Below are 57,671 nucleotides of genomic sequence, written 5' to 3'. Positions count from 1 at the left end.
CAAGCGGCAGCTGGTCAAGCTGGCTCATTTGAAATTCCACCACTGCTAATTTTTCATGGCGCTGATCAATTTCAATTTGAAACCGGGCCGCTGCTTCCGCTTGCTTAGAGCCGCCGCGCTCCGCTTTTTTCTTTTCGAATAACAGCTGGGCTGTTTCCCTCTCTAACCGGCGCTTTTGCTGTTCATATGCATCCATTCGCATTTGTTTCAGGGAATCTGTTACCACTTGAACGACTGATACTGTTTGTAAAATGTGCATCCCCACCGCTCCTTTACATGGAACAAAAATGGCAATTCCCCAAAAGAAAATTCTTTTGGGGAACTGTTGTCTCGCAATAGCTTACTTGCTATATTTGGCATTATGGAATTTTTCCATAAGACCTTCTTTTGAGAAAAGATTGCGGACTGTATCAGACGGTTTCGCACCATCTTGAAGCCATTTAAGCGCAAGCTCTTCATTGATTTTCACTTCTGCTGGCTGAGTAACCGGGTTGTATGTTCCGATTGTTTCAATTGAACGGCCATCACGCGGCGCGCGGGCGTCAGCTACTACGATACGATAGAATGGGGATTTTTTTGCACCCATACGTTTTAAACGAATTTTTACTGCCATGCTAATAAGCACCTCCGAAATAGTTTCACACAAGATAGAATAATACCAAATAGTTAAAGTGTTGTAAAGTGTTTTTTCTTTACAGATTAAATCTGTTTTAGATTACATAAAAGGAAGCTTTGGCATGCCGCCTTTTTTCTTGCCTTTTTGCTGCATCGAAGACATTTGTTTCATCATTTTTTTCATGTCTTCAAACTGTTTTAACAAACGGTTTACTTCCTGAATCGATGTACCGGAACCGCGGGCAATCCGCTTGCGACGACCAGAATTAATAATTTCCGGCTGCTGTTTTTCATTCTTTGTCATGGAGCGGATGATCGCTTCAACACGGCCGATTTGTTTTTCGTCAACCTGCACATTGTTTAAGCCTTTCATTTTGTTTGCGCCCGGAAGCATTTTTAAAATTTCATCGAGCGGTCCCATTGAACGCACCTGCCCCAGCTGTTCTAAAAAGTCATCAAATGTAAACGACATCGTCCGCATTTTTTGTTCCAGCTCTTTTGCTTTCGTCTCATCCACATTTGTTTGGGCTTTCTCAATAAGCGATAGCACATCGCCCATCCCTAGAATACGGGACGCCATCCGCTCTGGATGAAACTGCTCAAGAGCGTCTAGTTTTTCACCCATCCCGACAAATTTGATTGGCTTTCCGGTTACAGCGCGGATCGACAATGCAGCTCCGCCACGTGTATCCCCATCGAGCTTTGTAAGCACAACACCGGTAATGCCAAGCTGCTCATTAAAGCTTTCCGCTACATTTACGGCATCCTGGCCGGTCATTGAATCGACGACGAGAAAAATCTCTTCTGGCGATGACAGGTCTTTAATTTGTTTTAGCTCATCCATTAACCCTTCATCAATGTGAAGGCGGCCGGCTGTATCAATCAGGACATAATCCAAATGATCATCTTTTGCTTTTTGAATCGCCTGCTTGGCAATTTCAACCGGGCTCACTTGATCACCAAGTGAAAAAACAGGCATATCAAGCTGTTTCCCTAGCGTTTCCAGCTGTTTAATCGCCGCTGGACGATAAATATCCGCCGCAACGAGCAACGGCTTCCGATTATACTTTTTACGAAGCAGGTTCGCAAGCTTTCCGGTCGTTGTCGTCTTCCCGGCCCCTTGCAGCCCGATCATCATAATGACGGTTGGCGGGCGCTTTGCTGTGCTTATCCGGCTTTCTTCGCCGCCCATTAATTCTGTTAATTCTTCTTTAACGACTTTAATGACCTGCTGGCCTGGCGTTAAGCTTTTCATCACTTCCTGGCCGACAGAACGCTCGCTTACCTTTTTGACAAATTCTTTGACGACTTTAAAGTTAACATCCGCTTCTAAAAGAGCAAGACGTACTTCTCGCATCATTTCTTTTACATCGGATTCGGATACTTTCCCTTTGCCGCGGATTTTCTGCATTGTTCCTTGCAGTCGTTCGGCTAATCCTTCAAATGCCATCATGCAGTCCCCCTATTCAAGCTCCTCAATCGCCTCGATTACTGTCAGCATAGCTTCATCAGCCCGTTCTTTCAACTGATCAATTAACGCCTGGCGCTCTTGGAATTTCTTTAGCAGCATTAATTTCGCTTCATATTCTTCAAGCATTGTTTCTGTACGTTTTATATTATCATAGACCGCCTGGCGGCTCACTCCATATTCATCGGCAATTTCGCCGAGCGAATAGTCATCCAGGTAGTATAGGGACATATAGCTGCGCTGTTTGTCGGTCAGAAGCATCTGATAAAAATCATACAGATAATTCATCCGCATCGTTTTTTCAAGCACGGCTGTCCCTCCTTTGTTAAGTGAAAAGCCTTTACACTAAAATAGTGTACCTGCTTCTGTCTTTTCTGTCAAGAAAGGTGAAAAACAGCCGATTATTCGGCTGTTTCATCCTCTGACTCGGATTCTTTTTGTTCAAATGCCTGAGCAAACAGTCCATAAGCGTATTTTTCGGCATCAAACGGCTGCAGATCGTCCATTTTTTCGCCAAGACCGACAAATTTAACCGGTACGCCAAGTTCTTTCCGGATGGCAAGTACGATACCGCCTTTGGCTGTCCCGTCAAGCTTTGTCAGCACAATACCCGATACAGCCGTCGCTTCTTTAAACGTTTTTGCCTGAATGAGTGCATTTTGTCCCGTTGTCGCATCTACAACGAGCAGGACTTCATGAGGCGCCTCTGGAATTTCCCGTTCAATTACGCGCTTTACTTTTTGCAGTTCGTTCATAAGATTGACTTTGTTTTGCAGACGTCCGGCTGTGTCACATAATAAAATATCGGCGCCTCGTGACTTAGCTGCGCGTACAGCGTCATACATGACGGCCGCCGGGTCGGATCCTTCCGCCTGCTTAATAACATCTACGCCAGTCCGTTCCCCCCATACTTCGAGCTGCTCAATCGCGCCCGCGCGGAACGTATCGCCGGCCGCAAGCATCACTTTTTTGCCTTCCGTTTTAAATTGGTGCGCAAGTTTGCCAATTGTTGTTGTCTTTCCGACGCCGTTGACACCAACAAACAAGATGACCGTTAATCCTGTTTCTTGAATATTTAATTCAGATGACATCTCATCATCGCCAGCGTAAATACCCACAAATTTTTCAGTAATGATTTCCCGGAGCGCTTCGGGTTCATTTGTGTTTTGGCGTTTCACTTCCAGCTTCAGTTCATCAATCAACTCCACCACTGTATCAAACCCAACATCCGCACCAATCAGAATTTCTTCAAGCTCTTCAAAAAAATCTTCATCGATCTTGCGGTAGCGTGCAAATAAGTTATTCATTTTTTCGGAAAAGCCGGACCGTGTTTTCTTTAGCCCTTCCGTATATTTTTCCGTCGTTTGTTCCTGCTCCTGCGAGCCGGAAAGTTTCTCTTTTAATTTTTTAAAAAAGCTCATCGTTTTCATCCTTTCTTTTATTATGTCACTGCCGCTTCTTCAAGTCTCACTGATACAAGACTTGTAACTCCGGATTCCTGCATGGCAACTCCATACAGTGCATCCGCTTCTTCCATCGTCTGTTTACGATGCGTAATAACGATAAATTGCGTTTCTTCACTGAACTCTTTTAAATAACGGCTGAATCGGTGAACGTTCGCTTCATCGAGTGCTGCCTCCACTTCATCTAGAATACAAAATGGCACCGGCCGCACGCGCAGAATCGCAAATAGGAGCGCAATCGCTGTCAGCGCCCGCTCGCCACCCGACAGTAAGCTTAAGTGCTGCAGTTTTTTCCCCGGAGGCATCGCCGAAATATCGACACCTGAATTCAGAATATCTTTCGGGTCCGTCAATTTCAATTCCGCCCGGCCGCCGCCAAACAGCTGAATAAATGCCGGCTGAAATTCAGCTTTAATCGCTTCAAATGTTTCCGAAAAACGGCGCATCATTTCAATGTCCATTTCGCTCATAACATCCCGAAGTGTTGATTTCGCTTCTTCCAAGTCTTCCTTTTGACCACGCAAAAAAGCCACCCGTTCAAACGTCATTTCATATTCTTCAATAGCGCCAATATTCACATCGCCCAGTTCTTCTATTGCTTTTTTAATGAGTCGCACGTTCCGTCTCGCTTCGTCAATTGGGCGGGTCAAAGGATACAGTCGCTCCGCTTCTTCAAATGACATGCCGTATTGCTCATTTAGCTTTTGCAGCCACGTATCAATCTCAACATCTAAACGGGCAATGGCTACATCATGCCCACGCACTGATTCTGTCAAGCCTTTCAGCAGGCGGCGTGATTCTTGCAGCGAAGCCGCTTCCTCTTCCAACTTTTGCGCTTTGTCATTTCGTTCTGCCTTAAACGAGGCAATTTGTTTCACAAGCCGGTCTTTTTCAATTGCCAGTTCATCCGACTGCTGTGCAAGTGTCAATCCGGTCGATCCACTGTCAGATCGCTCGTTTTCCATAAACGCTTGTTCATCTTTCAGCTGCTTCAGCTGCTTTTGGACATCTGTCAATTCCATGCGCAGCCGGTTTTCCTGCTGATTGTTATATGCAAGTTGTTCTTCAAGCACCGCTATTTGTGGACGGAGCGTATTGACCCGCTCCGCCAGCCGGTCCCGTTCGGAGGAGTCTGTTTTTTGCTTTTGTTCGATCGAAGCCATTTGATTATCCAGCAGGTGAATCGCTTGCTGTTTTTCGGATAAAAGCTTGAATGCTTCGTGTTTCCGCTGCTCAAGCCGGTCTTTTTCTTCCTGAAACTCTCGTTTTTCCGCGTCATATACAGCGAGCCGGTCGTTAATCGACTGTTCATTAAAGGACCATTCCAGCTGCTGATTTTTTGCTTCCTGAAGTCCCTGCCGATACAGCTCGCCTGTTTCCTCAAGCCGCCCGACGAGTTGGTCGCATTCAGCGGCGCGAATCTGAAATGCTTTCACTTCTTTTTCCACTTGAGCTGTTTTTTGCTCCATCTGTCCAATTTGTCCGTTTAACGTTTCTAGTTCATTTTTGCGGCCAAGCAGCGACGCACCTGTTTTTTTCATTGAGCCCCCGGTCATTGAGCCCCCGGCATTCACCACGTCACCTTCAACTGTTACAACGCGATACCGATGATTCACTTTACGAGCGATGTTGTTTGCTTCTTCAAGTGCTGCTGCAATGATGACATTTCCCAGTAAGTGGCGGGCTGCGCGCGCATACTGCTCATCGTAGTCCGTCAGTTCCACAGCTGTTCCGAGAAAACCGTTCTCGTGCCGGACAGATGCTAATACATGATCCGGAACAGATTTTTCTTTTACGGTTGACAGCGGCAAAAACGTCGCCCTGCCATATTTATGCTGCTTTAAAAAAGTGATCGCTTTTCTGGCAGCTGGCTCATCGGTCACAATAATATGCTGAAGGGCACCGCCAAGTGCTGTTTCAATTGCCAGTTCGTATTGTTTCGGCACCCGGATTAATTCAGCGGCAGCGCCAATCACGCCGGACAGACGGCCTTTTTTCTCTTTTAATACTTCTTTAACACCAGAGAAGAAGCCCGAATAGTCTTCTTCCATTGAGACTAAAAGATCACGGCGGGACGACGCTTCCTGCAAAATTTGGTATGCCTTATATAAAGCATTTCGTTTTTTTTCAAGCGATTCTTTTACTTCATTCCGCTCCCGTTTTGCCCCACGATAAGCGGTCGTATGTTCATCAAGCTTTTGTTCTGCTGACAAACGTGCTTTTTCAATTTGCTCCTGTTCTTGCTGAAGCGCGGCTCGTTCAGACAAATATTGATCGTTGTGCCCGCCGAGCCGCTCAAACCGGGCCGTCAGCCTTTCAAGCTGGCGGTCAATTTCAATCAGCTCATTTTTAGCGGCTGCTTCTTTGCTTAAATGGTCAATGTAATCTGCTTTGAGCGACTCAAGTGTATCGCCGCTGTTTTGGGATAAAGCGCGCAGCAGTGCTTCTTTTTCCGCTGCTTCTTTCTTTAATGTCCCAAACGCCTGCTTTTTTGTTTCGGACAACGTTTTTACTTCCGCTAATGCTTGTTTTAACGAAGCTTCTTTTTCTTCCGCTTCCTTCATCGATTGGACGAGCTTTTCTTCATTATAAGAAGCATTTTTTTGGCGTTCATCCATCAAACGCCGTCTTCCCTCAATTTTTTCAAGTGATTCAATAATAGTCATAAGCTTCTGCTGGGTCGATTCTTCTTGAAGTGAAAGCTTTTTCACTTCCTGTTCTAATGTCCGGATGTGTGATTCAGCTTTTTCCGCCTCTTCACTAAAATAGGTAATCTGCCCTTCTTGATGATGCCGGTCCTTTTTTCGTTCTTCCCATTCTGCATGTGACTCGGCAATATCATGCGCCCAGACAGATGCTTCCACTTCTTTTAATTCTGCTTTTTTTTCAAGAAAATCTTTTGCTGCAGCCGCCTGAATTTCCAGCGGTTCTACCCGCTGCTCCAGCTCATATAAAATGTCCTGCACACGGCTGACATTTTCTTCTGTTTCAGCAAGCTTTATTTCCGCTTGTTTTTTGCGGGTTTTATATTTCAGCACACCAGCCGCTTCTTCAAATATCGACCGTCGTTCTTCAGGACGGCTGTTTAAAATTTCATCGACGCGTCCTTGTCCGATAATAGAAAATGCACCGCGGCCAAGTCCGGAGTCCATAAACAATTCAATAATGTCCTTTAGCCGGCAGCTTTGTTTATTGATAAAAAACCCACTGTCGCCATTTCGATTTACGCGGCGCGTGATGCTTACTTCACTGTAATCAAGCGGAAGTGCCCCATCCCGATTATCGAGCGTAATGGTCACGTCCGCTTCATTCAGCCGCCTTCTCGAATCACTTCCGGAAAAGATAACATCTTCCATTTTTCCGCCCCGCAAATTTTTAGCGGACTGTTCACCAAGCACCCAGCGAATCGCTTCGGTAATATTGCTTTTCCCTGAACCATTCGGCCCGACAACAGCTGTCACACCGGGCATAAAGTCGATGGTTATTTTCCCTGCAAATGATTTAAATCCCGCTATATCAAGCTTTTTCAGGATCATGTCTATCCACCTGTCTCCTACTTCGATTGTTTTACATGTTCAAGCGCCATGCGCGCTGCAAATTGCTCTGCTTCTTTTTTTGACCGTCCGGCACCACGGCCGAGCACGGTACCATTTAACGAAACTTCTGTAATAAATTCTTTATTGTGCGCAGGGCCTTTTTCTTCTAATATCCGATACGATGGCGCCCCTTTAAGTTCACGCTGCACAAATTCCTGCAGCTGGCTTTTAAAATCCATCACATGAGAAAAAGCACCGGCGCTGATTTTCGGAAAAACGATCTTTTCCAGAAAAGGAACAACCGCTTCCATTCCCTGATCTAAGTAAAGGGCGCCAATATATGCTTCAAATACATCTGCTAAAAGAGCGGGCCGCATTCTTCCTCCAGTCATCTCTTCCCCTTTTCCAAGCAAGATGAGCTTGCCGAGTTCAAGCTCGTTCGCAAATGTGACCAGTGATGGTTCACAAACGACCGCTGCCCGGAGTTTCGTTAATTCCCCTTCTGACATAACCGGATATGTTTTATATAAAAATTGCGAAACAGTCAGTTCTAAAACAGCATCTCCTAAAAACTCCAGCCGCTCATTATCTTCATACGGTTTTCTCCGATGCTCATTCACATATGATGAATGCGTAAATGCCTGCTTTAATAACGATTCGTTTTGAAAATGGATGTCCATTTCCTCTTGAAATTCATGAAACTCCATATTTTTCCGTTCGGAATAACGCTGCTCCCGATTTGTTTTTTTCATTCTTGTTCCTCCGCAATGTTAAAATGCACACAAAAATAGTTTAGCCGAAAAAAATGTATAGCGCAAAGAGAATTAAAAAAGCAGACCCGATTAGCCGGATCTGCCGTTAATGGACGATTAGTTTTTGCTGTTTATGTACGTTACAGCGTCGCCTACCGTCGTAATATTTTCCGCATCATCATCGGAAATTTCCATATCGAATTCGTCCTCAAGCTCCATTACAAGCTCAACAACATCTAAAGAATCTGCGCCAAGATCTTCCTTGAATTTTGCATCAAGGTTGATTTGTGATTCTTCGACACCTAGACGATCGACGATAATTTTTGTTACACGTTCTAATACATCTGCCACTATGATTCACCTCCCCTCAAGTATTATAGACGATTCAATCCGTCAAAACACGCTTTTTCTTACATCGCCATGCCGCCGTCGACACCGAGCACCTGCCCGGTAATATATTTAGCGCCATCACTTGCTAAAAATGCAGCCGCGGCGGCGATGTCAGCAGTATCACCGAGCGTTCCAAGAGGAATCTGGCCGATTAGCTGCTCTTTTGCCTCTGCCGACAGTTTATCCGTCATATCTGTTGCGATAAAGCCAGGAGCAATTGCGTTGACCGTAATGCCACGTGCAGCGAGCTCACGCGCAGACGCTTTTGTTAAGCCGATTACACCTGCTTTAGCTGCCGTGTAATTGGCCTGGCCTGCATTTCCGATCCGGCCGACAACCGAAGAAATATTAATAATCCGGCCGCTTCTTTGCTTCATCATCTGGCGGGTAACCGCTTTTGTACATAGGAAAACACCTTTTAAATTCGTGTTAATAACGTCATCCCACTCCTGATCTTTCATACGCATAATCAGGTTATCGCGCGTAATGCCCGCATTGTTCACCAAAATATCAAGGCGGCCAAATTGAGCAACTGTTTCTTTTACCATCGCCTGTACAGCATCACTATCTGAAATATCGCATTGAACGATAAATGAACGTCGTCCCATTGCTTGGATTTCATTGGCTACTTCTTTTGCTTTTTGTTCATTCCCAGCGTAATTGACTGCAACATCCGCACCGTGACGGGCAAGTTCTAATGCGATGGCTTTACCGATGCCACGGGACGCGCCTGTGACAAGTGCTGTTTTCCCTTCAAGATTCATTCCGTTTCCTCCTTCAGTGCTGCCACTGTTTTTACAATCGATTCTTCATCGCTGATGGCGAACGTCCGAACACGCCGATTTACTTTTTTGATTAAGCCGGACAAAACGGTACCTGAACCGATTTCAATAAACGTGTCAACTCCTGCCTCAAGCATCGTTTGCACGCTGTCTTCCCATAAAACCGGTGAATACAGCTGTTTCACAAGGTTTTCTTTAATGGTCTCTGCATCGGTAACCGGCTGTGCATTCACATTGGCAATGACCGGTATCTGGCTCGGTTGAATATTTGCCTCATCAAGTACTAACTGTAACTTTTCAGCAGCAGGTTCCATAAGCGGCGAATGAAAAGGACCGCTTACATTTAATGGAATGACTCGTTTCGCGCCTTTTTCTTTTAGAAGTTCAGATGCTTTTTCAACACCTTCTTTTGACCCTGAAATCACAATTTGACCCGGGCAGTTAAAATTGGCTGCTGCCACTATATCGCTGCCTTTTGAAACTTGTGCTAACACTTCTTCAAGTGCCGCTCGTTCCATGCCAAGCACCGCTGCCATTGCGCCTTGGCCGGCCGGTACTGCTTCTTCCATTAAATTACCGCGCTGATGAACCGCATAAACCGCTTCTTCATATGTAATCGCGCCAGCTGCTGCTAAAGCAGAATATTCTCCGAGGCTATGACCGGCAGTAAAGTCTGGTATAATACCTTCTTCTTCAAACCGCTTTAACACAGCCATGCTGACTGCTAAAAGAGCTGGCTGCGCGTTTGATGTGAGCGTCAGCTTTTCTTCCGGTCCGTTAAACATAATGTCCGTTAATGAATAGCCGAGTTTTTTATCCGCTTTTTGAAGCATCTCTTTTATATATGCATGCTGATCAGCAAGTGATTTTCCCATGCCGACCATTTGGGAACCTTGTCCCGGAAATACAAACGCGATTTTCCCCATCTGTTTCGTCATTCCTTCCCACTGGCAATTTGTGATTCAATAATAGCCGGCACATTCGCCTGCGCCATTTTATGAGCTTGTTCGATTGCATGATAAAAAGCATTTGCGTCAGATGATCCGTGTGCTTTAATAACAGGCGCTTTTAAGCCAAATAAACCGGCGCCGCCATATTCAGCATAATCCATTTTATTTTTCAAGCCCCTCAATTCATCTTTTAAAAGCAAGGCACCAATCTTTGATTTTGTTGAAGCGGTTAACGCTGTTTTTAACATAGAGAAAATAGACAGTGCACTGCCTTCAATCGTTTTTAACACCATGTTGCCAGTAAAGCCATCTGTCACAACAATGTCCGCCACTCCGTTCAACAGCTCACGCGATTCAACGTTGCCGATAAAGTTCATTTCGGGCGCATCACTTAGCAGTTTATATGCCGCCTTTGTTAGTTCATTCCCTTTTTTTTCTTCCGTTCCGATGTTTAATAACCCGATGCGCGGTTTTTCAATGCCGCGGACTTTTTCAGCATAAACAGAACCCATCACCGCATATTGCAGCAAGTGCTCCGGCTTTGCGTCTGCATTCGCTCCGGCATCGAGCATGACAAATCCTTTGCCGTCAACAGTCGGAAACGTTGGCGCCAAAGCTGGCCGTTCCACCCCGTCAATACGGCCGATAACGAATAACCCTGCTGCCATAAGCGCACCCGTATTACCCGCTGACACACAAGCAGCTGCTTTTTTATTCGCCACAGCTTCAGCCATCATAACGAGGGATGACTGTTTTTTTCGACGAACGGCCCGAACGGGTTCGTCTGTACCAAGAATAACATCCGGTGAATGAACAACTTCCACCCGGCTGCCTGCATCTAAAAGCGGCTGAATTTTCTCTTGATCTCCAAAGATCATTAATTCCAGTTCCGGTAATTCTTTCAATGCCCGGTTGACACCAAAAATAATTTGCTCAGGCGCATGATCACCGCCCATTGCATCAATTGCCAGTTTCATCTTTTTCCTCCTTTTCTACAGATGGTGCGCGAAACATCGAGAACTCACCCCGGAATACAAGATCACTGCCAACAAAACTCGCCACATCTACAATGGTTCGTCCTTTTTCGGATCGCGTGACTTTTGCTTTTGCAACGATGCGGCTGCCTTCTTTAACGGGCTGCGTAAACCGGATTTCAGCTTTACCTGTCAATGCCATTTCATCATTAATGACTGCTACAGCCAATGAATTGGCTTGCGCAAATAAATGATGGCCGCGCGCAATGCCATTGCGTGTAAACACGTGCTCTTTTTTTACATCAAAAATCGAAATGGCGCTTTTGTCCAATTCGATATCAATAATATCGCCAATCACTTCTTCAATTGGAAGCGAGCGGATCTCATCCTGCATGTTTTTCTCTGCTACATATTTAATGCGTTCTCTCAGCTCCGGAATGGACAGCTCCATTCGATCAAGCCGAATCGTTTGAACGCTTACGCTAAATTCCTGCGCCAGTTCTTCATCGGTCACAAACGGATTTTCCTGAATCGTTTTTTGCAGACGCTCCTGACGTTCTTTTTTTGATTGTTTCATCTTTCATCCCACCATCCGATATTAGGACTAGGTACTAAAAAACAGTATAAAGATAACAAAAAAAGAATGCAAGAGGCAACTTGCATTCTTAATCAAGCTTTTCGCCGGCGAGCACGCCGGAATCGGTCAAAGCGCTACGCAAATGGCGATATTCATCGTTCGTCCAAAAAGCTGGATCATTGATCAACGTATTGGCATCTTCTCGTGCGGTTTCAAGCGCTCGATAGTCGTGCACCATATCCGCCATTTTAAATTCAGGCAGACCGCTTTGCTTACGGCCAAAAAAATCGCCGGGTCCGCGCAGTTCCAAGTCTTTTTCACTTAATACAAATCCATCATTTGTTTCTGTCATCGCAGTCATGCGCTCTTTGCCGGTTTCGGATTTCGGGTCGGCAATAAGCATACAATATGACTGCTCCGAGCCCCGTCCAACACGTCCACGCAGCTGATGAAGCTGCGACAGACCGAATCGTTCAGCATCATAAATAATCATGACTGTCGCATTTGGCACATTCACGCCTACTTCCACAACAGTCGTTGATACTAAAATATTTAGGTCATTTACGCTGAACGATTTCATCACAGTTTCTTTTTCTTCGCCACTTAATCGCCCATGCATAAGACCGACAGTAAATTTCCCGTGAAAATGGCTTGTCAGCTGCGCATGGACATCAAGTGCATTTTGGAAATCGAGCTTTTCTGATTCTTCAATGAGTGGACAAATAACATATGCCTGCCGTCCTTTTTGAAGCTCTTTTTCCGTAAAATCAAGAACGCGGCCAAGCATCTCTTCTTTCGCCCAGTACGTTTCAATCGCTTTTCGGCCTGCAGGCATTTCATTAATGATCGACACATCCATTTCACCAAAAACGGTAATAGCAAGTGTCCGTGGAATTGGCGTTGCAGTCATAAACAAAACGTCTGGGTTTTCTCCTTTTGACCGGAGGACCCGGCGCTGGTTGACGCCAAACCGATGCTGTTCATCTGTGATCACAAGTCCGAGATTATGAAATATAACATCATCCTGTATAAGCGCATGTGTCCCAATTAAAATATCGATGTCGCCTGCTTGAAGGGCGCCAAGCAGCGCTTTCCGGCGTTTGCCTTTTACTGTGCCTGTTAACAAAGCGATCGAAATACCAAATGGCTCAAGCATGTCATGAAGCGATTTCGCATGCTGCTCAGCCAAAATCTCAGTTGGCACCATTAAAGCACCTTGAAATCCAGCTGTTACCGATGCATAGAGTGCTAGTATGGCTACCGCTGTTTTGCCGCTGCCGACATCTCCTTGCAGCAGCCGGTTCATCCGGTACGGCGCCTTCATATCCGCACAAATTTCATTAACGGCTTTTTTCTGTGCATTGGTTAATTCAAAAGGAAGCGAGTCAATTAATTTCTTCAGCCTGGCAAGGTCATATTTTTGTATGATTCCGCCGGACTGCTCCCGAATCGTTTTTCGGAGCGCCTGCATTTTCAGCTGAAAATAAAAGAATTCTTCATACACAAATCGGCGGCGCGCCTGCTTCATTTCATCGTGTGATTCCGGAAAGTGAAGCGCCCGAATCGCCTCTTTTCTTTCCATCAACCGATACTGCTCAGTCAAGCGGACCGGCAATGTTTCTTCAATGTAATCACCGTACAAGTCGATCGCCTGGTTGACGAGTTTTCGAAATTGCTTAAGTGGGAGCGCGTTACGCAGCAAATAAACCGCTTCAAAATCAGTTCCACGCGAATAGGCGCCGGTCTCCATCATCTGTCCGGAAATCGCCAGCCGGTGGCGGTCCCACTTTCCAGTCACGGTTACTGTATCGCCAACAGCCGCTTTTTTCTTCAAATAAGGCTGATTAAAAAACGTTACGTTAATCAAATGGGACCCAGACAGCATTTTAAACGTCAGGCGTGATTTTTTCTTTCCGTAATACATGACTGACGGCTCTGTTTGAATCACGCCTTCGATTGTTACTTTTTCATCATGGGCCGCTTCTTCGGGGTTTTTCAGCCGCATATCATCATAGCGGGCTGGAACAAATTCCATTAAATCGCCAACAGTCAGCACGCCAATAGAGGACAGTGACAATTGAGCTTCTTTCCCCGCTCCTTTCAATACACTGATTGGCTGATTAAGCGGATGGCTGGTTTCAAGCATCGTTTTTCCTCCTTTCATATACAAGGATCAAATGCTAGAATCGCGACGTCCCTGTCGCAACGCATTTGTGACCTGCTTCCTGCAGGCCTAATGAGAAAAAGAGAGAGAATGATCTCTCTCTCTTGTTTATTCAATCGAAAAAATAAACGGATACAGCGGCTGCTTTCCGTCGTGCACTTCCACTTCAACATCTGGATAATTTTGCTCGATAAAATTCGTTATTTGTTCCACCACTTCTTCTGAGGCTTCTTCCCCATAAATAACAGTCACAATTTCCGACCCATCATCGAGCAGTGATTGAAGAAGCTCTTTCGCCGCTTCTGCTTTTTCTGAATGCGTCACAACGATTTTGCCTTCTGCCAGACCCATGAAATCATCTTTTTTAATATCAATGCCATCAATCGTCGTATCACGGACAGCATGTGTTACTTGCCCGGTCTTCACTTGGGCAAACGCTGCATTCATGGCGTCCCGGTTTGATGATTCAACACCATCTGGATTAAACGCGATCAACGCAGCAAGACCTTGGGGTACGGTTTTCGTTGAAATAACAGACACAACAGATTCTGACACTTCCGCTGCCTGTTCTGCGGCCATAATAATGTTTTTATTATTCGGCAGCACAAAAACATGCTCGGCATGGCAATCCTCGATTGCTTTGACAATGTCTTTCGTAGACGGGTTCATTGTCTGGCCGCCTTCAATAACAGCTGTTGCGCCGATGCTTGTAAATAATTCCGCTATTCCTGAACCCATTGCAACCGCAACAACACCGTATTTTGTTTTTTCGGACGGCTTAGCCGCAGGTGCCGAAGATGAACCTGTAATCGCGCTATGCTGCTCACGCATATTTTCAATCTTCATACTGATTAAACTGCCGTATTGCTGTCCAATTGTTAATACATCACCTGGATGCTCGGCATGAATGTGTACTTTAGCAATTTCATCATCGGAAATCACAAGCAGCGAATCACCGAATTCACTCAGTTCATGACGGAACCGGTCTTCGGAAAAAGGATTTTTTGATAGCTTTTTCTCTTCGAACTTCACCATAAATTCCGTGCAGTAGCCGAATTCGATGTCTTCTGTATTCATAAAGCTCTGTACACTTTTATGGTGCTCGGCACTGACCAGATTTGTCATGTCCTGCCGCGTGGAGAGCGCTGCCGGAAGTGCTTCTCCTTTAAGCTCAGCTAAAAAGCCTTCATATACAAGCAAAAGTCCTTGTCCGCCGCTGTCGACCACACCTACTTCTTTTAAGACCGGCAGAAGCTCGGGCGTCCGATCCAACGAAGCCTGGCCTTCTTTTACAAGTGCTTCCATAACCGCAATAATATTCGTTTCTTTTTGTGAAACGACTACTGCTTTTTTGGCCGCATCTTTTGCGACAGTCAAGATGGTCCCTTCGACTGGCTTCATAACCGCTTTGTAAGCTGTTTGAACCCCCGCTTCAAACGCAGCCGCCAGTTCAAAAGCCGAGACTTCCTGCTTGTTAGCGATTGCTTTTGAAAAGCCGCGGAAAAGCTGGGACAAAATAACGCCAGAATTTCCCCGTGCGCCCATCAAAAGCCCTTTCGACAGCGCTTCCGCCGTTTTGCCGAAATGCGTTTGTTTCGACGATTCGGTTTCTTTTGCTCCTGATGTCATCGATAAATTCATATTCGTTCCCGTGTCGCCATCCGGAACCGGAAACACATTCAATGCATCCACCATATCCGCGTTCACCGATAAATGCTGCGCGCCCGCCTGAACCATCCTGGCAAAGCGCAACCCGTCCAATGAAGTCATACCCACAAAAATTTCCTCCTCACACTACGGGTTCGTTACCCGTACACCCTGTACAAAAATATTAACAGAATCGACTGATAGTCCTACTGTTTGATTAAGCGTGTATTTTACTTTTGACTGAACGTTGCTCGCCACCTCGGAAATTTTTGTTCCATAGCTGACGATAATGTACATGTCAATAAAAATGCGATCTTCTTCCTGGCGTACGAGCACACCGCGCGTAAAATTTTCACGGCGCAAAATTTCCGCAATGCCATCTTTTAATTGTTTTTTTGACGCCATTCCGACAATGCCGTAGCAGTCTACTGCCGCGCCACCTGCAATCATCGCGATCACTTCATTTGAAATGTCAATTTGACCGAGTTCTGTCGTTAATTCAATCGTCACAAAAAATCCTCCTCGCGAATCAAACTATAGTCATTTTACTATATTTATATACAACTTCACAACTGAACAAACGGATTGACTTCCTTTTTAACTGTCAAGTGATTTTTCTTGAAAGACTTTTTCAAAGCTGTTGCATTCATTGGTTGATTATGATAAATTATTTAAGTGTCTTGCACATAAAAACGTAGACAATGATGATCCTGAATAGTAAGGAGTGAATACAATGCCAAAAAAATGTGTTATTTCTGGCCGTAAAGCACGTACTGGAAACAACCGCTCACACGCGATGAATTCAAGTAAACGTACATGGGGCGCTAACCTTCAAAAAGTTCGTATCCTCGTTGACGGTAAACCAAAACGTGTTTGGGTTTCTGCCCGCGCACTTAAATCTGGAAAAGTTGAACGTGTTTAATTTTTCCATAAATAAAAAAGCACCGGCGCCAAATGGCACTGGTGCTTTTTTATTTTCTTTTTTTCCCGGCTGACAGCACCATACGGATCATGCCCCCGACAAATTTCGGCAGTTTTAATGTGTAAAATTTCAATGGCTTCTCCTCCCGTCACGGCTTCTAATAACCATTAATATGCCTGAACGAAATGAAAAGACCCCTTTTTTTTCAAGGATTTCATTGCTGACACATCTGGAGGAACCTTTTTGGACGGTGAAGTTGTGAAGCGGAAATTTAAACCCAGAAAGTGTCAGCCCTTCAACTTTTTCACTCATTGCAAAAAAAGAAATATAGGGCCATTGTTCTTTTTGGTCAATGACCGTTTCTCCCGGCGAATAAACAGAAATTTCATTTTGGTGGTCAACAATCACAACAGGACAATCCAGCTCTTTTTTCATAAGCAATGTAACCGCGCCGAAAAAGTGATCAAGCCGGCCGCCTGTCACTCCGTACAAAAAAATCGCTTCTGGTTGTTGCTTTATTGCAGCATTCAGCGCAATTTCAAGATCGGTTTCGTCTTTTTCAGCTGGGAATTGAACATAATCCGGGACCACAGCCGCAATCCGGTTCCATTCTTCAGCCGTTATCGAATCAAAGTCTCCAAACGCTTTGGCAGGTGTAATACCTCGTTCAAGCAAATAAAGGGCGCCCCGATCGACGCCAATCCATTGGTCATCCGTTTCAGGATTCATGTTTAAAATTGGCAGTTCCTTCTCTGGTCCACCGGCTACAATTCGAATGATCACGCGTTTTCCGCAGCGGCACGAATTGCCTGAATGGCCGTGCCTCGGTCCTTTTCATTGTAAATAGCGGAACCGGCTACAAGAACGTTGGCACCGGCTTCTGCACACTTTTTAGCAGTTTCTGTATTCACACCGCCGTCCACTTCAATGTCTACTGTCACGCCCGCCTCTACAATCATTTCACGGACATGGCGAATTTTTGGTACAACCGCTTCAATAAAAGATTGGCCGCCAAACCCAGGATTGACTGTCATCAATAGAACCATATCAATATCTCGAATGACATATTGGAGCGTATCTGCCGGCGTAGATGGATTTAGGACGACACCCGCTTTTACACCAAATGAGCGGATGAGCTGAATGGTCCGGTGCAAATGTGGGCAGGCTTCAGCATGAACCGTAATAATATCCGCTCCCGCTTTCGCAAACGCTTCAATGTATTGGTCTGGATTGCTGATCATTAAATGCACATCAAGCGGCAGGCTTGTTACCGGACGGATCGCTTCTACAATAAGCGGGCCGATTGTTATATTTGGCACAAAATGACCATCCATTACATCAACATGGATGTAATCCGCGCCACCGTTTTCCACGTCTTTTATTTCTTCACCAAGCCGCGCAAAGTCAGCGGACAAAATAGAAGGGGCAATCTTTATCATAACATCAGTACCTCGGCTTTCTCTCTTTAATTTCCTCTATAAACTGTAAATAATGATTATAACGATAAGAAGGGATTTCTGACTTCTCCACCGCTTGTTTTACGGCACATTTTGGTTCATTAATATGAATACAGCCACGAAATTTGCAGGAAGAGCTCAACTCTGCCATCTCGGGAAAGCAAGCCGAAACATCTTCCACATCAATTCCATCAAAATCCAATGAACTGAATCCAGGCGTATCTGCGACCAGCCCGCCTGCTGCCGGAATTAATTCCACGTGCCGGGTTGTATGCTTGCCGCGGCCAAGCGAGCTGGAAATTTCATCCGTTTTTAATTCAAGATCCGGTCGAATTGCATTTAATAATGATGATTTTCCAACCCCAGATTGTCCTGCAAACACTGACGTCTTGCCGGTTAAATAATCTTCAAGCGAGTTAAGGCCAGCCATCGTTTCAGAAGATGTCTCCACAACGGTATAGCCAATCTTTCGATAATCTGCAATAAATGCATTAAGCTTTTTCTGATCGTCAGCCAGATCCATCTTTGTCAGACAAATGACCGGTTCGATATTTTTTGACTCGATCAGCAATAAAAAGCGGTCAAGCAGCATGGTACTGAACGCCGGTTCCATCGCGGAAAAAACAAGCACAGCCTGGTCAATGTTAGCGACTGGCGGCCGAACAAGATCATTTTTCCGTTCTCCAATGGATAAAACATAGCCTTCTTTATCATTTTCTGCCTCATATTCAACATAATCTCCGACGAGCGGGGTAATATTTCGTTTTCGAAATATTCCCCTCCCGCGGCATTGAATAATGTTTTCCCCATCAAGTACGTAATAAAAACCGCTTAACGCTTTAATGATTTTGCCTTCTGGCATGTAGCACCACCTTATTCAGATTCTGTTTCTTCGGGATACGGAATGGTTTCATCAATAATGACTACTTGGTCCCGCATTACTTTGTATCCTGCTTTTTCGCCTTTTTCAACGACAAATTCAAGCGTACGCTTCGTTTCTTCCGTAATTAAAAACTTTTCATACGGCTCAGTCATGCTATGGGTTGCATCTTCCATGTAAATCTGAACTTCCTGCGGATCTCCTTCTGTTTCCGGCTCATATGGAATGACAATTTCCGTTGATACTTCTGCCAGTGGAATCTCTTCCGGTCCTTTTGACAGCGTCACTTCTACCGTGCTTCCCGGTTCCACTTCATTTCCGGCTTGCGGAGACTGGCTGATCACCTGTCCTGCAGATACCGAATTGGAAAATTCTTCACCCGAAATGTCAATAATAATCCCATTGGAGTCTCCATAGTCTTCCAGGCTTTTTTCGGTATAGCCGGCAAGATCCGTTAACACCACATTGGCAAGACCGGCACTGACAGTCAATTCAACATCCGATTCTTCCGGAATGACGCGTTCATCTACGTTTGGATTTTGTTCCAAAACCGTTCCGGCTTCACTTTCGTCATAAATCATTTCCGTTTCCACGTTGCGAAACCCGGCTTCTTCAAGAAGTTCACGTGTTTCTTCCAGCGTTTTTCCCGTGTAATCCGCCATTGCTTTTCGTTCTTTTCCAGCGGAGACAAATAAATCAATTTCACTGCCTTCTTTCACCGTTTCCCCAGCTTCCGGAACGGTCCGTATCACTTTTCCCTGCTCAATATCCGCACTGAACTCTTCATCGGAGTCGCCGACAATAAAGCCAGCATTAATTAACATAGAGGCAGCCGCTTCAGGGCTGTTCCCATTTGTCTCCGGCACTTCTGCATCTCTCGGTGTCGTTGCTACTGTCCAAGCAATAACGCCCAGAATGCTAAGAGTAATCAAAAAAAGCAAGATCCATGGCCATTTCTTTTTCTTTTTCAATGGAACCATCTCTTGTTTTTTTTCAGAAGAGGATACAGTTGGCTGAATACGTTCTGGCGGCTTCGGGCTAAAGACTGGAATAGCTTTCGTCACTTCGTCATTGTCGTCTGGAATCATAAACTTTTCTTCATGCAGGCGGTATTCTTCAAGAGCGGTTGATAAGTCATGTTCCATTTCTTCTGCACTCATGTAACGATGAAACGGATCTTTCGCTGTTGCATGTAAAACAATGTTTTCAATGCTTTGTGGAATCCCGGGATAGAGCTGCTTAATAGAAGGTGTTTCTGTCTGCAGGTGTTTCAATGCAATCGATACAGCTGATTCACCGGAAAATGGGAGCTTCCCTGTTAACAGCTCGTACATGACGATGCCAAGCGCATAAATATCTGACTTTTTCGTTGCCATACCGCCTCTTGCCTGCTCAGGTGAAATGTAGTGAACCGATCCGAGAACAGCATTCGTTTGTGTAATGGATGTGGCGCTCATTGCCATCGCGATGCCGAAATCGGTCATTTTCACCGTTCCATCCCGGTCCATCAACATATTGTGAGGCTTTACATCACGGTGAATAATCGAATGCTGGTGAGCAAACGAAACAGCAGCTGTCATTTGTTTCATAATATCAATCACTTTTTCGTATGGAACCGGCGAAAATTGCTGAATGTATTCTTTCAGTGTCATTCCGTCCACATACTCCATAACGATAAAGTGAACATTATCTTCTTCGCCAACGTCATAAATATTGACAATATTCGGATGAGCAAGGCTTGATGCAGCTTGAGCTTCACGCTGAAAACGGCGTAAAAATTCATCTTCCCCTGCAAAATCAAACCGGAGTACTTTAATGGCCACATCACGGTCTAAAATCATATCACGCGCCAAATAAACGTGCGCCATACCGCCTCCGCCAATCGTCCGGACAATTTTATAACGTCCGCTTAAGCTTTTGCCAATTAACATGTGTTCACCCGCTTTCGCGTTCGGCACAATGTTCAAGAATCACGACGGTAATATTGTCTTCGCCGCCATTTTCATTGGCCATCTGAATAAGAGTATCCGCTTTTGCAGGAAGCGAATCTGTTAATTGTAAAACACAGCTCATTTGGGCATCCGCTACTTTATTAGATAAACCGTCTGAACAAAGAAGCAGCAAATCTCCTTCTTCAAACATAATCGTTCTATAATCAACAGCCAGCTTTTCATCCGTTCCGAGCGCGCGTGTTAAGACATTTTTTTTCGGATGACTTTCCGCTGCTTCTTTTGTAATTTCGCCAGACTTGACGAGTTCATTCACAAGCGAATGGTCTTCTGTTACTTGTGAAAAACCATCTTCACTTTGCAAATAGCATCGGCTGTCACCGATGCTTGCAATCGCGCAAAATTTTTCTGTACAAAGAGCTGCAACAAGAGTTGTCCCCATTCCACTGCATTCCGGGTGCGTACTGGCATGAATTAAAATGTCTGCATTAATCGCTGGAATAATCGATTTCAGCCAGTTCATCGCATCGTCGGGCGACTGAATGCCTGCTGCTGTTTCATTCCAATGTTTTTCGAATGATTCAATCGTCATCCGGCTCGCGGTATCTCCCGCGTTATGCCCGCCCATTCCATCCGCTACAATGGCAAGACAGAGGCTGCTATTATGATGAAACACGCCGCCATTGTCTTCATTGTGTGAGCGGATTCGTCCACGGTCTGTTTGAAAGACTGCATTCATACGGTCACCTCGTTTCGCCGGCACGCTCTTTCGCGCGAAGCTGGCCGCATGCCGCGTCAATGTCTGTTCCTTGTTCACGTCGAATCGTTACATTCACACCATTTTCCTTCAATGTTTTCTCAAATTCAAAGATTTTATTGCGCGGTGTACGAACGTAGTCCCGTTCCAGCACATAGTTAACCGGAATTAAATTTACGTGGCATTTAATTCCTTTAATCAACGCAGCCAGTTCTTCCGCATGCGCCACAGAATCATTTTCACCGCCAAACAGTCCATATTCAAACGTAATACGGCGGCCGGTTTTTTCCGTATAATAACGGATTGATTCCATTAAGTCTTTTAATTTGTACGCACGGTTGATGGGCATCAGCTTCGTCCGCAATTCATCGTTCGACGCGTGAAGTGAAACAGCAAAATTAATTTGTGTTTTTTCATCGGCAAATTTATAAATTTTCGGTACAATGCCGCTCGTTGACACCGTAATATGGCGCGCTCCGATATTCAAGCCTTTTTCGTGATTGATCACGTGCAGAAAGGACATCATTTCATCATAGTTATCAAATGGTTCTCCAATCCCCATAATGACAACAGAGCTTACCCGCTCTCCTACTTCATCAAGTGCTTGCTGTACCTTCACTACCTGTGCGACAATCTCGCCTGATTCAAGATTTCGCTTCAAGCCGCCAAGCGTGGATGCACAAAACGTGCAGCCTATCCGGCAGCCAACTTGTGTTGTGACACAAACAGAGTTCCCATATTCGTGGCGCATTAGGACCGTTTCAATGGAGTAGCCGTCATGCAGTTCAAATAAAAATTTAATGGTTCCGTCCTCAGACTCTTGCCGAATCGCTGTTTTTAATACGGTAAACAAAAACGATTCATTCAGTTTTGCGCGCAGTTCTTTCGATAAATTGGTCATGTCTTCAAGCGTTTTCGCGCGCTTTACGTACAGCCAGTCAAAAATTTGGTCGGCCCGGAACGGCTTTTCACCGTTGTCTGAAAGCCACTGTTTTAATTCGTGAAGTTCCAATGAATAGATCGATGGCTTCTGCGCTTCCGTTTGTTTATTTATTGCTTTTGTCATTTATGAGTTTTCCTTCTTTCTGAATTTACTAATGAAAAATCCGTCGCCGCCGAAGTCGTCCGGAAATACTTGGATCATTGTGTGTTCCGGTTTGATCGGGATTTGTTCAAGCGGGACTAGCTCAAATTTCGGATGAGCGCTTAAAAAGGCTTCGACGGTTCCTTCATTTTCTTCCTTATCTACGGTGCATGTACTATACACAAGCACGCCATTTTCTTTTAACAGCGGAACAGCTGCGTCCAAAATGGCAAGCTGAATGCGCTGCAAGTTTTCTAAGTCCTGTTCGGTTTTCGCATATTTTAAATCTGGTTTTCGGCGAATAACACCGAGCCCTGAGCATGGGGCATCAACAAGAATCGCATCAAATGTTTCTTCTGCAAACAACTCTCCGGCTTTACGCGCATCTTGTTTTTGAACATGAATATTAGAAAGCGCCAGCCGGTCTGCATTCTGCGTGACGAGCTTTAGTTTATGCGCATGAATGTCAAGCGCATCAATGTGGCCTTCTCCGTTCATTTGTTCAGCAAGATGAGCAGTTTTTCCGCCCGGAGCCGAACACATATCGAGAATGCGCTGACCTGGTTTCGCACCGACAACCGGGGCCACGAGCATTGAGCTCTCATCTTGAATAGAAATAGCACCATTTTTGTAAAGAGTCGACCTTGCAGCATTTCCCTTCATAATTCGAATCGCATATGGCGAAACATCAGATGGCAATGCGTCAAATCCTTCTTCCTTCAAGACAGAAATAGCTTCATCACGTGTCATTTTCATCGTATTTACCCGCACTGTCTGCTCGGGAGCGGTCAAATTATGCTGGCACATCGCTTCAGTTTTTTCTTTGCCGTACGCCTTCATCCATCTTCTCACAAGCCAGAGTGGATGGCTTGTTTCAATGGAAATCCGTTCGGCATCGTCTTTAATCGATTTCGTGTCCGGCACGCCTTCACGCTGGATGGACCGAAGCACACCATTCACCATTCCTGAAATCCCAGTATGTCCGCGTTTTTTTGCAATATTAACCGCTTCATGAATAACAGCCCGCTCCGGTACTTTATCAAGATAGACCATTTGATAAAGAGATAAACGAAGCAAATTATGAACCCATCGTTCCGGCTTTTTTTTCAAGAAAGGAGCCAGGTAAAAATCAAGTGTCAGCTTTCGCTGAATCGTACCATATGTGATTTCAGTTAATAATGCAGTATCCCGTCCGGAAATATTATTTTTTTCAATCGCGTTGTTCAGCATTAAATTGCTGTAGGAGCCGCTTTTTTCCACTGTGTCAATTAAGTCCAGCGCAATTTCGCGTACATTTAATGTTTTCATTTTATTCTCCAAATACTGTACCAGCTTGAAGCGAAGATCCTGAGCCGCGCAAATAATCGCGTGCGCTCATCCGCTTTTTACCCGCCGGCTGCAGTTCCGTTATTTTTATCGCTGTGCTTGAACCGGTTGCAGTCACAATGCCGTCTTCTTCAATCGAAAGAATGGTTCCCGGTGTGCCGCTCGTATTAGACACCTTTTCACTTTTCCACACTTTTACTGCTGATCCGGCCAGTGTTGTATAAGCGACCGGCCATGGGCAAAGGCCCCGTACTTGATTATGCAGTTCTTCACCAGAACGGTTCCAGTCGATTTTTTCATCAGACCGGCGGATGTTTGATGCAAATGTCGCTTTTGATTCATCCTGAGACGTTCTTGAAGATGTGCCAGTTATAATTGCGGGAATCGTCTCAGACAGTAAGTCAGCCCCTACTACACTTAATTTGTCGTGAAGGATTCCCGTATTGTCATTTTCGTCTATTGTTACGGCCGCTTGTGCAATGATATCGCCCGCATCCAGCTTTTCGGCCATATACATAATCGTTATGCCCGTTTCTTGTTTGCCCTGTAAAATCGAATAATGGATCGGCGCACCGCCTCGAAGTTCCGGCAAAAGAGATGCATGCACGTTAATGCAGCCATATTTAGGTGCTTCGAGCAGCTCATTAGGCAATAGCTGTCCATATGCTGCCGTCACAACTAAATCCGGCTTTAAGCCGATAATTTCGGCCAGTTCGTCTGATTTTGATAATTTCTCAGGCTGCAAAACAGGGAGACCATGTTTGATTGCTGCTGCTTTTACCGGCGGCGGCGTCATGACTTTTTTCCGGCCGACCGGGCGATCCGGCTGCGTCACAACGGCAAGAACGTTATTGCCGTCTTTAAGTATTCTTTCAAGCACTGGCACGGAAAAGTCCGGGGTGCCCATAAAAACAATATTCGTCACTCTGCGTCCACCTTTTCCAATTCCTCGGCCGGAATGTATTTTTTTACTTTGGATGTAAATAACACGCCATCCAAATGATCCATTTCATGCAAAATCGCCCGTGCTAAAAACCCTTCTGCTTCAAACGTGTAAAATTGGCCTTTTACGTTTTGCGCTTTAATTTTAATTTGATTTGGACGTGTGACTTCCCCATATAAATCCGGAAAACTTAAGCAGCCTTCCACGTCTGTCTGTTTGCCTTCTGCCAACAGCAATTCCGGATTAATGAGTACAATCAAGCCGTGATCATCTTCAATATCAACAACGGCGAGACGCATATCTTTTCCGACTTGCGGTGCAGCAAGTCCCACGCCGTCCGCTTCAATCATCGTTTCCTGCATATCACGCACGAGGCGCTTTAATTTACTGTCAAACTGCTTTACCGGCTGGCATTTCGTCTCCAAAATAGCCGCTGGATGTTTAACAATGGATAAGATCGTCATCGTGTTCCTCTTTTCTACATCAGTACATATGGATGGATATCAACGGATACCATCAGTCCATTTGATTTCCCTTGTTTCGCATAATGCTCAAGCACTTGTTTCAACACAGCGCCAAGCTTTGGTTCACGTTTGTATTTTATCAGACATTGCCACCGATATCTATTGTTGATCCGTGAGATCGGTGAGGCTACCGGTCCTAACACAACAGCCGCCGGTGACAATTCCGGCTTAATGTTCATGACAATTTTGTTCGCTTCACCCGATGCCGTGATCGCTTCTTCATGGCTGACGGTAATAAGCGCCAAATAATAAAATGGCGGATAGCCACCCATTTTTCTCATTTGCATTTCCTGTTCATAAAATGATTGGTAATGCTGATCAGCGGCGAGCTGAATGCTGTAATGCTCTGGTGTATATGTTTGAATGACGACTTCGCCGGGCAATATATGCCGTCCGGCCCGGCCGCTTACTTGTGTTAACAGCTGAAAGGTTTTTTCTGATGCGCGAAAATCCGGCAAATGCAGCATCGTATCCGCACTAAGCACGCCAACAAGTGTAATATTGGGAAAATCAAGCCCTTTTGCGATCATTTGGGTACCAAGCAAAATATCTGCTTCTTTATGAGCGAATTTTTTTAACAGCCGCTCGTGCGCTCCCTTTGTTCCAGTTGTATCAACATCCATCCGGATAACCCTCGCTTCAGGCAGCAATTTCAGCAATTCTTCTTCCACTTTTTGCGTGCCGGTGCCGAAATGCCGGATATGTTCACTGCCGCATTCCGGGCATACGTTTGGAGACGGCTCTTCATGACCGCAGTAATGACATTTTAACTGATGACGATGACGATGATACGTCATTGAAACGTCACAGTTCGGACATTCTGCTACATATCCGCAGTCACGGCACATAATAAAAGAGGAATATCCCCGCTTGTTTAAAAACAGAACAATTTGTTCTCCTTTTTCGAGACGGTCCTTTATTTTATCAAATAAGTTACGGGAAAACATTGATCTATTTCCTTCTCGAAGCTCTTCACGCATATCGACAATATCAACAGTCGGCAGCGGCCGGTCATTGACACGTTCGGCTAATGTTAATAATGTGTAAACACCTTTTTGCGCTCGCGCGAAAGACTCAAGAGAAGGTGTGGCACTTCCTAAAATAACCGGGCACCCGTAAAAGCCCGCCCGCCAAATCGCGACATCACGGGCATGGTAACGCGGATTTTCTTCTTGTTTATAGCTTGTTTCGTGTTCTTCATCAATAATGATTAACCCAATGTTTTCAAATGGAGCGAAAACAGCCGAGCGAGCTCCGACCACGACTTTTACTTCTTTACGGCTGATTTTTCGCCATTCATCGTATTTTTCGCCAGTTGACAAGCCGCTGTGAAGCACCGCCACATCGTTTCCGAACCGCTGCTTAAAACGATCGGTCATTTGCGGCGTCAATGAAATTTCCGGCACTAGCACAATGGCTTCTTGTCCTTTTTTCAATACTTCACTGATCGATTGCAAGTAAATTTCCGTTTTTCCGCTTCCTGTTACACCATGCAGCAAAAACGTTTCCGCTTTTTCTTCCTTTACTTTTTCAAGAATCGGCTCAATCGCGGCCTGCTGGATGTCCGTCAGTACCAGCGGTGTATCCGGTGTAAACGTACGGCCGGCAAGCGGATCCCGGTACATTTCTTCTTGCTTTTCTTCAAGCAGTTCTTTGTCAATCAGCGCTTTTGCTACAGCAGAAGACATACCTGTTTCTTTTAACGGAATCCACTCGCCGGTTCTCCCTAAAAAAAACTGTATTGCTTCCACTTGTTTTAATGCATTTTTCGGCATTGATTGAATCGTTTCTTTGAGCAGCCCCTCAGACAACCTGCACTTGACCATTCGAACCGTTTTTTTTCGGCCTTTGCTTTTGACTGAATATAGAACATCGAGTGAGCCTTGCTTTACTTCTTTGCGGATTTCAGAGAGAGCACCTGCTTCTGCTGCTTCTTCCCACGCTATTTCATCTCGCCCGTTAAACAGAGACTGAACGGGCAAACTGAGCGTTGCAAACCCTGTCATCCGAATTCGCTTTGAATATTTCGCCTTCATCGCAGCAGGCAGCATCACTTGAAGTGCTGAAATTTTAAAGCAGAGGGATTCAGCGGTGAGCCAGTCTGCGAGCGACAGCAACTCTTCATTTAATACCGGCACGATATCCATCGGTTCAACAATTGGCTTTAACTTTCGGCTTTCATTTTCTTCTTTGATTTCCAGTACAAACCCTTGTACGTGACGCGGCCCGAAAGGCACAATGACACGCATGCCGGGCTGGATCACATCCTGCCACGCTGGAGGAATTTCATAGTCAAATGGACGGTCGGTCTGCATGACTGCAACGTCCACAATGACAGAAGCAATTCTCATTCCGCTTCACCTATTCGTACGGCCGCATCCTTCAAAATCTGAACAGCGGCTTCTTTTTTGGTCATTTTTTCAAAATCACGGTGTGTTCCATCCCGATGAAAAATGGAAATAATATTTGTATCGCCGCCAAAACCGGCGCCTTCCTGGTTCACATTGTTAGCGACAATCATATCAGCATTTTTTGATTCGAGCTTTCGTTTCGCATACATTTTCACATCGTTTGTTTCCGCTGCAAAGCCGACTAAAAATTGATTTGTTTTCCGTTCCCCAAGCGTTTTTAAAATATCTCTCGTCCGATCAAGCTCCATCGTCATCGAACCTTCCTGCTTTTTCATTTTGTTTTCGTGAACAACTCTTGGCCGGTAATCGGCAACAGCAGCTGTTTTTACAACGAGATCTGCCCCATCGTATACATCCATAACCGCCCGAAACATTTCTTCTGCACTTTCTACCTGGCGTATTGTAACGCCGGACGGCGGAGCAATGCTGACGGGCCCTGAAATAAGCGTAACGTCTGCACCAAGTTCATACGCTGCCTCAGCAATCGCATACCCCATTTTACCGGATGACTTATTTGTGAAAAAACGGACCGGATCGACTGCTTCCCGTGTTGGCCCTGCTGTCACGACGACCTGTTTTCCGGAAAGCAATTTTTTTTCTTTTCCGTCAAAAAACTCTTCCACCAGCCGGGCAATCACTTCAGGCTCTTCCATCCGCCCTTTCCCTGTATAACCGCAGGCAAGATAGCCTTCTCCCGGCTCAATAAATCGATAACTAAATGATTTTAACGTTTCCATGTTTCTTTGCACGGCGGGATGGACATACATGTTTACGTTCATTGCTGGAACGACCCACTTTGGTGCTGTACCGGCAAGAAGAACAGTTGACATCATGTCATCTGCAATGCCATTCGCCATTTTTGCGATCATATTGGCCGTTGCCGGTGCCACAATGACAAGGTCGGCCCAGTCGGCGATGTCAATATGCGCAATTTTGGATGGATCTTTTTCATCGAACGTATCGGTATAAACGGGCTCGCCCGATAACGCTTGAAACGTTATAGGCGCGACAAATTTTTGGGCAGAATCGGTCATAACGACTTTTACATGGGCGCCTGCCTGTTTTAGTTTGCTTGTCAGTGCGGCCGCTTTATAGACAGCAATACCGCCGCTGACACAAAGTAAAATGTTTTTTCCGTTCATTCATTTTCCCTCCGGTTCAGTCGAATCTTTATGTAAATATGATAGCATACAAAAAGAAAAGGCCGGTATTCGCCGCCCTTTTCCTTTTTTGCTTATTTACACTTCATCTGAATACGTTTTATTCGCGTCTTTCTTTTTCATAACAAGTTCATCGGCATAAATTTCTTCTAATGCTTTTCCAACAAATTTATGAGACTCGTACGCGCCAAGAGCGCCTTTTCCTTTGTTCTCCTGCATAAAACGAGCGCGTTTTGCCGCTACGCTGACCAATGAATATTTAGAATCGATTTTTGTCAGTAAGTTATCAATAGATGGATATAACATTATTGTTCCCCTTCCAGTTCCAGCATAATTTGGTATCGGTGCTGCACGCGTTCACGGCGACAATGCTCTGCTTCAACGATTGATTGAATTCGAGAGCATGCCCGCTCCACTTCATCATTTTCAACGACGTAATCATACAAGTCCATCATGTCGATTTCTTTGCGTGCTTGTTCCATCCGTCCTTGAATGACTTCGTCTGTTTCGGTGCCGCGACCGATAATTCGGCTGTGCAGCTCGGATAAACTTGGCGGTGCCAGGAAAATAAAGAGCCCTTCCGGAAACTTTTCCCGTACCTGACGTGCGCCTTCCACTTCAATTTCAAGAAAAATATCTGTGCCTGCATCAAGCGTTTCCCGGACATAATCAACCGGCGTACCGTAATAGTTGCCAACAAACTCCGCATATTCAAGCAGCTTGCCTTCTTGGATCAGCTGCTCAAACTCCTCACGGGATTTGAAAAAATAATCAACGCCATCTACTTCCCCTTCACGCGGCTTGCGTGTCGTCATAGAAATAGAATAGTCAAACGTTATATCTTCTTTTGAAAAAATCGCTTTTCGCACAGTCCCTTTGCCAACGCCGGACGGTCCGGACAATACGATCAGCAAACCTTTTTCTTTCACTTACTTCACAATCCTTCCTCAGCATCCTCATCTTTCAACGCCGCGCGGTTCGCGACCGTTTCCGGCTGCACAGCCGATAAAATAATATGATGGCTGTCTGTTAAAATGACCGCACGTGTCCGGCGGCCAAATGTTGCATCGACGAGATTTCCTTTTTCACGCGACTCCTGAACGAGCCGCTTAATCGGTGCCGACTCCGGGCTGACAATCGCCACAATCCGTTCTGCCGAGACGACACTGCCAAATCCGATATTGATTAACTGCATCGTCTTTGCTCCCCTTTGTCACGTTTCGTCCGTTTTTGCACACTCGATCTATTATATCATATTTGCCGCTTTTCCTGCTCAATAAAAGATAGAACCTCTTCTTTTTCTTCAACCGGTTTCGTAAATCCGAGCTCCATCTTCATTTTCTCCGTTTCAAGCAAAAAGTTTTCCTGCTTCAGTTTTTCCAATTCGATCTGGTCTTTTACCATTTTGTACTGAATTTTCGACTGACTCCTCATATGAGCTGTCACAATTGCCACGAGCGGGATTGAAAATATCATAATAACCGAAATTAAATCAGTCATACTGCCTCCCTCTTTTCTCCATTAGTTTGTAAAAATAAGTATACAGCAGTTTTCATTCTTAAAAAAGCGATGTTCTCGAATTTACGAAAGCAGCGTACACATGTTAAGATGAATAAATATGTTCGTACAAAAAGGGAGTATGATTCATGGCATTTGATGGATTATTTACAAAAGTAATGGTTGAAGAATTAAATGAAGCCCTCACAGGCGGGCGCGTGAATAAAATTCATCAGCCGTATAAAAATGAAACAATTATGGTGATCCGGGCACGCGGTAAAAATAATAAATTGCTCATATCTGCCCACCCGTCTTATGCGCGGGTACAGCTGACTGAAACCGTGCAGGATAACCCGTCCGAGCCGCCGCTTTTTTGTATTATGATGCGAAAGCACTTAGACGGGGCCATTTTAGAGAATATCCGCCAGTTTGGTCTTGACCGGACGATTGTATTCGAGTTTAAAGGAAAAAATGAAATTGGAGACATTTCCTATAAAGATCTTTACGTTGAAATTATGGGCCGTCATAGCAACATTCTGTTAGTCGATAAAGAAAAAGGGACCATCATTGACAGTATTAAGCATGTTCCTTCTTCTATGAATAGTTATCGGACAATTTTGCCCGGTGCAGAATATGTGGAGCCACCCGCACAACATAAACAAAACCCATTAATCGCGGATTCGGAACAAGTTACACGTGCAGTTGATTTTAATGCCGGTAAAATTGCTAAGCAGCTTGTGTCTGCTTTTGAAGGATTGTCACCGCTTATCAGCAATGAAATTGTCAGCCATGCAGGTCTTGCTAACCGTGAAACAGTTCCTTCTGCCTTTCTACAGGTAATGGCTCCATTATCAAAAGGTGCTTATTCACCAGTCATGATCGACAGCGGGGATAAAACATATTTTTATATGATCGACTTGCCTCACATTCAAGGCGAGCGGACGTATTTGAAAACAGTATCGTCGCTTCTTGACCGTTACTACTTCGGCAAAGCTGAGCGCGATCGTGTCCGTCAGCAGGCAAACGACCTTGAACGGTTAATTGGAAACGAACTTCAAAAAAATCGTTCTAAAATTCACAAGCTTGAACGGACGCTTGCGGAAGCGGAAAACGCTGGAGAATATCAGCGCCTCGGTGAACTGCTGACCGCGAATTTGTATGCCGTTAAAAAAGGTATGAAAGAAATCGATGTCATTAATTACTATGATGAAAATGGTGCAACGGTAACAATTACGCTTGATCCTCAAAAAAATCCGGCGGATAATGCACAAAAATATTTCTCCCGTTACCAAAAAGCAAAACATGCTGTTATTGTTGTTCAGGAACAGATTGAAAAAACAAAAGACGAGATTCGGTATTTTGAGGCCCTTTTGCAGCAACTTGAATCGGCTTCACCACGGGATATTGAAGAAATTCGTGAAGAGCTGGCTGAGGAAGGCTATATAAAAGCGCGGCATATAAAAAAGAAAAAGAAAGCAGCCGTCCCTGCGATCGAAGAATATGTGTCAACAGATGGAACAGTTATTCATGCCGGCAAAAACAACCGGCAAAATGATTATTTGACGAACAAGGTGGCCCGCCGGGATGATATTTGGCTTCATACGAAAGACATTCCAGGTTCACACGTTGTTATTCGTTCCGATGATCCATCAGAAGAAACAATGTTAGAAGCTGCTATGATCGCGGCGTACTATAGTAAAGCGAAAGATTCTTCTTCCGTGCCGGTTGACTATACGAAGGTTCGATACGTAAAAAAACCGTCCGGCGCTAAACCCGGCTTTGTTATTTACGACAATCAGCATACCGTCTATGTAACGCCGGATGAAGGCCAAGTGATGGCCATGAAGAAATAAAAACAGCGGTGAGCTCAAGCTCACCGCTGTTTTTATTTATTTTGTTCCCCACGCATCAGGGTTTTGCTTCCATTGTTTTAATGTTTCAATGTCACTTGATTCCACATAGTTCTTTTCAGCCGCCACTTCAATGAGTGCGTCATAATCGCTCAGTGCAGCCGCATGTAAGTCCGCTTCTGATAGACGCGCATCCCCTTTTGGCAGCCCATATGTAAAAATGGCTGCTACTCCAAGCACATCACAGCCTGCCGCACGCAAAGCTTCTGCTGCGGTAATAGCACTGCCGCCTGTAGAGATCAAATCTTCAATGACAACCACTTTTGAACCCGGCTCGACTTTCCCTTCGATTTGATTGCCTTTTCCATGTTCTTTCGCTTTTGAACGGACGTAACACATCGGCAGGTTCAATACATCAGATACCCAGGCGGCATGCGGAATGCCTGCTGTCGCTGTACCGGCGATGATTTCTGCTTCCGGATATTGTTCTTTAATAAGCTCCGCTAATCCCGCGGCAATTTTTTGACGTGTTTCGGGATATGACAGCGTTAAACGATTGTCGCAATAGATCGGTGATTTCATACCGGATGACCATGTAAAAGGATCATTAGGCTGCAAATACACGGCACGGATCTTTAATAGTTCTTCTGCAATTTGTTTTTTCATTTTACGCTTGTCCTCCCCAGAGTGCTTTTACATGATGATAGGCTGCAACCGGGTCGGCTGCTTTTGTAATTGGACGGCCGACAACAATCATTGTCGAGCCGATCGCACGTGCTTCGGCGGGACCCGCAATGCGCTGCTGATCATCCGCATTGCCATCCTTTAAACGAATGCCCGGCGTTACTTTATAAAAATCTTCCCCGCATGCTTCGCGAATGGAGGCCGCTTCTAAAACGGAGCATACAACGCCGTCACAGCCGGCTTCTTTTGCTTTTTTCGCATAATGAAGAACTGATTCCGGAAGCGGGACAGAAATAAGCTGATCCGCGTGCATCGCCGCTTCAGACGTAGACGTTAGCTGGGTCACTGCCAGTAAAATGGGCCGTTTGCCGCCTTTAGCACCTGCATCCAATCCGGCGCGTGCTTTTTTCATCATCTCGACGCCGCCTGCCGCATGCACATTAATGATGTCTACACCAAGCCCTGCAAGACCTTTCATTGCCTGTCCAACCGTATTTGGAATGTCATGCAATTTCAAGTCAAGAAAGATGCGGTGATTCATTTTTTTCAGCTGTTCAATAATGAATGGGCCGTTTTGCAAATACAGTTCCATGCCCACTTTCACATATAGCTGCTCGTTTTGGAAAGGCGCAAGAAATTGCTCGGCTTCCTTCCATGTGGAGAAATCGAGTGCAATAATCGGTTCTTTTTCCATTACTTCCAGCTCCGTCCCTTTAATTCACTAATGTGATCTACGTTGTGCTGCTCTAAATAGTGGTCAAGCTCCGCAATTAATTCCGGGCATATAAACGGATTAACAAAATTCGCGGTTCCGATTGCCACTGCGTCCGCACCCGCCAATGAAAATTCAATAATATCTTCAACTGTAGAGATGCCGCCCATACCGATAATTGGCAAATTGGTTTGCTGGCTTACTTCATACACCATCCGCACTGCTACAGGCTTCACGGCAGGACCCGATAAGCCGCCAGTCCGGTTTGACAGCACCGGCCGGCCTGTTTTCAGGTCAATACGCATGCCGATCAATGTATTGATCATCGTAATGCCGTCTGCACCACCGTCTTCTACCGCTTTGGCCATCTCGACAATGTTCGTGACGTTTGGCGAAAGCTTTACATAGACAGGTACTTCAGACACTTCTTTTACACGTTTTGTCAGCTCTTTCGCTGTTTCGGGTATTGTTCCAAATGCGATACCACCTGTTTTTACGTTCGGGCAGGAAATATTCAGCTCAAGGGCATGGACATTGTCGACTTTGGAAATTTCTTTTGCGACTTGAACATAATCTTCGGTTTGTGAACCGGCCACGTTCGCTATAATCGGCACATCAAACTGCTTCAGCCATTCCAGTTCATTCGCAATCACTTTTTCAAGACCGGGATTTTGAAGACCAATCGCATTCAGCATACCGCCTGGTGTTTCAGCTACACGAGGTGTCGCATTTCCGTAACGAGGCTCTTCTGTTGTTGCTTTAATCATAATCGCGCCAAGCTCACTTAAATTAAACAGCTGACTGAATTCACGGCCAAATCCAAAACAGCCAGACGCTGGCATTATAGGATTTTTAAGTGACAACCCTGGAAGTTCGAGCGCTAATCTAGTCATAGTGCCACCTCCCCAGCTTTAAAAACAGGCCCGTCGCTGCATATTTTCAAGTAGGCGGTACCTGTTTCATCCGCAGTTGGATGGCATACACATGCAAAGCAGGCACCGATGCCGCAGCCCATCCGCTCTTCCAGTGAAATATAGCCGTTTGGCGCCGCGTGAAGCTGTTCAACTGCTTTTAACATAACCGTTGGACCACACGAATAAAAAATATCCGCCTGCAGCCCGTGTTTGTTCACAATATCAGTTACAAACCCTTGCTCACCGAGTGAACCGTCAACTGTTGCCACATATGTTTCGCCTAGTGCCGCAAACTGCTCTGTGTAAAATGCCGCCTCTTTATTTTGAAAACCGAGAACGTGGATCGTTTTCACACCTTTTGCGTTCAGGCGGCGTGACAATTCATAAAGCGGCGGAACACCGATACCTCCTCCGATTAAAAGAGCGGTCTGTCCAGGAGCAGCTTCTTGAACCGGAAAACCGTGGCCAAGCGGACCGAGAACGTCCACTTGGTCACCGGCTCGTTTACGAGAGAGTGCACTCGTTCCTGCGCCTTCCGCCCGGTAAATCATCGTAAGTTCCTGCTTTTCCGGCTCAATACGGGCGATGCTGATTGGCCGGCGAAGAAGGGGCATCATTTCTTCACCTGCTTTTAAGTGAACAAATTTGCCTGGCTCATCGATTTGGTCAACGAGCGCCCCTTTTAATGTCATTTCAAAGATGTTTTTAGCGATTTCCGATTGAGAGACAACCGTCATCAGCTCTTTTTGAATCATGAATGGATCGCCTCCAATGCCGGTTTTGGCATTGCTTCTGCATTAAAAATCATTGATTCAAGTACTTCTAGAATAGCTGTTGCTGTATCCAGTGACGTTAAGCATGGAATGCCATTTTCAACAGATTCACGGCGGATACGGAATCCATCACGTGCCGGCTGTTTGCCTTTTGTCAGCGTATTGATGATGAATTGCGCCTCACCACCGCGGATGACATCAAGCATATCCGGACCTTTCGCGCCAATTTTCGCCACCGTTTGAACCGGCACGCCTGTTTCACGGATCAAGTTCGCTGTACCATATGTCGCCAAGAGCTGGAAGCCAATGTTATGGAAACGTTTTGCAATGACAAGCGCTTCGTCTTTGTCTTTATCTGCGACCGTTAATAGAACGGCCCCTTTTGTCGGGATTTTCATACCGGAGGCGACAAGCCCTTTGTAAAGTGCTTTTTCAACCGTTGAGTCTTTTCCCATGACTTCCCCAGTTGATTTCATCTCTGGGCCGAGCGTTGTATCCACCCGGCGGAGTTTCGCAAATGAGAAGACTGGCACTTTTACATAGACGCCTTTTTTTTCTGGAATCAGGCCGGATTCATAGCCCATTTCTTTTAATGATTGACCCATAATCGCTTTTGTTGCAATATTCGCCATCGGCACGTTTGTAATTTTACTTAAAAATGGCACGGTACGGCTTGAGCGCGGATTTACTTCGATAACGAATACTTCTCCTTTTGAGATAACGTATTGTATGTTCAGCAATCCAATAATATTTAATCCTTTTGCAAGCTTTGTCGTATATTCAATAATTTTTGCTTTTTGATCATCCGTCAATTTTTGCGGCGGATACACAGCAATTGAGTCGCCGGAGTGGACACCTGCACGTTCGATATGTTCCATAATGCCAGGAATGACCACATCTGTTCCGTCTGAGATCGCATCGACTTCAATTTCTTTCCCTGTTAAATAGCGGTCAACCAAAACCGGGTGCTCCGGATTCACTTTTACTGCGTTTTTCATGTATTGAAGCAATTCTGCTTCTTTATAAACGATTTCCATCGCCCGGCCGCCAAGTACGTATGATGGACGGACAAGAACCGGATAACCGATGCTGTTTGCAATATCAACCGCTGCTTCAACCGAAAAAGCTGTTCTTCCAAGCGGCTGCGGCACGTTCAGCTGCTGCAGCGCCTGCTCAAATTTGTCACGGTTTTCTGCACGGTCTACATCTTCAAGACTCGTGCCTAAAATTTTCACGCCATGTTCCACAAGCTTGGCAGCTAAATTAATCGCTGTCTGCCCGCCAAACTGTACAACAACACCCTCTGGCTTTTCAAGGTCGATAATGTGCATAACATCTTCAATCGTTAACGGCTCGAAGTAAAGCTTGTCGGAAATACTGAAATCTGTTGAGACCGTTTCCGGGTTATTGTTGACGATAATCGCTTCGTATCCGGCTTCTTTTAACGCCCAGACCGAATGAACCGTCGCATAGTCAAACTCAACACCCTGTCCGATCCGAATCGGTCCTGATCCTAGAACAACAACTGATTTACGGTCCGTGACAATCGATTCGTTTTCATCTTCATATGTTCCATAATAATATGGTGTTTCAGACTCAAATTCGGCCGCGCACGTGTCAACCGTTTTAAATACCGGTACAATGCCGTTTTCTTTACGCCAGTCATAGACCTCTTTTTCTACTACACCCCATGATTTTGCCAATGTTTTATCCGCAAAGCCGAGCTGTTTTGCTTTTTTTGCTGTTTCTTTATCGAATGGATTATTTTCCACTTCTTTTTCATATTTCACGATATTTTCAAACTTCTTCAAGAAAAACAAGTCAATTTGACTCCATTCATGAATCGTTTCAATCGTAATACCCCGGCGCAATGCCTCGCCAAGATAAAATAACCGCTCATCGCCTGCTTTACGAATTCTTTTTTCAAGAAACGCGTCATCTTTATCTGCCAGTTCATCAAGTGAAAGGTGGTAGACGCCGCTTTCAAGTGAACGCACAGCTTTTAGGATCGATTCCTCAAACGTGCGTCCAATCGCCATGACTTCTCCTGTCGCTTTCATTTGTGTACCTAGCGTACGGTTTGCATGCTCAAATTTATCAAACGGCCAGCGCGGAATTTTCGACACGATGTAGTCAAGGGCCGGCTCAAAACAGGCATATGTTTTACCTGTGACCGGGTTCAACATTTCATCCAGCGTCAATCCGACAGCAATTTTCGCCGCCAGCTTCGCAATTGGGTAACCAGTCGCTTTCGATGCAAGAGCTGATGAGCGGCTGACACGCGGATTTACTTCGATAATGTAGTACTGGAAGCTGTATGGATCAAGTGCAAGCTGAACGTTACAACCGCCTTCAATACCAAGTGCACGAATAATTTTCAGCGATGTGTTCCGCAGCATTTGATATTCACGGTCTGTTAACGTCTGGCTTGGAGCCACCACGATCGAGTCTCCCGTATGAACACCAACCGGATCGATATTTTCCATATTACAAACAACGATTGCATTGTCATTGGAGTCACGCATGACTTCATATTCAATTTCTTTGAAACCGGCAATGCTTTTCTCGAGAAGACATTGAGTAACCGGACTCTGTTTTAAGCCGTTTGTGACAGTTTCAATCAGTTCTTCTTCGTTCTCGCAAATCCCGCCGCCTGTTCCGCCAAGTGTGTAGGCAGGACGCACAATGACCGGATAGCCAATTCGCTCAACAAATCCATACGCTTCTTCCAGCGTATGAATAATATCACTGTCTGGAACGGGCTCATTTAAATCGTTCATTAGTGTACGAAACAGGTCACGGTCTTCCGCCTGCTCAATCGCTGAAAGTTTTGTGCCAAGTACTTGTACGCTGTACTCGTCTAATACACCCGCATTTGCAAGCTCAACCGCCATGTTTAAGCCTGTTTGTCCGCCGAGTGTTGGCAAAATGGCATCCGGACGTTCTTTTTGAATAATCCGGCGCACAAATTCAAGTGTAATTGGTTCAATATAAACAGCATCGGCAATTTCTGTGTCCGTCATAATCGTTGCCGGGTTCGAGTTTACAAGGATGACCCGGTACCCTTCCTCTTTCAAAGCCAGACACGCTTGTGTGCCTGCGTAGTCAAATTCTGCCGCCTGTCCGATGACGATCGGGCCGGAGCCGATTACAAGTATACTTTTAATGTCTGTACGTTTAGGCATGTTGTGTCTCCTTTGCAGCGTGTGATTTCATTAAGTCAATAAAGCGGTCAAATAAAATATTGTCGTCTTCCGGTCCCGGTGAAGCCTCCGGATGGTATTGAACGGTGAAAGCCGGGTATGTTTTATGTGCAAGCCCTTCAACGGTACCGTCGTTTAATGCCACATGCGTTATTTTTAAATCGGTGTTGGCAATCGATTCTTCACTGACTGAGAAGCCATGGTTTTGTGAAGTGATCGCAGTCCGGCCTGTTTCCAAATCTTTTACTGGATGATTTGAGCCGCGGTGCCCGAATTTCAGCTTAAATGTATCAGCTCCTGAAGCAAGCGCAAACAGCTGGTGGCCAAGGCAGATGCCAAAAAGCGGTACTTGGCCGATCAATTCTTTAATCGTTTCAATCGCATACGGCACATCTTTCGGGTTGCCTGGTCCGTTTGTCAGCATAATACCGTCCGGCTTAAACTGCATAATTTCTTCAGCAGTTGTATCATGCGGCACAACCACGACGTCGCAATTACGATTGTTTAATTCACGCAAAATCCCGTGCTTCATGCCGAAATCGATTAGAACAACCCGGAAGCCGCGCCCAGGGCTTGGATAAGCAGATTTTGTTGATACTTGAGCCACCTGGTCATTCGGCAAAACCGTCGCCTGAAGGCGGTGAATAACGTCTTCTGTATTGGTATCCGCTGATACAATTGCGCCTTTTAACGCACCGTGCTGGCGGATAATGCGTGTCAGTTTCCGCGTATCCACACCCGAAATCGCAGGAATGTCTTTCATTTTTAAATATTCATCGATTGAAAATTCACTTCTAAAGTTTGACGGAAAGTCAGCTGCTTCTTTTACAACAAGTGCTTTCACAGCAGGCTGAATAGTTTCAAAGTCATCGCGGTTAATGCCATAGTTTCCGATAAGCGGGTATGTAAATGTGACAATTTGTCCGCAGTATGATGGGTCCGACAACGTTTCTTGATAACCTGTCATTCCTGTAGTAAATACGACTTCTCCTGTTACATCCTTTGTGCTGCCAAATCCTTCACCGATAAATACTGTACCGTCTTCTAAAATGAGCTGTTTTTTCATTCGTTGATCGTTCCTTCCTTCCATACTAGATTTCCTTCAAAAAATGTTGCAGCCGGCCAGCCGGAAAGCGTGCGGCCTGTAAATGGTGTATTTTTTCCTTTTGACAAAAACGTCTCCGGGTCTACTTCTTTTTCAATCTCAAGGTCAATAATTGTAATATCGGCATTAACACCTTCTTCAAGGCGACCGTATGGCAAGTTAAACGTGGAAGCCGGTTTAATCGTCATCCAGTCAACAAGCTGTTTTAACGTTATCACGCCTTTTTTGACAAGCTCTGTATATAAAAGTGGAAAAGCTGTTTCAAATCCCGTAATGCCGAATGGTGCTTTTTGAATGCCTGCTGCTTTTTCCTCTGCTGTATGCGGGGCATGATCAGTTGCGATAAAGTCCAGTGTCCCATCAAGCAGTCCTTCAATAAGCGCGGCTTTATCTTCTGCTCCGCGAAGCGGCGGATTCATTTTAAAATTCGGATCCTGTCCAGGGATGTCCATATCCGTCAAAACGAGATGATGTGGCGATACTTCACCTGTTACATGGATGCCTGCTTTTTTCGCATCGCGGATGACACGGACCGATTCTTTCGTGCTGACGTGGCAAACGTGATAATGGCACCCTGCGTTTTCTGCCAGCAGCACATCTCTTGCAATTTGAACGGATTCACAAATGGACGGAATACCTGGAATGTCTTCACGTTTTGAATATTCCCCGTCATGTACCACACCGCCATAAATTAAGCTGTTGTCTTCACAGTGGGCAACAATCGCCATATCAATTGCTGCGGCTTTTTTCATCGCAGCGTGCATCATGCCAGCTTCTTGAATGCCAACACCGTCGTCCGTGAACGCAAATGCGTTGTTTTCTTTTAACGAACTAAAATCAACAAGCTCTTTTCCCGCTTGACGAATGGTGATTGACGTATATGGAAGCACGCGGATATGTGCTTTTTCTTCAATAAGCTTGTTCACTTTTTGAAGATTTTCTTCTGTATCCGGCACGGGGCGTGTATTTGGCATTGCAGCAATCGTTGTAAAGCCGCCTTTTGCCGCTGCTTTCGTTCCCGTAGCAATCGTTTCTTTATGCTCACCGCCAGGCTCGCGCAAATGAACATGCAGGTCAACGAGTCCTGGTGTAACGAGTTTGCCGCCTGCATCAACTTTTTTTTCGTCAATTTCTGCAAGATCTGCACCCATCTCAGCGATTTTCCCGTCTTTAATGCGGATATCCGTTTTTGTTAACTCACCGTTTTCGTTTAAAATCTGTCCATTTTTAATTAACCAATTCATTTGCCAATCTCCCCTCGAGCACTTCTTTTAAGACCGCCATGCGGACATAAACGCCATTTTCCATTTGTTTAAATATACGTGATCGTTCGCATTCGACCAGACTGTCGGCAATTTCCGCATCGCGGTTTACCGGTGCCGGGTGCATAATAATGCTCCCTGGCTTCATCCGGCTTTCCCGCTCTTCTGTTAAACCATAGCGGACATGATATTCTTCTTTCGACATAGACGAAGCTACTTGATGGCGTTCATGCTGGATCCGGAGAAGCATAAGCGCATCCACCTGTTCGACAAGTTCGTCTATTTTAACGAACCCGTCTGACTTTAAAAAGTCATCTTCAAACCATTCAGGAGGTCCGGAAAATTTCACATCAGCACCGAGCCTTCTCAGTGCTTCTGCATTGGAGCGGGCAACACGGCTATGGCGGATGTCACCGACAATGCCAATTTTTAATCCATCAAACGTGCCAAACTCCTGCTGAATTGTCAGAAGGTCCAGTAAACACTGTGTCGGATGCTGTCCACAGCCGTCACCTGCATTAATAACCGGTATATCAATATGCCCGACTAACTCATCATAATAGGCATCTTCTTCGTGGCGTACAACGACCGTATTTACACCAATCGCTTCGAGCGTCCGAACCGTATCGTATAATGTTTCCCCTTTTAAGACGCTTGAGCTGCCAACATCAAACGGTATGACCTCCAAGCCAAGCTTCCGTTCCGCCATTTCAAAGCTTATTTTTGTCCGTGTGCTTGCTTCAAAAAATAAATTGGCGACATAGTGCTTTTCATCTGGTGTCCAAACTTCACCTTCTGCAAATTTTTGTGCCTGCATTAATATTAACAAAATTTCATCTTTATGCAAATCCCTAATTGAAACTAAATTTTTCATCATCGATTTCCGCCTCCGTTTCCATGAAAAAAACACCCTGAAATTCAGGGTGTTTTCTCGATTTTACAGCATAACGAAGCTGTACTGCACATAAGTGCAGACCGATTTCACCCTTAAATGCCTCTCGTGCATTTTTAAAAGGTTGTCAATGTCCATAAAGTCTCACAGGACTTTCAGTAAACATTTATCTTTATTCATAAATACTTACACGATCCACTTCATCCACTTCTTCAAGTGTGACGACAATCCGTTCGGTTTTCGCCGACGGAATATTTTTCCCGATATAGTCTGCCCGGACCGGCAATTCACGATGACCCCTGTCGACAAGTGCCGCCATTTGAATGTGGGACGGACGTCCAATATCCATGATAGCATCCATCGCTGCCCGGACGGTGCGGCCTGTGTATAAAACATCATCCACTAAGATGACTGTTTTGCCATTTAAATCAACGGGAATTTCTGATCCTTTTACTTCCGGATCATGGCTTTTCGTTTTGACCGTCAAGTCATCACGATATAATGTAATATCCAGTTCTCCAACCGGCACACGCTGTCCTTCAATTTGAAAGATTCGTTCAGCAAGCCGTTGCGCAACATAAATACCACGGGTTTTAATCCCAATCAGCACGCAATTTTCTACGCCTTTGTTTCGTTCAATAATTTCGTGCGCGATTCTTGTCAGCGCCCGGCGTATCGCCTGCTGATCAAGTACGACCGCTTTTTCCATGAAAAAAGCCTCCCCACCCGATACTGGTGAGAAGGCCTACTGATCCCTTAAAACGGCACAAATGTACCGCATCATATCCGATCCCTTCCCAGCCTCACGGGACTGTTCTTAAAGGTTCTTATTCAACTGCATTTAGTTTATCGATAACATGGATGAATGTCAAATCTTTTTCCGCAACTCATCGAGTATATCATTAAATTCTTTTGGTGCAGGCGCTTCAAATTCCATGTATTCATTTGTACGTGGATGAATAAATCCAAGGACACCAGCGTGCAGCGCCTGTCCGTCAATATTAAGCGTCTTCCGAGGTCCATACTTTGGATCACCGGCAAGCGGATACCCAATGTATTTCATATGCACCCGAATCTGGTGTGTTCGCCCTGTCTCTAATTCACATTCAACAAAAGTAAAGTCTTCAAAACGCTCCAACACGTGGAAATGTGTCACGGCCGCTTTCCCATGATCGACAATCCCCATTTTTTGACGGTCTTTTATGTCACGCCCGATCGGTGCGTCAATCGTGCCGAAATCATGCGAAATTACACCGTGAACGATGGCTTTATATTTGCGCGTAACCGATTTTTCAACAAGCTGGTTCACAAGTTTTTCATGTGCCATATCATTTTTAGCAACCATTAACAGTCCAGATGTATCTTTATCAATTCGGTGGACAATACCCGGGCGCATAATGCCATTAATGCCGGATAAATCTTTGCAATGGTACATTAGGCCGTTTACGAGCGTTCCCGTTGTATGACCAGGTGCCGGATGGACAACCATGCCGCTTGGCTTATTGACGACAATGACATCTTCATCCTCATAATAAACGTCCAATTGTAAATCTTCCGCTTCAATGTTCAATGCTTCCGGCTCCGGAATGTCGATTGTTACTTCATCACCGGCTGTGGCTTTGTAATTCGCCTTAACTGATTTACCATTAACAAGAACAAGCCCTTCTTTCAGCCACTCTTGCACTTGTGATCGGGAGTATTGCTCATCCTGCGTAGCAGCAATTTTATCAATTCGGCCCCCGGTTTCTTCTGCGCTCACTGTAAAGTGTAATTGTTTCATTTTATGCCTTCTTTCCTTTTCGATCTTCTATAAACATAGCGATAAATAATAAAATAACGCCAATAGTCAATGCAGCATCTGCGATATTAAAAATAGGGAAACGGTAGCCCCCAATAAACGTCTGCACGAAATCAACGACCTCACCGCGAAACAGCCGGTCAATAAAGTTTCCGATAGCTCCGCCAAGCAAGACAGCTAAAGATGCTTTCATTAAAGGCTTCCCTTTTGCTTCCTTTTGCATGAAATAAATGATGCCGACAACCACAACGGCTGTAATAATATAAAAGAGCCAAAATTGCCCTTCAAGCATTCCCCACGCTGCCCCTCTATTACGATGAGAAGTAATATGAAGAAGATTTTCAATAACCGGTACACTTTCGCCAATTTCCATGGACCTGACAATGAGCCATTTTGTCCATTGATCCAGCAAGATGACAAGCAGTGTCAATACGTAGTAATACATATCTTCCCTCCAACGATGAAAAGAGGTTAGCGGTCTTAGAGCTAACCTCTTTTTCGTCTCTTTTAGTTCATTTCCGAGTAGTGTTCTTTTACGACAGCTGCACAGCGTGGACAAAGCGTTGGGTGATCTGCATCCTGGCCAACTTCATCTGTCACCGTCCAGCAGCGTTCACATGTGTCGCCTGAAGCTTTTTCGACTACAACAGACACTTTCTCACGTTTCACTGCTTGTTCTGGTGCTTCCGACACCGTTCCCGCTACTTCAAAGCCAGATACGATAAACAGCTGCTTTAAATCTTCATCGATCGACGCAAGAAGGGCTGTTGTTTCGTTGTCCGCATACAACCGGACATGTGCTGTTAATGACTTGCCAATAATTTTTTCATTCCGTGCTTCTTCCAGCGCTTTTAAGATATCATCACGAACCGCCATAAATGCCGTCCATTTTTTCGTTAGACTTTCCGCCTTCGGCAGTTCTGTATAGTCCGGCATATCGGTCAGCTGCACATATTTTTCTTCAGCTCCCGGCACTTCTATCCACACTTCATCCGCTGTATGCGGCAAGATTGGCGAGACAAGTTTCGCAAGAGTCGTTAATGTTTCATACATAACCGTTTGAATGGCACGGCGGTCTGCATGATTTTCCGCTTCAATGTACAAAACATCTTTTGTGAAATCTAGATAAAATGAGCTTAAATCGACGGTGCAGAAATTATTGACCGCATGATAAATCGCTGCAAATTCATACTTTTCATAATGGCCGCGGACCGTTTTGATCAATTCGTTTAATTTTACAAGCATGAATTGGTCGACTTCACGCAAGTTTTCGTATGAAACAGCATGCTCAGCCGGCTTAAAGCCATCTAGATTTCCGAGCAAGAATCGGAACGTGTTGCGGATTTTACGATATACTTCTGCCACTTGTTTTAAAATAGCATCTGATACACGCACATCTGCCTGGAAATCCACGGATGATACCCAGAGACGTAAAATATCTGCACCAAGCTGCTCCATCACTTTTGCAGGAATGACTGTATTGCCAAGCGATTTACTCATTTTGCGGCCTTCTCCATCTAATGCAAACCCATGGCTTAATACGCCTTTATATGGTGCTTTGCCAGTGACGGCAACCCCTGTAATTAAGGAAGAGTTAAACCAGCCGCGGTATTGGTCAGATCCTTCTAAATAAAGATCAGCCGGCCGCTGGGCATCTGAACGCTGCTCAAGTACGCCTTCATGAGAAGAACCGGAATCGAACCAGACATCCATAATGTCATTTTCTTTCGTAAATTCGCCGTTCGGGCTGCCCGGATGGGTAAATCCTTCCGGCAAGAGTTCATTCGCCGTACGCTTAAACCAAATATTCGATCCATTTTCACGGAACAATTCCGATACATGTGCAATCGTTTCATCGGTAATGATCGCTTCACCATTTTCCGCATAAAAAACTGGAATTGGCACACCCCATGCACGCTGACGAGAAATACACCAGTCACCGCGGTCACGAATCATGTTAAACAAACGCGTTTCGCCCCATGCCGGCACCCATTTCGTTTCTTTTACTGCTTCAAGCAGTTCAGGACGGAACTTATCAATTGACGCAAACCATTGCGCTGTAGCCCGATAAATAACCGGCTTTTTTGTCCGCCAGTCATGTGGATACGAGTGTGTAATAAATTCCATTTTTAATAGTGCGCCCGCTTCAGACAGCTTTTCGGTGATTGCTTTATTGGCTTTATCATAAAAAAGTCCTTCAAAGCCTGGCGCTTCTTCTGTCATGACACCACGGTCGTTCACCGGACAAAGAACGTCGAGCCCATATTTCTTTCCGACAAGAAAATCATCTTCCCCGTGACCAGGCGCTGTATGAACGGCTCCTGTACCAGAATCTGTTGTTACGTGTTCGCCAAGCATGACAAGTGAATCACGGCCATAAAGCGGATGTGCTGCGACAACATGTTCAAGCTTTTCTCCTTTTACCAGTTTTTCAATAGTATGCGACTCCCATCCGATTTTCGCCGCAACTTCTTCAAGAAGTGCTTCTGCCACTACGAACCGGTCACCCGCTGCGCTTACGACCGCATAATTGAGCTCTGGATGAACAGAAATGCCAAGGTTCGCTGGAATGGTCCATGGCGTTGTCGTCCAAATAATGATTTTTGTGCCTTCTTCAAGTACATCATTTCCTTTTTTCACATCAAAAGAAACATAAATAGAGGCTGATTTTTTATCTTGGTACTCGATTTCTGCTTCTGCAAGTGCAGATTCAGATGAAGGAGACCAGTAAACGGGCTTTAGACCTTTGTAAATAAATCCCTTTTTCGCCATTTCACCGAATACTTTAATTTGTGCAGCTTCATATTCCGGCTTTAATGTAATGTATGGATTTTCCCAATCGCCACGTACGCCAAGGCGTTTAAATTGCTCACGTTGATTATGAACTTGTTTATAGGCATACTCTTCACAAAGCTGGCGGAATTCCGCTATAGTCATTTCTTTCCGATTTACACCAGAGTTTGTCAATGCCTGCTCAATTGGCAATCCATGTGTATCCCAGCCTGGAATGTAAGGCGCGTAATAACCGCTCATCGATTTAAAACGAACGATAAAATCTTTTAAAATTTTATTAAGGGCGTGTCCGATATGGATATCACCATTTGCATACGGAGGACCATCATGCAAAACGAACATCGGACGGTTCTTCGTACGGTCCAGCACTTGTTTATAAATATCTTCTTCGTTCCAAACACTCTGCATGTCCGGTTCGCGTTTCGGCAAGTTGCCACGCATCGGAAATTCTGTTTTCGGCATTAATAATGTATCTTTATAATTCATTGCCTTATCTCCTTTTAAATAAAATAAAAAAACCTTTCACATCCCTAAAAAGGGACGGAAAGGTTTCCGCGGTACCACCCTGGTTGACAGCCCATGACTGTCCGCTCAAAATCCATAACGTGGATAAACCGTTTTTCGCTACTTATTCGTTCACGAAAAATGCTCAAGGGTGATCTTTAAGCTGCAGATAGCCGCCGGGCTTCCACCATCCCCGGTTCGCTTTTGGGCGATCAGTTGCCGCTTTACTGTCCCTCTCATTGCGTTTGATGATTTTTATTTGAATGGTTACATTATAAAAATGAACCATTCATTCGTCAAGCTTATCTCTCATCGTCGCTTAACTGTTCAATTTCATCCGTATCTACTTCAAAATCAAGAAGCTTATCCCAGTCATCATTGTTCAACAAGTCTAATTGAGCTTCCATTAACATTTTAAAGCGCGTGCGGAACACTTTAGACTGCTTTTTTAATTCTTCGATTTCCACTGCGATTCGCCGTGCTTTTGACAGCGACTCCTCAACAATTCGATCCGCATTTTTCTCCGCTTCACGAATAAGCAGCTTTGATTCCTTTAAAGCGTTTCGTTTAACATCTTCTGATGTTTCTTGTGCAATCACAATCGATTTACTTAATGTTTCTTCAATATTCGAAAAATAACTAAGCCGTTCCGTTTGACCGGCAAGCTTTGTTTCTAATTCTTTTTTTTCCCGAATAATGAGTTCGTAATCTTTAATAATTTGATTTAAAAAGTCATTCACTTCGTCTTCATCGTAACCGCGAAATGAACGGCCAAATTCTTTTTTATGTATGTCCAACGGCGTTAAGGGCATACAGCCACCTCCAAAGCGTTACATGATCATTGATTTTTATTATAAAGGTTTTTCGACCACTTGTGGGGAAATCCCTTCATTTTCGCAAATTTATTTTAAAATACCCAGCGTTATTCGCCACTTTTCTTTTTTCGTCTGGCCGTCAATGGATAAAATTTTCATCCGTCCGATTCCACGGACTGATAGCATATCACCTTGTGCGCATTCAAAAGACGTTTGGTCTACTGCTTTCCAATTTACTTTCACAGCGCCACTTTTAATAAGCTGCTGCGCTTTTTGTCTGGACATAGAGGACAATGATCCAATGATGACATCAAGGCGCATTGACGAGACGGTGACGGTCTGTTCATGCCACTCTTCAATCGAATAAACCGCTTCTGAGAGCGTTTTTTCTATCAATTTGACCGGTACTTTCCCAACATGATCAAAATGTGCATGCAAATAACTCGTTAATTCTTTTGCCACAATCACTTGAAAACGGTCTTGCTCACTTAAAATATCACCAAATTTTTCACGGTTCAGGCCAAGTCCCATCAAACTTCCTAAAATATGTGGATGGCTAATCATGGAAAACTTTTGTGGATAGTCAACTTCAAGCAATTCGACCCCAAAGTCAGTTTCTTCCGGCTCGAAGTAAGAAGGATGAAAAAGCCCCCGTTTTCGTTCAGCAGATGAATGACCACCAAAAAAAGAAACGCGTACATCTTCCATAGACCCGACAACCGAGCGGATCATCTGCCTCTCGCGTGGATTAAGAAATCCTGTCAATTTCGGCGCATACATATCCGCGACTTGCTGTTTCCATTTCATTGCTTTGTCAATAAACTCTTTTTCTTCCGGCCGAAAATGTTGGTAAATATCATTCATTAAATGCCCTCGTTAAAGCCAAACAGCCAGCTGATGCAGTCCGTTTGTCGCAAGGTTCAGTGTAATAAAAGCGACGATTGGTGAAATATCAAACATGCCAAGCGGCGGAATAATCCGACGAAACGGATCTAAATATGGTTCGCAAATTCTTGTTAAAAATCGGCCGATTGATGTATTGCGTGCTTCTGGAAACCATGACATTAAAATATAAATAATAAGTGCCCAAGAATATAATTGTATTGCCTGGACCAAAACATTAATAACTGTATCCATTTCTCTTATTGCCACCCCGTTTTTTCTTGATCTTGTTGCGTAAACTGTGTAATGCTTCCGGCAATTTCTACATTCTCCGGTGCACAGAAAAAGATTTTTTCACCAATTTGCTGGATTTCTCCGCCAATGGCATACACCGTTCCGCCGAGAAAATCAACAATCCTCCGTGCCTGATCCGTTTGAATGCGCTGTAGATTGACGATAACTGCCTTTTTTGCTTTTAAATGGTCGGCAATTTCTTGCGCTTCCGCATAAACACGCGGCTCTGCCATGACGACTTTCGACGGCTTTTGCGCACTTTTCAAGCTGACCACATTTTTTTTGCGAGGCGCTGTTGAAGATGGCTCTCCTTCATACACTTCTTCCTCCACCATATCGTAATCTTCTTCGTCGAGCAGGAAAAATGACTTAAACTTCGATTTCACGCCCATCGTTCCACCTCCGCTTTCATTTTATTCCCCTACAAGCGCAGTTCCAATACGAATCATTGTCGCGCCTTCTTCCACAGCTATCTCAAAATCATTGCTCATGCCCATGGATAACTCATTACACGGAGCGTATGAGAGATTTAATGCTCTTACTTCATTTCTCAACAAAGCAAGCTTACGGAAACAAGCACGAAGTATGTCTTGATCTTCGGTGAGCGGTGCCATTGTCATTAAGCCACATACTCGAATATTTTCGTATTTGTGAAGCGATTCAATAAATGGAATGACTTCTTCAGGCACCATTCCATGCTTAGATTCTTCACCCGATACGTTCACCTGAACAAAACATTGAACAGCCCTTTGGGCCCGGCTGCTAATTTCTTTGGCAAGTGATTCGCGGTCAAGTGAATGAATATAGCCAGCTTGATGAATGATCGACTTTACTTTTCTTGTTTGCATTGACCCGATAAAGTGCCATGTCGCCTTTTCCCCAATGGTTTCATATTTTTCATTCAGTCCTTCAGCGCGGTTTTCACCGAGGTGGAGAATTCCCGCTTCTACTGCTTCTTGGGCTCGGGCTGTTGTTACATATTTTGTAACTGCAATAATTTTCACATCTTCCGCCTGCCGGCCTGAACGGTGTGCAGATTCCTCAATCCGTTGTTTAATGATTGATAAATTTTCGCTAACTTTCATGGTTTCCTTCCTTCCAGCCGATGTACCCCATCATCCTGCCTGTGTATCCCCTGTCACGCCGATGAGAAAAGAAATCCGGCGAGCAGCTTGAACATAGTGCCGTCATATAAATATTTTCGGGCGAAATGCCTTTCTTGATGAGAAGATCTTTATTAAAGGTTTGCAGAGAAAAATAATACATATCCGGCTCATTTGGCACCGGGGAGAAGGGAACTTCTTCACCCGGCTTATACCATTTTTCTGCTGCTGTTATGACCGAGGCTCCTACTTTATAGCATGAGCCACAAATGGAAGGACCAATCGCCACTTCAATATCTTGCAGACAACTTCCTTCTTGTTCCCACTTCTTAATCATGATTGGACCAATTCCGCTAACCGCACCTTTCCAGCCGGCATGAGCCGTTCCGATCCGTTTCGTTACGCGGTCAATAAAATAAAGCGGCACACAATCAGCATAGCAAAGTGTCAGTAAAACACCGGCATCATCGGTGTAAAGACCATCAGTAGATGAGAATGCCGTTTCATAATCAAGGGCACCACGGCCGATGTCGCGATTTGAAACATGTGCAATGTGGACATCGTGTGTTTGCTCACAGCCGATCCATTTATCGACAGGAAATCCAATTACCTGTCCCGTATTTTTTCGGTTTTGCTGTACAGAAGCTGGTTCGTCATGAACATGAAACGCCATATTCAAGCCATTGTACTTGCCGGATCCGCCTTCTTTAGACGTGAAGCCGGCAGAGAGACCCGGTTCTTCTTTTTCCCATTTTTCCATATGAAACAAGCCGCTGCCTGTTTTTTTAAAAGGTTCTGTCATGGCATGCTCCCGCTTATTTTCTTTTAGTGTACCACATGACACCCTTTTTCGTCACCGTTCATCCTCCTTCGGTTCTTTTTCACCGTAGCGGACTAAAATAACATCGCCGCCAATTTTCACGATATGCATCCATGGGATCACTATTTCTTCCTCTTTGCCGAATAAACCGAATTTTTTACCGTTTTGTTCTATGATGAGCGCTGAAATAGCTCCTGTCGCGTTGTTTAATTCAATATCAGCCAGACGGCCTAATTTTTTTCCATTTGTCACATTGACAATATCTTTCAGCTGAAATTCTGAAATTCGCATACTAGCCCCTCCTTTGTACCAATGTATGCTCCAAGACAAAGAAAAAAACAGAAGATTGTCTCTTCTGTTTTTCGCTTATCCATTTATTTTCTTTTTCATTTGTTTAATGGCCCCTTTTTCAAGCCGGGATACTTGTGCTTGAGAAATACCAATTTCGTCAGCTACTTCCATTTGTGTCCGACCGGTGAAAAATCGTTTCTCAATAATCATCCGCTCCCGCTCAGACAATTTATTTAGTTCATCGGTTACAGTCATGGTATCCACCCATTCTTTTTCTCTGTCTTTTCCATCACTTATTTGGTCCATCATATAAATAGGATCGCCGCCATCTTGAAAAACGGGTTCAAATAACGAAACAGGATCTTGAATGGCATCGAGCGCAAAAACCATTTCTTCTTTCGGTACATCAATCGCCCGGGCAATTTCTTCTGCTGCTGGTTCAACCGATCTCTCCGCTGTCAGTCTTTCTCTTGCCTGTAAAGCCTTATAAGCAATATCACGAAGAGAGCGCGATACCCGAATCGGATTGTTGTCTCGGAGATAACGGCGGATCTCGCCGATAATCATTGGCACTGCGTATGTTGAAAAGCGGACATTGTGGCTTAAATCGAAATTATCAATTGACTTCATCAAACCGATGCAGCCAACTTGAAATAAGTCATCGGCTTGCTCATTACGATGATTAAATCGTTGAATGACGCTTAAAACGAGGCGCAAATTTCCGTTGACCAGCTTTTCACGCGCCTGTTTGTCCCCACTTTGGTATTGCACAAACAACACTTTCATTTCAGGGTTTGTTAATACAGGCAGCGTCGACGTATCGACACCACATAAGACAACTTTATTTCGGGCCATCACTGTTCCTCCTCATGATGTCTGTTTCTCAGAACAGTATTGCCGACCCGAAAAAAATTATTCAGCGCAGTTTATTCAGTTCTTTTTTCAGTCGTCCAATGATTTTTTTCTCAAGCCGTGAAATATAAGACTGTGAGATTCCTAGTAAATCCGCTACATCTTTTTGTGTTCTTTCTTCTTGTCCATTTAGCCCGAATCGCATTTCAATAATTTGTTTTTCACGTCCTTCTAAATCGTCAAGCGCTTCTGAAACTAAATGTTTGTCCACTTCTTCTTCAATTCCTTTTGTGATGATGTCGCTTTCTGTTCCAAGTACATCGGATAACAACAGCTCATTTCCATCCCAATCAATATTCAGCGGTTCATCAAATGAAATTTCCGAACGGATTTTATTATTGCGGCGCAAGTACATTAAAATTTCATTTTCAATACAGCGGGATGCATACGTCGCAAGCTTAATTTTCTTTTCGGGATCAAATGTGTTAACAGCTTTAATGAGCCCGATCGCGCCGATGCTAATAAGATCTTCAATGTGGATGCCAGTATTCTCAAATTTTCGGGCAATGTAAACGACAAGGCGTAAATTCCGCTCAATGAGCATCGCCCGAACCGCCTTATCTCCTGATGGAAGCTTCGTTAATAGATGCGCCTCCTCATCACGCGTAAGTGGTGGAGGAAGCGCTTCACTGCCACCGATGTAATAAATCGTTTTAGATTTAATACCAGCTTTTTGGATCATGTTATACATGATGTACATCCACTTTGTTTTTACTTGCCGCAAATTATTCACTCACCTTTCGATTCATTCCTGAACCATATTCGGATGCAGAATGCAGATAAACGACTGATCATCCGATAATACCTTGTCTGTAAATGTGACAAGCGCTCTATCGGTTTTCCGTTCTTTTCCATTGATCCATACTGTAAAGCTGTCCGTTCGAAATGAAGCCAGCAATTTGCTTTCAGCATGAATCGACTTAGATGGAATCCAGACGATTTTTTCAGTCCAATTGTCTGGAAGATTCAGCAGATCGCTAATATCCTCTTTAAAAAGCGCTTCCGGCCATTGTTCATACGGATTAATTTGACAAACTGCTACTTCTTTCTTGGAAATGGGGTCGCATAATGCATTACCGGTGTCAATCAAGCCCCGTCCCGACCAATTCATTCCGCAAAGCGTAAATGAAACGGGGACTGTTTGGCTGATTGTCCGCCTTGACGTATTCAAACTGAACAGCCGGCGCTGAATAAAATAAAATGAAATTCCCACCGATACAATAAAAAAGAATACGAGAGACCATTTTCCTCCTATAGCGTACTGCGTATACATGGACTGAAATCCGAATAAAATGCCGCCCGTCAGGAAAACGATAAAATAAAACGTAAGGACCATGGAAATGAGACTTGTGACGCCGGTTATTTTAAAAGCGATGCGGATCATGAATATAGGCATGATCACCGTTAATGTTTTATGCAAAAGCCCAACTGGACCTGCTGCTAAATAAAGCCATACCGGTATAGTTCCGACTAATGAGGCAGCAAGCAGCCGGGGCATCTGGAGCGGACGAGCGCTCAGCTTCCCCGTTACAAAAAGCAGCAGCGCATCTGCAGCAAAATTAAAGAAAATGATCCCTTCTGCGTAACCGGCCAATTCATCCCTCCCTTTTTCCGGCTGCCTGTCCTATGAGCATTAGTGTAACGGAATGAATAACCAATGTGTGTCGGAATGTAAGTGAATTTTTACAGTAGTTTTTCCGAATCATGTCTAAGAAAAGCGCAAGACGGTCGTTTAGGTCCGCAGGCGTAAGACGGACCAGCAGTGGCGCTCTTTGCCACACGGCTGTGACAGCTTTTTGGAACAAAAGCTAAGAATGCAGCTTCCTGCAGCAACGCTTTTGTGACCCACATCGTGTGGGCCTTGAGGGAATTGGCCGTCTGAAGCTGAACAAATCAAAAAAATCCCGCCACCTAAGTGACGGGATTTGCTTTTTATCTTCTTCTGTTACGATTGCGTAAAAATGTTGGAATATCGAGTGTGTCATCAGCTGACGGCTGCTGCGGCTGGCGAATCGGTTGTTCAGGCGCCGGTGCATCTTCGCGTTTCATGTCACGCGGTTTCGACTGCTGGTGCTGTGATGGCGATTGTGGCTTCACCTGTCCAAGCCCTGGACGAGCCTGCCCTGGCTGAGCTGGCTGAGATGCCACTTCTTTAAAGCCTGTTGCAATCACTGTCACAATGATCTCGTCTTTCAAGTTCTCATTAATAACAGAACCAAAGATCATATTCACTTCTTGGTCAGAAGCGGAAGAAACGATATCCGCTGCTTCTTGCACTTCATAAAGGCTTAAGTTGGTTCCACCGGTAATGTTCATTAAAACCCCTTGGGCACCGTCAATCGCCGTTTCAAGAAGCGGACTGGAAATGGCTTTTTTCGCTGCTTCAACAGCACGGTTCTCTCCTGATGCAACACCGATTCCCATAAGTGCTGATCCTTTATTCGACATGATTGTTTTCACGTCAGCAAAATCAAGGTTGATCAACCCGGGAACGGCGATCAAGTCAGAGATACCCTGCACACCTTGACGAAGGACATTATCCGCTTCACGGAACGCCTCAAGCATCGGTGTGCTTTTATCGACGATTTCAAGTAAACGGTCATTTGGAATAACAATAAGTGTATCAACAGCAGCTTTCATCGCTTCAATTCCGCCGGCTGCCTGTGTGGCCCGTTTGCGCCCTTCAAAAGTAAATGGACGAGTCACAACGCCTACCGTTAATGCACCGAGGTCTTTCGCGATTTGTGCGATAACCGGAGCCGCACCAGTTCCGGTGCCACCGCCCATACCCGCTGTAACAAAAACCATATCGGCGCCTTTAAGCGCTTCTTCAATTTGCTCTTTGCTTTCTTCAGCCGCTTTTTTTCCGACTTCCGGATTGGCACCTGCACCTAATCCGCGTGTTAACTTATTGCCAATTTGCATTTTCACTTCTGCTTTTGACAAATTAAGGGCTTGTGCGTCTGTATTTACCGCGATAAAGTCTACCCCTTGCACTCCATGTTCAATCATTCGGTTAACGGCGTTGTTTCCGCCGCCGCCAACGCCGATGACTTTAATCGTTGCCAATGAATCTACACTTGTATCAAACTCCAGCATGGCAAATCCTCCTATTTCATGAGTCTTTTTTGTGTCTTATTCTTCAAAAAAGTACCCGAAAAGTTTTTTCATTTTTCCTTTAACGCCTTTTTCTTCTCCGTCATGCGGCTGCTCTTTTTTAACAGGCTTTGCTTCCTGCTTCACTTCCATCCGCTCTTTTCTTACTTCTTTTCCTGGTAACGGTGCTTGATTCGATTCGCTTAATTTCCGGCCTGTTAACCGGGCATTTTTATAAGCGTACTTGATAAGGCCCACGGCTGTCGTATATTGCGGCTCACGTACACCAATATAATCCGGAATCGCGACACGGACACGATTTTGAAATACATCCTGTGCCAAATCAAGAATACCGTTCATTGCGGACGCTCCGCCGGTTAAAACAAAACCACCCGGAATATCATGAATACCCGACTGACGAAGATCTTCAACAACCATTATAAACAATTCTTCCAGCCGCGCTTCAATAATTTCCGAAATTTCAAGCTGAGTAAATTGATCATGCTGATCACTGCCAATGACAGGAACACTGAACACTTCTTCTTCCGAAGCTAAATCATAAAAAGCATGTCCATGCTTTGTTTTAATTTGTTCTGCTTCTTCTGTTGAAGTGCGAAGACCGATCGATAAATCTTTTGTAATATGATCACCGCCGACAGGCAGTACAGACGTTCGTTGGATATATCCGTCTTTAAAATACGAAATCGTCGTTGAACCACCGCCAATATCAACGAGCACAGTTCCAAGATTTTTTTCATCCATCGACAAAGCAATTTCTCCGCTTGCAAGCGGCTGAAGCACAATTTCATTAATATCCAGGCCTGCACGTTCAACACAGCGCAGTGTGTTATGTAAAAACGTTCTAGAACCGGTCACGATGATGCCTTCCATTTCAAGACGTACACCAAGCATGCCACGAGGATCATTAATTTCATCAAAACCGTCTACGATAAATTGTTTAGCAATAACATTTACAATTTCTCTATCCGGCGGGATAGATAGTACTTGTGCCGCATCTTTTACGCGGATGACGTCTTCACTCGTAATTTCACGATTTTCACTTGAAACGGCCACAACACCATTACAAGGATGAAGAATGGCGTGATTGGCAGCAATGCCAACGATAACCGAACGAATGTCAAGACCAACCATGCGCTCTGCCTGTTCAATTGCTTTTTTGATCGAATGAACAGTATCATCGATATCGACGACTGCTCCTTTTCGAATACCTTTTGATTTTACACTACCGACACCAATTATATTTAAAGAATCATTAACCATTTCGCCAATAATTACTTTAATTGCGGATGTACCGATGTCGAGACTTACCAGAATTTCATTATTATTCATGCTGCGGCACCTCCTTTACCATAAAAGCGTGAATAATCGAACAACAATTCGCACATTTACTCCTTGAATATATGTTAAGAACGTAATTCGTCATATTCAACATAATTTCCTTTTAAAGTTTTATATTTTTCTTAAACACTCTCATACAAGTCTACACTAAGATAAGAAGCTGGAAAAGGCTAAGTTATTCGGTTTCAAGAAAACTTTATGGCATCTCGGCTTCTTCTACAGCTTCTTCTCCTGTTTCTTGCTGCTGCGCTGGATCATATGCTTTAAAATAAGAACCAACTTCGATGTCAATGACACCTTTCACATCAGGGTTAAGCTGCGTGGAAATGGAAGGATAGTAAACCATTTTCTCTGCAAAGGTTGAGAGGGTGGCAGATACTTCAAATCCATCTGTCATAAACGCTTTTATATGGAGAGAGTCATTTTTTTTCGGATCGTAATACACTTCAGAAATCGTATTGAACACCTCATTGGGAAGTGTTTGGGCAGCTTCCGCAAACAAATCTAATGCTTCCCCTTCTTTAAAATCATATAGAATGGGGAGCTGTAATGGCGCACCGCTGACAGGCTCGCTTAATATTTTTCCGTTTTGAAGGACCGGATACAATCCACCTTTACGAGCTGCATACGCAATTTCATTTTGTTCAACGACCGCAATCATTAGATCATTGGGAAATCCAGCTGTCACACTGGCTTCCTTGATTCGATCATCCTTTAAAAGTGCTTCTTCCGCTCTGCCTTTGCCGGCTGTCCATATACTGGCACCTGTTTCAAGACCGCTTTGTTCAATAATTTCCTGTTTTGTCATAAGGCTGCTTCCCTGTACATGAATCTCTGCTACTTTACTTAAAGGAGACTGCAAGTAAACGACAAGAAGGATGAGAGAGAAAAACACAGACAGCAAAAGCAGCAGCCGGCGATTTGCTTTCTTTTTTCTTATTTGTTTCAGCTTCGGAATGCGGTCTTCAATCGAAATCACTTTTTGTTTTGTCATGTTCACACCTCTGCCCATGTTACAAACCATCCGCCCATTTTATTACCGTAGCAGCGGCTGATTGCCATGTTTTCAAGACAAACGGCCGCTTTTTTTTGTTAATTCGGCCATTACAGTATATAAACGATCGGCAGCATCACGGATTCCAAGACGTTTTGATTCTTCTTTCATTTTCAGCAGCTGCAGCTCATTCATAAGGATAGCGTCTAGTTCCTTGACGAGCAGCTGGCTCGTTAAATCTTTCTCCAGAAGCAATACAGCAGCATCTCGATCCGTCAAAGACCGCGCATTTTTTTCTTGGTGATTGTTCGTTACGTAAGGACTTGGAATTAAGATCGATGGAATGCCAAGCGCCGTTAATTCTGCAAGTGTTGTTGCGCCTGCTCT

General features: G+C 44.7%; 59 protein-coding genes and 1 other annotated feature (2 of these 60 running past the window's edge). Of the genes, 2 read left to right on the top strand and 57 right to left on the bottom strand.

From position 1 onward, the window contains the following. From NLX67_RS06150 to NLX67_RS06080, 15 genes are all read right to left on the bottom strand, one after another. Positions 1-259, bottom strand: the 5' portion of a protein-coding gene (locus tag NLX67_RS06150) for a YlqD family protein (RefSeq protein WP_046179149.1). 131 nt of this gene lie to the left of the window's left edge; only the first 259 of its 390 coding nucleotides appear in the window; the start codon lies at positions 257-259; its stop codon lies beyond the left edge, outside the window. An 81-nt stretch (positions 260-340) separates the two neighbouring features. Then, the gene (rpsP, locus tag NLX67_RS06145) at positions 341-613 is read right to left on the bottom strand and encodes a 30S ribosomal protein S16 (RefSeq protein ID WP_046179148.1); all 273 of its coding nucleotides are present in this window, start codon (positions 611-613) and stop codon (positions 341-343) included. Positions 614-715: 102 nt separating this feature from the next. Continuing rightward, positions 716-2,065, bottom strand: coding sequence for a signal recognition particle protein (gene ffh / locus NLX67_RS06140; RefSeq protein WP_046179147.1), 1,350 nt, complete (start codon positions 2,063-2,065; stop codon positions 716-718). Positions 2,066-2,077: 12 nt separating this feature from the next. Then, the gene (locus NLX67_RS06135) at positions 2,078-2,392 is read right to left on the bottom strand and encodes a putative DNA-binding protein (RefSeq protein WP_254310733.1); all 315 of its coding nucleotides are present in this window, start codon (positions 2,390-2,392) and stop codon (positions 2,078-2,080) included. Positions 2,393-2,484: 92 nt separating this feature from the next. Beyond that, positions 2,485-3,504, bottom strand: coding sequence for a signal recognition particle-docking protein FtsY (gene ftsY, locus NLX67_RS06130; RefSeq protein WP_046179145.1), 1,020 nt, complete (start codon positions 3,502-3,504; stop codon positions 2,485-2,487). A 20-nt stretch (positions 3,505-3,524) separates the two neighbouring features. After that, entirely contained in the window at positions 3,525-7,082 is a 3,558-nt protein-coding gene (gene smc, locus NLX67_RS06125; protein ID WP_254310732.1) for a chromosome segregation protein SMC, read from the bottom strand. 17 nt (positions 7,083-7,099) lie between these two features. After that, complete coding sequence (gene rnc / locus NLX67_RS06120) at positions 7,100-7,834, bottom strand: ribonuclease III (RefSeq protein WP_046179143.1); 735 nt, start codon at positions 7,832-7,834, stop codon at positions 7,100-7,102. 117 nt (positions 7,835-7,951) lie between these two features. Further along, the gene (gene acpP, locus NLX67_RS06115; RefSeq protein ID WP_045850123.1) at positions 7,952-8,185 is read right to left on the bottom strand and encodes an acyl carrier protein; all 234 of its coding nucleotides are present in this window, start codon (positions 8,183-8,185) and stop codon (positions 7,952-7,954) included. Between the two features lie 59 nt (positions 8,186-8,244). Beyond that, positions 8,245-8,988: a 3-oxoacyl-[acyl-carrier-protein] reductase gene (gene fabG, locus NLX67_RS06110; protein WP_254310731.1), complete on the bottom strand. Its 744-nt coding sequence runs from the start codon at positions 8,986-8,988 to the stop codon at positions 8,245-8,247. Continuing rightward, the gene (gene fabD / locus NLX67_RS06105; RefSeq protein ID WP_046179325.1) at positions 8,985-9,932 is read right to left on the bottom strand and encodes an ACP S-malonyltransferase; all 948 of its coding nucleotides are present in this window, start codon (positions 9,930-9,932) and stop codon (positions 8,985-8,987) included. The genes fabG and fabD overlap by 4 nt, the downstream gene beginning before the upstream one ends. An 8-nt stretch (positions 9,933-9,940) precedes the next feature. Next, the gene (gene plsX / locus NLX67_RS06100) at positions 9,941-10,933 is read right to left on the bottom strand and encodes a phosphate acyltransferase PlsX (protein WP_046179141.1); all 993 of its coding nucleotides are present in this window, start codon (positions 10,931-10,933) and stop codon (positions 9,941-9,943) included. Next, positions 10,917-11,507 carry a transcription factor FapR gene (gene fapR, locus NLX67_RS06095; protein ID WP_254310730.1) on the bottom strand — a complete coding sequence of 197 codons (591 nt, stop codon included), beginning with the start codon at positions 11,505-11,507 and terminating at the stop codon, positions 10,917-10,919. The genes plsX and fapR overlap by 17 nt, the downstream gene beginning before the upstream one ends. Before the next feature lie 88 nt (positions 11,508-11,595). Further along, positions 11,596-13,653 (bottom strand): ATP-dependent DNA helicase RecG, encoded by a 2,058-nt coding sequence (gene recG, locus NLX67_RS06090; RefSeq protein WP_254310729.1) that lies wholly within the window; start codon positions 13,651-13,653, stop codon positions 11,596-11,598. Between the two features lie 126 nt (positions 13,654-13,779). After that, positions 13,780-15,447 (bottom strand): DAK2 domain-containing protein, encoded by a 1,668-nt coding sequence (locus NLX67_RS06085; RefSeq protein ID WP_254310728.1) that lies wholly within the window; start codon positions 15,445-15,447, stop codon positions 13,780-13,782. A gap of 18 nt (positions 15,448-15,465) precedes the next feature. Further along, positions 15,466-15,828: an Asp23/Gls24 family envelope stress response protein gene (locus NLX67_RS06080; protein ID WP_046181079.1), complete on the bottom strand. Its 363-nt coding sequence runs from the start codon at positions 15,826-15,828 to the stop codon at positions 15,466-15,468. Between the two features lie 223 nt (positions 15,829-16,051). Here NLX67_RS06080 and rpmB point away from each other — a divergent pair, with 223 nt between their 5' ends. Continuing rightward, positions 16,052-16,240 (top strand): 50S ribosomal protein L28, encoded by a 189-nt coding sequence (rpmB, locus tag NLX67_RS06075; protein ID WP_045850130.1) that lies wholly within the window; start codon positions 16,052-16,054, stop codon positions 16,238-16,240. Positions 16,241-16,289: 49 nt separating this feature from the next. Here rpmB and spoVM read toward each other — a convergent pair whose 3' ends face one another. From spoVM to NLX67_RS06000, 16 genes are all read right to left on the bottom strand, one after another. Further along, on the bottom strand, positions 16,290-16,373 hold the full coding sequence (gene spoVM / locus NLX67_RS23175; RefSeq protein WP_046175094.1) for a stage V sporulation protein SpoVM: 84 nt from the start codon (positions 16,371-16,373) through the stop codon (positions 16,290-16,292). Then, the gene (locus NLX67_RS06070) at positions 16,370-17,023 is read right to left on the bottom strand and encodes a thiamine diphosphokinase (RefSeq protein WP_254310727.1); all 654 of its coding nucleotides are present in this window, start codon (positions 17,021-17,023) and stop codon (positions 16,370-16,372) included. Before NLX67_RS06070 ends, spoVM begins: the two co-directional genes overlap by 4 nt. Continuing rightward, the gene (rpe, locus tag NLX67_RS06065; protein WP_046181077.1) at positions 17,020-17,679 is read right to left on the bottom strand and encodes a ribulose-phosphate 3-epimerase; all 660 of its coding nucleotides are present in this window, start codon (positions 17,677-17,679) and stop codon (positions 17,020-17,022) included. The genes NLX67_RS06070 and rpe overlap by 4 nt, the downstream gene beginning before the upstream one ends. A 4-nt stretch (positions 17,680-17,683) precedes the next feature. Beyond that, positions 17,684-18,559, bottom strand: a complete 876-nt coding sequence (rsgA, locus tag NLX67_RS06060) for a ribosome small subunit-dependent GTPase A (protein WP_254310726.1) — start codon at positions 18,557-18,559, stop codon at positions 17,684-17,686. An 11-nt stretch (positions 18,560-18,570) separates the two neighbouring features. Further along, entirely contained in the window at positions 18,571-20,508 is a 1,938-nt protein-coding gene (gene pknB / locus NLX67_RS06055; protein ID WP_254310725.1) for a Stk1 family PASTA domain-containing Ser/Thr kinase, read from the bottom strand. 4 nt (positions 20,509-20,512) lie between these two features. Next, positions 20,513-21,265 carry a Stp1/IreP family PP2C-type Ser/Thr phosphatase gene (locus NLX67_RS06050; protein WP_254310724.1) on the bottom strand — a complete coding sequence of 251 codons (753 nt, stop codon included), beginning with the start codon at positions 21,263-21,265 and terminating at the stop codon, positions 20,513-20,515. 4 nt (positions 21,266-21,269) lie between these two features. Continuing rightward, positions 21,270-22,349, bottom strand: coding sequence for a dual-specificity RNA methyltransferase RlmN (gene rlmN / locus NLX67_RS06045; protein ID WP_254310723.1), 1,080 nt, complete (start codon positions 22,347-22,349; stop codon positions 21,270-21,272). Then, positions 22,350-23,675: a 16S rRNA (cytosine(967)-C(5))-methyltransferase RsmB gene (gene rsmB, locus NLX67_RS06040; RefSeq protein ID WP_254310722.1), complete on the bottom strand. Its 1,326-nt coding sequence runs from the start codon at positions 23,673-23,675 to the stop codon at positions 22,350-22,352. A gap of 1 nt (position 23,676) precedes the next feature. Continuing rightward, on the bottom strand, positions 23,677-24,618 hold the full coding sequence (gene fmt / locus NLX67_RS06035) for a methionyl-tRNA formyltransferase (RefSeq protein ID WP_254310721.1): 942 nt from the start codon (positions 24,616-24,618) through the stop codon (positions 23,677-23,679). Continuing rightward, entirely contained in the window at positions 24,615-25,100 is a 486-nt protein-coding gene (gene def / locus NLX67_RS06030; protein ID WP_046181070.1) for a peptide deformylase, read from the bottom strand. The genes fmt and def overlap by 4 nt, the downstream gene beginning before the upstream one ends. 14 nt (positions 25,101-25,114) lie before the next feature. Continuing rightward, complete coding sequence (gene priA / locus NLX67_RS06025; protein ID WP_254310720.1) at positions 25,115-27,511, bottom strand: primosomal protein N'; 2,397 nt, start codon at positions 27,509-27,511, stop codon at positions 25,115-25,117. Beyond that, positions 27,508-28,713 (bottom strand): bifunctional phosphopantothenoylcysteine decarboxylase/phosphopantothenate--cysteine ligase CoaBC, encoded by a 1,206-nt coding sequence (coaBC, locus tag NLX67_RS06020; RefSeq protein ID WP_254310719.1) that lies wholly within the window; start codon positions 28,711-28,713, stop codon positions 27,508-27,510. Before coaBC ends, priA begins: the two co-directional genes overlap by 4 nt. 96 nt (positions 28,714-28,809) lie before the next feature. Beyond that, positions 28,810-29,037: a DNA-directed RNA polymerase subunit omega gene (rpoZ, locus tag NLX67_RS06015; RefSeq protein WP_046181067.1), complete on the bottom strand. Its 228-nt coding sequence runs from the start codon at positions 29,035-29,037 to the stop codon at positions 28,810-28,812. Beyond that, positions 29,037-29,660 carry a guanylate kinase gene (gene gmk / locus NLX67_RS06010; protein WP_046181066.1) on the bottom strand — a complete coding sequence of 208 codons (624 nt, stop codon included), beginning with the start codon at positions 29,658-29,660 and terminating at the stop codon, positions 29,037-29,039. The genes rpoZ and gmk overlap by 1 nt, the downstream gene beginning before the upstream one ends. A 5-nt stretch (positions 29,661-29,665) precedes the next feature. Beyond that, positions 29,666-29,926: an extracellular matrix/biofilm regulator RemA gene (gene remA / locus NLX67_RS06005; RefSeq protein ID WP_046181065.1), complete on the bottom strand. Its 261-nt coding sequence runs from the start codon at positions 29,924-29,926 to the stop codon at positions 29,666-29,668. Between the two features lie 56 nt (positions 29,927-29,982). Continuing rightward, on the bottom strand, positions 29,983-30,231 hold the full coding sequence (locus tag NLX67_RS06000; protein ID WP_254310718.1) for a hypothetical protein: 249 nt from the start codon (positions 30,229-30,231) through the stop codon (positions 29,983-29,985). A 146-nt stretch (positions 30,232-30,377) separates the two neighbouring features. Between NLX67_RS06000 and NLX67_RS05995 the strand changes: the two genes are divergently transcribed. Next, entirely contained in the window at positions 30,378-32,081 is a 1,704-nt protein-coding gene (locus NLX67_RS05995) for an Rqc2 family fibronectin-binding protein (protein ID WP_046181063.1), read from the top strand. Between the two features lie 36 nt (positions 32,082-32,117). Here the strand turns inward: NLX67_RS05995 and pyrE are convergent, their stop codons facing one another. The 26 genes from pyrE to murG form a co-directional block, all read right to left on the bottom strand. Then, complete coding sequence (gene pyrE / locus NLX67_RS05990; RefSeq protein ID WP_046179622.1) at positions 32,118-32,744, bottom strand: orotate phosphoribosyltransferase; 627 nt, start codon at positions 32,742-32,744, stop codon at positions 32,118-32,120. A gap of 1 nt (position 32,745) precedes the next feature. Next, entirely contained in the window at positions 32,746-33,456 is a 711-nt protein-coding gene (gene pyrF / locus NLX67_RS05985; RefSeq protein ID WP_254310717.1) for an orotidine-5'-phosphate decarboxylase, read from the bottom strand. Beyond that, positions 33,456-34,367, bottom strand: a complete 912-nt coding sequence (locus NLX67_RS05980; protein ID WP_254310716.1) for a dihydroorotate dehydrogenase — start codon at positions 34,365-34,367, stop codon at positions 33,456-33,458. The genes pyrF and NLX67_RS05980 overlap by 1 nt, the downstream gene beginning before the upstream one ends. Further along, positions 34,364-35,143, bottom strand: a complete 780-nt coding sequence (locus tag NLX67_RS05975; RefSeq protein WP_254310715.1) for a dihydroorotate dehydrogenase electron transfer subunit — start codon at positions 35,141-35,143, stop codon at positions 34,364-34,366. Before NLX67_RS05975 ends, NLX67_RS05980 begins: the two co-directional genes overlap by 4 nt. Further along, positions 35,140-38,346 carry a carbamoyl-phosphate synthase large subunit gene (gene carB / locus NLX67_RS05970; protein WP_254310714.1) on the bottom strand — a complete coding sequence of 1,069 codons (3,207 nt, stop codon included), beginning with the start codon at positions 38,344-38,346 and terminating at the stop codon, positions 35,140-35,142. Before carB ends, NLX67_RS05975 begins: the two co-directional genes overlap by 4 nt. After that, the gene (locus NLX67_RS05965; protein ID WP_254310713.1) at positions 38,339-39,430 is read right to left on the bottom strand and encodes a carbamoyl phosphate synthase small subunit; all 1,092 of its coding nucleotides are present in this window, start codon (positions 39,428-39,430) and stop codon (positions 38,339-38,341) included. The genes carB and NLX67_RS05965 overlap by 8 nt, the downstream gene beginning before the upstream one ends. Next, entirely contained in the window at positions 39,427-40,713 is a 1,287-nt protein-coding gene (locus NLX67_RS05960) for a dihydroorotase (protein WP_254310712.1), read from the bottom strand. Before NLX67_RS05960 ends, NLX67_RS05965 begins: the two co-directional genes overlap by 4 nt. Continuing rightward, positions 40,697-41,605, bottom strand: coding sequence for an aspartate carbamoyltransferase catalytic subunit (locus NLX67_RS05955; RefSeq protein ID WP_254310827.1), 909 nt, complete (start codon positions 41,603-41,605; stop codon positions 40,697-40,699). Before NLX67_RS05955 ends, NLX67_RS05960 begins: the two co-directional genes overlap by 17 nt. Positions 41,606-41,795: 190 nt before the next feature. Continuing rightward, a complete protein-coding gene (gene pyrR / locus NLX67_RS05950) occupies positions 41,796-42,332 on the bottom strand; it encodes a bifunctional pyr operon transcriptional regulator/uracil phosphoribosyltransferase PyrR (protein WP_046179629.1) in 537 nt (178 codons plus the stop codon). 159 nt (positions 42,333-42,491) lie between these two features. Continuing rightward, positions 42,492-43,403 (bottom strand): RluA family pseudouridine synthase, encoded by a 912-nt coding sequence (locus NLX67_RS05945; protein ID WP_254310711.1) that lies wholly within the window; start codon positions 43,401-43,403, stop codon positions 42,492-42,494. 1 nt (position 43,404) lies between these two features. Further along, positions 43,405-43,866, bottom strand: a complete 462-nt coding sequence (gene lspA / locus NLX67_RS05940; RefSeq protein WP_046179631.1) for a signal peptidase II — start codon at positions 43,864-43,866, stop codon at positions 43,405-43,407. A 62-nt stretch (positions 43,867-43,928) separates the two neighbouring features. Beyond that, positions 43,929-46,700 (bottom strand): isoleucine--tRNA ligase, encoded by a 2,772-nt coding sequence (gene ileS / locus NLX67_RS05935; RefSeq protein WP_254310710.1) that lies wholly within the window; start codon positions 46,698-46,700, stop codon positions 43,929-43,931. Positions 46,701-46,747: 47 nt separating this feature from the next. Next, positions 46,748-46,967, bottom strand: a binding site (T-box leader). 53 nt (positions 46,968-47,020) lie between these two features. Next, positions 47,021-47,530, bottom strand: a complete 510-nt coding sequence (locus NLX67_RS05930) for a DivIVA domain-containing protein (RefSeq protein WP_046179633.1) — start codon at positions 47,528-47,530, stop codon at positions 47,021-47,023. A gap of 90 nt (positions 47,531-47,620) precedes the next feature. Beyond that, positions 47,621-48,397 (bottom strand): YlmH family RNA-binding protein, encoded by a 777-nt coding sequence (locus tag NLX67_RS05925; RefSeq protein ID WP_046179634.1) that lies wholly within the window; start codon positions 48,395-48,397, stop codon positions 47,621-47,623. 12 nt (positions 48,398-48,409) lie between these two features. Beyond that, the gene (locus NLX67_RS05920) at positions 48,410-48,670 is read right to left on the bottom strand and encodes a YggT family protein (RefSeq protein ID WP_046179635.1); all 261 of its coding nucleotides are present in this window, start codon (positions 48,668-48,670) and stop codon (positions 48,410-48,412) included. A gap of 5 nt (positions 48,671-48,675) precedes the next feature. Then, positions 48,676-49,101 carry a cell division protein SepF gene (locus tag NLX67_RS05915; RefSeq protein ID WP_046179636.1) on the bottom strand — a complete coding sequence of 142 codons (426 nt, stop codon included), beginning with the start codon at positions 49,099-49,101 and terminating at the stop codon, positions 48,676-48,678. Positions 49,102-49,122: 21 nt separating this feature from the next. Beyond that, the gene (locus NLX67_RS05910; protein WP_254310709.1) at positions 49,123-49,794 is read right to left on the bottom strand and encodes a YggS family pyridoxal phosphate-dependent enzyme; all 672 of its coding nucleotides are present in this window, start codon (positions 49,792-49,794) and stop codon (positions 49,123-49,125) included. Beyond that, a complete protein-coding gene (gene pgeF, locus NLX67_RS05905; RefSeq protein ID WP_046179924.1) occupies positions 49,784-50,614 on the bottom strand; it encodes a peptidoglycan editing factor PgeF in 831 nt (276 codons plus the stop codon). Before pgeF ends, NLX67_RS05910 begins: the two co-directional genes overlap by 11 nt. Positions 50,615-50,665: 51 nt before the next feature. Continuing rightward, positions 50,666-50,923: a YlmC/YmxH family sporulation protein gene (locus NLX67_RS05900; RefSeq protein WP_046179638.1), complete on the bottom strand. Its 258-nt coding sequence runs from the start codon at positions 50,921-50,923 to the stop codon at positions 50,666-50,668. Positions 50,924-50,998: 75 nt separating this feature from the next. Continuing rightward, positions 50,999-51,778: an RNA polymerase sporulation sigma factor SigG gene (gene sigG / locus NLX67_RS05895; protein WP_046179639.1), complete on the bottom strand. Its 780-nt coding sequence runs from the start codon at positions 51,776-51,778 to the stop codon at positions 50,999-51,001. A gap of 61 nt (positions 51,779-51,839) precedes the next feature. Beyond that, entirely contained in the window at positions 51,840-52,559 is a 720-nt protein-coding gene (sigE, locus tag NLX67_RS05890; protein ID WP_046179640.1) for an RNA polymerase sporulation sigma factor SigE, read from the bottom strand. Between the two features lie 21 nt (positions 52,560-52,580). Next, the gene (locus tag NLX67_RS05885; protein WP_046179641.1) at positions 52,581-53,429 is read right to left on the bottom strand and encodes a sigma-E processing peptidase SpoIIGA; all 849 of its coding nucleotides are present in this window, start codon (positions 53,427-53,429) and stop codon (positions 52,581-52,583) included. Positions 53,430-53,767: 338 nt separating this feature from the next. Further along, positions 53,768-54,934, bottom strand: coding sequence for a cell division protein FtsZ (gene ftsZ / locus NLX67_RS05880; RefSeq protein WP_046179643.1), 1,167 nt, complete (start codon positions 54,932-54,934; stop codon positions 53,768-53,770). A 36-nt stretch (positions 54,935-54,970) separates the two neighbouring features. Continuing rightward, positions 54,971-56,281 (bottom strand): cell division protein FtsA, encoded by a 1,311-nt coding sequence (gene ftsA / locus NLX67_RS05875; RefSeq protein WP_046179644.1) that lies wholly within the window; start codon positions 56,279-56,281, stop codon positions 54,971-54,973. A gap of 205 nt (positions 56,282-56,486) precedes the next feature. Further along, positions 56,487-57,284, bottom strand: coding sequence for a cell division protein FtsQ/DivIB (locus tag NLX67_RS05870; RefSeq protein ID WP_254310708.1), 798 nt, complete (start codon positions 57,282-57,284; stop codon positions 56,487-56,489). 72 nt (positions 57,285-57,356) lie between these two features. Next, positions 57,357-57,671, bottom strand: partial view of an undecaprenyldiphospho-muramoylpentapeptide beta-N-acetylglucosaminyltransferase gene (murG, locus tag NLX67_RS05865; protein ID WP_254310825.1) — the end only. It continues 795 nt past the right edge of the window; the window shows 315 of its 1,110 coding nt (coding positions 796-1,110); its start codon lies beyond the right edge, outside the window; it ends in the stop codon at positions 57,357-57,359.

Source organism: Domibacillus sp. A3M-37, assembly GCF_024213455.1.
Classification (GTDB): Bacteria; Bacillota; Bacilli; order Bacillales; family Domibacillaceae; genus Domibacillus; species Domibacillus tundrae.
Note: the sequence above shows the minus strand (reverse complement) of the source record. Positions and strands in the feature narration are given on the sequence as shown.

Excerpts from the sequence above, each read along its gene's own strand:
- smc (WP_254310732.1), bottom strand. The coding sequence starts at position 7,082 with ATGATCCTGAAAAAGCTTGATATAGCGGGATTTAAATCATTTGCAGGG.
- remA (WP_046181065.1), bottom strand. The coding sequence starts at position 29,926 with ATGCAGTTAATCAATATCGGATTTGGCAGTGTCGTCTCGGCAGAACGG.
- pknB (WP_254310725.1), bottom strand. The coding sequence starts at position 20,508 with ATGTTAATTGGCAAAAGCTTAAGCGGACGTTATAAAATTGTCCGGACG.
- NLX67_RS05960 (WP_254310712.1), bottom strand. The coding sequence starts at position 40,713 with ATGAATTGGTTAATTAAAAATGGACAGATTTTAAACGAAAACGGTGAG.
- pgeF (WP_046179924.1), bottom strand. The coding sequence starts at position 50,614 with ATGACAGAACCTTTTAAAAAAACAGGCAGCGGCTTGTTTCATATGGAA.
- NLX67_RS05980 (WP_254310716.1), bottom strand. The coding sequence starts at position 34,367 with ATGACTAGATTAGCGCTCGAACTTCCAGGGTTGTCACTTAAAAATCCT.
- rsgA (WP_254310726.1), bottom strand. The coding sequence starts at position 18,559 with ATGCCAGAAGGCAAAATCATTAAAGCGTTAAGCGGTTTTTATTACGTA.
- NLX67_RS05930 (WP_046179633.1), bottom strand. The coding sequence starts at position 47,530 with ATGCCCTTAACGCCGTTGGACATACATAAAAAAGAATTTGGCCGTTCA.
- NLX67_RS05915 (WP_046179636.1), bottom strand. The coding sequence starts at position 49,101 with ATGGGCGTGAAATCGAAGTTTAAGTCATTTTTCCTGCTCGACGAAGAA.
- NLX67_RS06000 (WP_254310718.1), bottom strand. The coding sequence starts at position 30,231 with ATGACTGATTTAATTTCGGTTATTATGATATTTTCAATCCCGCTCGTG.
- sigG (WP_046179639.1), bottom strand. The coding sequence starts at position 51,778 with ATGGCCCGAAATAAAGTTGTCTTATGTGGTGTCGATACGTCGACGCTG.
- ffh (WP_046179147.1), bottom strand. The coding sequence starts at position 2,065 with ATGGCATTTGAAGGATTAGCCGAACGACTGCAAGGAACAATGCAGAAA.
- def (WP_046181070.1), bottom strand. The coding sequence starts at position 25,100 with ATGACGATCTTATCCATTGTTAAACATCCAGCGGCTATTTTGGAGACG.
- NLX67_RS05900 (WP_046179638.1), bottom strand. The coding sequence starts at position 50,923 with ATGCGAATTTCAGAATTTCAGCTGAAAGATATTGTCAATGTGACAAAT.
- NLX67_RS06050 (WP_254310724.1), bottom strand. The coding sequence starts at position 21,265 with ATGAATGCAGTCTTTCAAACAGACCGTGGACGAATCCGCTCACACAAT.
- fabD (WP_046179325.1), bottom strand. The coding sequence starts at position 9,932 with ATGGGGAAAATCGCGTTTGTATTTCCGGGACAAGGTTCCCAAATGGTC.
- priA (WP_254310720.1), bottom strand. The coding sequence starts at position 27,511 with ATGAGAATTGCTTCTGTCATTGTGGACGTTGCAGTCATGCAGACCGAC.
- carB (WP_254310714.1), bottom strand. The coding sequence starts at position 38,346 with ATGCCTAAACGTACAGACATTAAAAGTATACTTGTAATCGGCTCCGGC.
- rpoZ (WP_046181067.1), bottom strand. The coding sequence starts at position 29,037 with ATGTTATATCCATCTATTGATAACTTACTGACAAAAATCGATTCTAAA.
- coaBC (WP_254310719.1), bottom strand. The coding sequence starts at position 28,713 with ATGAACGGAAAAAACATTTTACTTTGTGTCAGCGGCGGTATTGCTGTC.
- rpmB (WP_045850130.1), top strand. The coding sequence starts at position 16,052 with ATGCCAAAAAAATGTGTTATTTCTGGCCGTAAAGCACGTACTGGAAAC.
- rsmB (WP_254310722.1), bottom strand. The coding sequence starts at position 23,675 with ATGAAAACATTAAATGTACGCGAAATTGCGCTGGACTTAATTGACACA.
- NLX67_RS05920 (WP_046179635.1), bottom strand. The coding sequence starts at position 48,670 with ATGGATACAGTTATTAATGTTTTGGTCCAGGCAATACAATTATATTCT.
- rpe (WP_046181077.1), bottom strand. The coding sequence starts at position 17,679 with ATGATAAAGATTGCCCCTTCTATTTTGTCCGCTGACTTTGCGCGGCTT.
- ftsA (WP_046179644.1), bottom strand. The coding sequence starts at position 56,281 with ATGAATAATAATGAAATTCTGGTAAGTCTCGACATCGGTACATCCGCA.
- NLX67_RS05965 (WP_254310713.1), bottom strand. The coding sequence starts at position 39,430 with ATGAAAAAACAGCTCATTTTAGAAGACGGTACAGTATTTATCGGTGAA.
- rpsP (WP_046179148.1), bottom strand. The coding sequence starts at position 613 with ATGGCAGTAAAAATTCGTTTAAAACGTATGGGTGCAAAAAAATCCCCA.
- NLX67_RS05975 (WP_254310715.1), bottom strand. The coding sequence starts at position 35,143 with ATGATTCAAAAAGAGCTGATGACGGTTGTCTCTCAATCGGAAATCGCT.
- fabG (WP_254310731.1), bottom strand. The coding sequence starts at position 8,988 with ATGAATCTTGAAGGGAAAACAGCACTTGTCACAGGCGCGTCCCGTGGC.
- pyrE (WP_046179622.1), bottom strand. The coding sequence starts at position 32,744 with ATGAAAAAACAAATTGCAGAAGAACTATTAAAGATCCGTGCCGTGTAT.
- NLX67_RS05910 (WP_254310709.1), bottom strand. The coding sequence starts at position 49,794 with ATGAAAGTTAGCGAAAATTTATCAATCATTAAACAACGGATTGAGGAA.
- NLX67_RS05955 (WP_254310827.1), bottom strand. The coding sequence starts at position 41,605 with ATGAAAAATTTAGTTTCAATTAGGGATTTGCATAAAGATGAAATTTTG.
- recG (WP_254310729.1), bottom strand. The coding sequence starts at position 13,653 with ATGCTTGAAACCAGCCATCCGCTTAATCAGCCAATCAGTGTATTGAAA.
- ileS (WP_254310710.1), bottom strand. The coding sequence starts at position 46,700 with ATGAATTATAAAGATACATTATTAATGCCGAAAACAGAATTTCCGATG.
- pyrF (WP_254310717.1), bottom strand. The coding sequence starts at position 33,456 with ATGGAAAAAGAACCGATTATTGCACTCGATTTCTCCACATGGAAGGAA.
- NLX67_RS05995 (WP_046181063.1), top strand. The coding sequence starts at position 30,378 with ATGGCATTTGATGGATTATTTACAAAAGTAATGGTTGAAGAATTAAAT.
- fapR (WP_254310730.1), bottom strand. The coding sequence starts at position 11,507 with ATGAAACAATCAAAAAAAGAACGTCAGGAGCGTCTGCAAAAAACGATT.
- NLX67_RS05870 (WP_254310708.1), bottom strand. The coding sequence starts at position 57,284 with ATGACAAAACAAAAAGTGATTTCGATTGAAGACCGCATTCCGAAGCTG.
- plsX (WP_046179141.1), bottom strand. The coding sequence starts at position 10,933 with ATGAAACTGGCAATTGATGCAATGGGCGGTGATCATGCGCCTGAGCAA.
- rlmN (WP_254310723.1), bottom strand. The coding sequence starts at position 22,349 with ATGACAAAAGCAATAAATAAACAAACGGAAGCGCAGAAGCCATCGATC.
- rnc (WP_046179143.1), bottom strand. The coding sequence starts at position 7,834 with ATGAAAAAAACAAATCGGGAGCAGCGTTATTCCGAACGGAAAAATATG.
- ftsY (WP_046179145.1), bottom strand. The coding sequence starts at position 3,504 with ATGAGCTTTTTTAAAAAATTAAAAGAGAAACTTTCCGGCTCGCAGGAG.
- ftsZ (WP_046179643.1), bottom strand. The coding sequence starts at position 54,934 with ATGCTGGAGTTTGATACAAGTGTAGATTCATTGGCAACGATTAAAGTC.
- NLX67_RS05945 (WP_254310711.1), bottom strand. The coding sequence starts at position 43,403 with ATGAAACAATTACACTTTACAGTGAGCGCAGAAGAAACCGGGGGCCGA.
- NLX67_RS05925 (WP_046179634.1), bottom strand. The coding sequence starts at position 48,397 with ATGAATGATATTTACCAACATTTTCGGCCGGAAGAAAAAGAGTTTATT.
- pyrR (WP_046179629.1), bottom strand. The coding sequence starts at position 42,332 with ATGGAAAAAGCGGTCGTACTTGATCAGCAGGCGATACGCCGGGCGCTG.
- lspA (WP_046179631.1), bottom strand. The coding sequence starts at position 43,866 with ATGTATTACTACGTATTGACACTGCTTGTCATCTTGCTGGATCAATGG.